The sequence below is a fragment of the Prescottella equi genome, from assembly GCF_002094305.1.
Classification (GTDB): domain Bacteria; phylum Actinomycetota; class Actinomycetes; order Mycobacteriales; family Mycobacteriaceae; genus Prescottella; species Prescottella equi.
Window position 1 is genome coordinate 56,939 of the sequence record NZ_LWTX01000012.1, and the last position, 57,671, is coordinate 114,609.

Here is a 57,671-nt window from a genome sequence, read left to right on the forward strand (position 1 = left end):
GACGCGCGTCCCACAACCGACCCGCCGCGAACCGCGACCGCCCTCAGCCGGCTTCGCCGCGCGCGATCTCGAGCATCGCGGCGATGTCGACGATCTTGGTGCGGGAACGGCCGCTCTCGGCGCCGAGTGCGCGTTCCTGCTTGTCGATGCGCTGCCAGCCCTGGAAATCGACGACCTCCGGCTGACGCTCGCCGACGAGCCGGCCGAGGTGCTCACGCTCGCTACCCGGCTGGGGCAGCAGTCCGTCGGAGAAATCGGACAGCAGCAGGTCGACGGTGGCCGCCGAGCAGTGCTTGTTGGTGCCGATGACACCGGTGGGGCCGCGCTTGATCCAGCCGGCGACGTAGACGCCGGGGACGGGCTTGCCGGTCTCCGGATCGATGACGCGACCGTTCTCGTTGGGGACCACGCCGCGACGCTCGTCGAACGGCAGGTCCTGAATCGGCAGACCCTTGTAACCGATCGACCGCAGCACCAGACCGGTCTCGAGCGTCTCGGTGCGGTCGGTCGCGCGGGCTGTGAGCTTGCCCGCGTCGTCGGCGACCAGCTCGTTGCGCACCAGGCGGATGCTCTCGACGCGATCGTCGCCGATCAGTTCCGCGGGCGAGGCGAGGAAACGCAGCACGATGCGCTTGCGCCCGTCGGTGGCGGTCCGCTTGGCGAACTCCTCGACCTGACGCACCTTGAGCTTCTCGGACGGCTCGGAGTCGGGCCCGTCGACCCAGGCGCGGCTGGCCGCGTCCAGGATCACCTCGTCGGGATCGACGACGATGTCGACATCCGCCATCTGCCCGAGGGCGATCAGTTCCGGGTTGGTGTACGCGGCCTGCGCGGGTCCACGACGGCCGACGATGACGACCTCGCGGATGTTGCTGTGGCGCAGCGCCTCTACGGCATGCTCGGCCATGTCGGTCTTGGCGAGCTCGTCGGGGTCGGTGACGAGCACGCGGGCGACGTCCAGCGCGACGTTGCCGTTGCCGACGATGACGGCGCGTTCACCCGAGAGGTCGAACTCGTGGTCCGCGTAGTCGGGGTGGCCGTTGTACCAGGCGACGAACTCGGTCGCGGCGTGCGATCCGGGCAGGTCCTCGCCGGGAACCCCGAGTCGACGGTCGCTCGCCGCACCCACCGCGTAGATGACGGCGTGGTGATGCTCGAGGAGCTCCTCGTGGCTCACGTGCCGGCCCACCTCGACGTTGAAGTGGCACTGCACCGAACGCTTGCCGAGGGCCGACCGGAACACGTCGGAGACACCCTTGGTACCCGGATGGTCGGGGGCGACGCCGGCCCGCACGAGTCCGTACGGCGTGGGCAGGCGGTCGAACATGTCGACCTCGACCCGCGGGCGCGAGGTGAGTTCGATGGCGGCGTAGCAGGCCGACGGGCCGGACCCGACGATCGCGACGCGCAACGTCCCCAGTTCGGCGCTGAGCTTCCGCGGCGACGCCAGCTCCGGCCAGTCCGGACCGATCGGATGCTTCTCGAAGTACGCCGCGTTGATCTCCGGGTACATCGAGTGCGCCTCGCTGAGCTCGTTCTCCCCGAAGATGGCGTCGACGGGGCACTCGTCGACGCACGCGCCGCAGTCGATGCACGTCTGCGGGTCGATGTAGAGCATCTCGGTCGTGGCGAACTCGGGCTCGTCCGGCGTCGGATGAATACAGTTGACGGGACAGACGTCCACGCATGATGCATCGTTGCAGCATGCCTGCGTAATCACATAAGCCACAGTTCTTCCCTACCTGTGCGTACCCACCGAGACCGACATTCTCGTTCAGACTATAACGTGTTTCAGTTTCGGTCGAGGTTCCGTTGCGTCGGAACGTGATCGGCCGGCCCCGCCATCATTCCGGGTCGGCCCCGCCATCATTCCAGCCGGAATCCGACCTTGAGTGTCACCTGGGTGTGGGCGACGGCCCCGTCCTCGATGTGGCCGCGCGTCTCGACCACCTCGAACCACTCCAGGTTCCGCATGGTCGCATTCGCCCGGCCGACGGCGTTGGCGATCGCGTCGTCGACACCCTTGCTCGACGAGCCGACGATCTCGATCACCCGATAGACATGATCACTCATCCGAGAACCTCCCTCACGAACGCACGATCGACTGCGCTTCGGCGCCGAGCCGGGCCAACCGCAGGTCACCGAGCGCGGTGACCGCGTTCCCCAGCCGGTTGGTGACGAACGCCAGCGCCAGACCCGTCTCCGGATCGGCGTAGGCGCCCGAACCGCCCACCCCGTAGTGCCCCAGCCCGCGGGTGGGCTGGACCCGGCTGGCCAGCAGCGGCGGGTGGTAGCCGAGTCGCCAACCGAGCTTGACGCCGAGTACGTAGTCGCGGTCGCGGGTCTGCACGGTGCCCATCTGCTCGAGAGTCTCCGGCTGCAGGAACCAGGCACCGTCGAGGACGCCACCGTTCGCGATGGCGGCATACATCCGGCCCAGTGAGCGGGCACTGAACACACCGTTCCATCCGGGCATCACGGCGTCGTGCACCGCGGGGTTGCGGACCAGTTCGTCGAAACCGTCGGGCATCGCCGCCTCCGCGAGTCCACGGAGCGGACCCGCGAACGACAGGACCGCCGACGTCATGCGCCAGTCCAGGCCGCCGGGATTGATGTGCGGAAACAGCTTGGCGATACGTCCCCGCTGCGCCTGCGGCACCTGGTACCAGAACTCGGGCATCCCGAGCGGTTCGGCGATCTCCTCGCGAACCAGTTCGGTGAACGGCCTGCCGGTGGCCCGCGCCAGCGTCTCGGCCACCAGCCAGCCGTAGGTGACCGCGTGGTACCCGGGCCCGCGGCGCCGCCGCGGATCGGGCGCCGCGGCGGCGAGGGCCTCGACGACGGTCTCGTAGTCGAGGAGCCCGGTCCGTCCGGGCACCAGTCCGCGGACCTTGTGCAGGCCCGCGCGATGGGTCAGGACGTCCCGGATCGTGATCTCGCCCTTGCCGGCGGCCCCGAATTCGGGCCAGTAGGCGGCGACGGGGGTGTCGTAGTCGACGATGCCGCGCTCGGCCAGACGGTGCGTGACGGTGCTCGCGACGCCCTTGCCCGTGGAGAACGACAGCGACACGGTGTCGCTGTCCCACCGGCGGTCACGATCGGCGTAGCCGGCCCAGACGTCGAGCACCTTCTCGCCGTGGACGTACGCGACCAGCGCGCCGCCGCCGTTGTGCGGATGGCGGTACATCGAGAAGAACCGGTCGGCCAACGGCAGGAATTGCGGGTGCACCAGCATCTCGGTGCGCGCCTGGGTGGCGGCCGGCACCCCGAGCGGGGCTCGAACGGGGGCAGGTGCCGCAGTCCGCGGCGCGTTGCTGTGCTCCACATGGATCGCCATCGCGACCTCCGATCCGCTCCTCACACCATTGTGATTGGCGCAGCCTAAGCGTGGAAGGGTTTCCGGCGGAGCGAAACAGACATACGCGAAGAGCGGGACGGAGAACTACCTGGTCAAGCGACCGACTCAGTCCTCCTTGCGGTCCCGGTCGCGACTCGGCTGCACCCGTTTGGGTTCGCCGGGCATCTTCGGATGGTTCGGCGGGTACGGCAGATCGCCCAGGCCGGCCGCCGCATCCCGCTCGGCCATCTCGAGCAGGACGTCGAGCGAGTGCGCGACGTCGTCGAGCGTCGCCATCGGGTCGCCGCGACCGGCGAGCAGCGCGGGAACGGTCGCGATGGTGAAGTCGTCGGGCTCGACGGAGGCGAGCTCCTCCCACGTCACCGGGGTCGAGACCGTCGCGATCGGGGTGTTGCGCGCGGAGTACGCCGACGCGATCGTCTTGTCGCGGGCGTTCTGATTGAAGTCGAGGAAGATGCGCTTGCCGCGCTCCTCCTTCCACCAGTTGGTGGTCGCCCGGTCGCCGCTGCGCCGCTCGATCTCCCGGCACAGCGCGATCCCGGCGCGGCGGACCTCGACGAAGTCCCAACGCGGCTCGATCCGGATGTAGACGTGCAGGCCGCGCCCGCCCGACGTCTTCGGGAACCCGATCAGGCCGAGTTCGTCGAGCAGCGGTTGCATGACGTCCAGCGCGACACGACGGGCGTCGTCGAAGTCGGTGCCGGGCTGCGGATCGAAGTCGATCCGCAACTCGTCCGGATGCTCGACGTCGGGGCAGCGCACCGCCCACGGGTGGAAGGTGACGGTGCCGAGGTTCGCGGCCCACACGATGTCGGCAGCACCGCGTACGCGCAGCACGTCCGCGGTGCGTTTGGACGGAAACGTCACCTCGCACGACGCGACGTGTTCGGGCCGCTTGGCCGGCACCCGCTTCTGGTAGATCTCCTCGCCCTCGACCCCGTCCGGGTATCGCTGCAGGTGGGTGGGCCGGTCGTGCAGCGCCCGCAGCAGCTCGCCGCCGGTCGCGACCTTCAGGTAGTACTCGACGAGGTGGCGTTTCGTGCCGCCCTCGGGGCCCAGCCGCGGGTAGTAGATCTTGTCGGGGTTCGACAGCCGGACGGCCACGCCGTCGACGTCGAGCTCCTCCGCCGGAGAACGCTTGGTATCCGCCATGGTTCAGCTCTCTCCTGTGAGGACGTCGGCGAGGTCGTAGCGCAGCGGGACCTCGAGTTGCTCGAACGTGCACGACTGCGGGTCGCGGTCCGGACGCCAGCGCAGGAACCGGGCGGCGTGCCGGAAGCGGACCCCGGCCTGGCTGCCGCGCTCCCCCAGACCGCCTTCCATCTGGTCGTACGCGACCTCGAGGACCAGCTCGGGGCGCAGCGGCACCCAACTGCGGTCGGCACTCGACCGCCACCGCGTCGCCTCGCCCTCGGCGACGACGTCGTCGCCCACCCGCAACGGTTCGAGTTCGGCCAGCAGCTCGACGCGCCGCTTCGCGGTGAACGCCGACGCCCCGCCGACCATGTGCAGCTCGCCGCCGTCGTAGAGGCCCAGCAGGATCGACCCGATGCCCGGCTGACTCTTGTGCGGCCGGTAGCCGATCGCCACGACATCTGCTGTTCGGGAGTGCTTGACCTTCACCATCTCCCGCTTGTTCGGCAGGTAGTGGCCGTCGAGGCGTTTGGCGACGACGCCGTCCAGTCCGGCGCCCTCGAACGTCTCGAACCAGCGCTCGGCGGTGGCGGCGTCGCGCGTCGCGGCGGTGACGTGGCAGCTCGGCCCGCCGCCGATCGCCCCGAGCAGGGCCGCCCGCCGCTCCGCGAAAGCACGTTTCGTGAAGTCGTCGTCGCCGAGCGCCAGCAGATCGAACCCGATGAACTGGGCCGGGGTCTCGGCGGCGAGCAGCCGCACGCGGCTGTCGGCGGGATGGATGCGCTCGGACAGCGAACCCCAGTCCAGCCGCGTGCGTCCGCCGATCTCGCGGGGCACCACCAGTTCACCGTCGACGACGCACCGCTCCGGCAACTCCGCGCGCACCGCGTCGACCATCTCCGGGAAGTAGCGCGCCAGGTCCTTGCCGCCACGGGAGCCCAGCACGACGTCGGCGCCGTCGCGGAAGACGATGGCACGGAATCCGTCCCACTTCGGTTCGTACGACCACACGGGCTCGTCGGCCGGCTGTTCGGGCACTCCGGATGCGGCCTTGGCCAACATCGGCTGCAGGGGTGGCGCGATCGGAAGATCCACGGATCCATAGTGGCACCCGATCGGCGTCTTCGCGCTGCGCTTCGCCGTCGGTGTCGCCGCTCAGTTCGTCTCGGGAGTTTCGAGCACCGAGACGACAGGCGTCGGGTTGCGCGTCAGATCCAGCACCGGGCAGTGCGCCTCGGCCGCCGCGTGCAGTTCCAGGTAGCGCTCGCGGGTTTCCGGCCCGGTGACGGTCACGACGACGCGCACCTCACCGAATCCGGGGCGGACGTCGTCGTCGAACCCGAAGAAGCCGCGGACGTCGAGGTCGCCCTCGGCACGGGCCTTGATGTCGTCGACCCGGATCCCGAGGCGCTCGGCCCAGAAGCGGTAGGTGACGACGTGGCAGGACAGCAGCGAGGCCAGGTAGTACTCGACCGGGTTGGGTGCGGCGTTGTCGCCGCCGAGGGCCGGCGGCTCGTCGACCTCGACCGTGTACTTGCCCAGTGCGACGGTGCTGGCGACGGCGTCGTGCGCCTGGGCCTTCGCCCGGAACACGACGTGTGCCTTGGCGGCGTCGTCCGCGACGGCGTCGGCGGTCGCGGAGACGATGGCGGACAGATGCGATACGGAAGCTGTGGTCATGGGGGAACCTGTCGTGAGAGTGCGGATCCGGGCAGCCTCGGCCGCCCGGCGAACTGGTCGTCGGGGTCTATCGGAATCGACGACAACCGCACGTGCACACGAGCGCGAAATCGACATGACGGCGCCGCGTCAGCAGCATCCCCAGGTCGAGCGCGCGTGTTCCGGTCACAGCCGAAACTGTAACGCGCCGAACGCGCTACAGCCAGCCGCGCCGCTTGAAAATGGTGTACAGGCTGGCGCAGGTCAGGAACATGAGCATCAGAGCGAACGGGTAGCCGCCCGCCCAGTTCAACTCGGGCATGTTCTCGAAGTTCATGCCGTAGACGGTTCCGATGAGCGTGGGCGCGAACAGGATCGCCGCCCAGGACGAGACCTTCTTGATCTCCTCGTTCTGCGCGTAGCTGGCCTGCGTGAGGTTGCGCATCTCCTCGTTCTGCGCCTGCGAGACCAGCGTCGCGTTGAGCGTGAGGATGCTGCCGAGCAGTTCCCGGAAGCCGTCCACCCGTTCGACGACCATGGTCGCGTGATCGGTGACGTCGCGCAGATACTTCTGCAGTTCCTCGTCGGTCTGGTACTTGTCGAAACCGGCGGACAGCGCCCGCAGCATGCCCAGCAGCGGCTTCGTGGCGCGCTGGAACTCGACCACCTCGCGCGAGAGTTCGTAGATGCGACGCGACACCATCGGATCGCCGCTGAACACCTCGGTCTCGATCTCGTCGATGTCGTTCTGCAGTCCGGCGACGACGGGAGCGTAGCCGTCGACCACGGCGTCGAGGATCGCGTAGAGCACGGCCTCCGGGCCCAGCTTGAGCAGTTCGGGGTCGCTCTCCATGCGGTCCCGAACATTCGACAGGTCCGGCGATTCGCTGTGCCGGACCGTGAGCACGAAGGTGGGACCGCAGAAGATGTGCAGTTCACCGAAGTCGACCGTCTCCGACTCGTCGAGGTAGCGGGCAGCGCGGAGCACCACGAACAGCGTCTCGCCGTAGCGCTCGAGCTTCGGACGCTGGTGCGCGACGATCGCATCCTCGACCGCGAGCTCGTGCAGATCGAATTGCTTTGCCGCAGCGTGCAGTTGAGTCTCGGACGGACGGTAGAGCCCGATCCAGGCCATCGACGACGCATCGGGGAGGCTCGCGAGCGCCTCGGCCAGAGTCGCCGGCGACGCGATGCGTCGACCGTCGCGGTACACCGCACTGTTGACGACGCTGGACTCGACCAGACCGGCCTGCGGCGGGGTGGGCACGGACTGCCCGGGATGACGGGGCGCCATCGAGTGCTCCGGCGAGACCACGTCGTCGGCGGTGCCCGCGGCACGACGAGGAAGGATGGAACGGATCGGACGCTTTTCACGCATGCGAACACGGCTTTCGGGAAGGTCCGCGGCGGCACCGTCGGTTACGGCAGCAGCGGACACCAGTCGAACGCCACCCGATCGGATGGCGTGGATTGTCTGAATTTCAGCTGGTACTCGGAGGTTGGCTACTCATCGCTAGCCCCACCTCCTCTTTCCTCGAAATCCCGCGACCGCACGCGGGCAGGGTTCGGCACGAACGACGACACCCTACTCCGCCGCCGGCGACGGCGACAACCGCACCGGTCAGCCGATGCGCTCCATCTCCGACAGATAGCGCGCCGCGTTCGCGACGTACGTCGCCACACCCCGCTCGATACCCTTCGCGAATCCGTCCGGATCCGGATGCGGCGCAACGGTTGCCGGCGCACCCAACACCCGCGAGCGGGGCGGGACGACGGTCCCCTCGGTGAGCAGGGCGGCAGCACCGACGAGGCTGCCTGTGCCCACCACCACTCGCTGCAGGCACGTCGACATCGATCCGATCAGGCAGCCGTCCTCCACGACCGCGCCCTCGAGATGCGCGTTGTGTCCGACGACGCACCCGGCCCCGATCACGGTCGGCCACTGCGCCGACGTGTGCAGCACGGTGCCGTCCTGGACGGACGTACGCGCACCCACACTGATCGCCCCGTAGTCGGCCCGCAGAACCGCCGACGGCCAGATCGAGGCGTCGGCACCGATGGTCACGGCACCGACGACGACCGCGTCGGGGTGCACGAAGGCGGTCGGGTGAATGTCGGGAACCAGGTCACCGAGGCGATAGATTGCCACGCGGAGAACACCTTTCGAGAACGAAATGCACTTCTCGAGATTTCTACCCCGAGCGCGCCGAACGCTCGGCATCGGCCCGGCGTTCGTGCACCCCGGCGACGAACAGGTCGAGATGACCGCATGTGCCGCGCGTCGCGAGCGACTCGTCGCCCTGCTCGATCCCGTCCACGACGTTCCGGTGATGTCCCGCCCCGAGTTCGGGCTCGTGGACGCCTTCGGTGAAGTCGTACGTGGCGCGCAGTGGCTCCGAGATCCCGGCGAACAGTTCGTCGAGGACCGGATTGTGGGCTGCGGCGACGACCGCGACGTGGAAGGCGAGATCGGCGTCGGCGAATGCGCCGCCGTCCCCGGTGCGACCGGTCTCGTTCCGCAGGTCGAGGGCCTCACGCAGACGCAGGACGTCGTCGTCGGTGCGGCGGACGCATGCGAGCCGGACTGCCTCGAGTTCGAGCGCGCGACGAACCTCGTAGACGTGGAGCATCTCCGAGACCGCGACCTGGCGGGTGAGGAGCCCGCCGATGTCGGTGCGAGCGCACACGTATGTCCCGTCCCCCCGCCGGATCTCCAGAATTCCGGTCGAGGTGAGGCACTTGATCGCCTCACGGAGCGTGTTGCGCCCCACGCCGAGGAGTTCGGTCAGCTCGGGCTCGGTGGGGATCCGGGCGCCGATCGGCCAGTCGCCCGACGCGATCCGGGCGCGCATCCAGTCCAGCGCCTGCTGGTAAGCCGATTCCCTCTGCACAACCGTCACCGATTCATCCTCACACGAGTCGCCACCCGCCCTCACCGAGAATACATGGGACGTCCTACGTAGGATGTATTCGTGTCGACGACCTCCCTCCGCTCCGGAACCGCTCTGCAGGACGCCCCGCCTCGCACGCGCCGCTGGGCGGCACGCCACTTCCACGGAATCGGGTACGTCCTGGCGATCCTGCTGGTGGGCGCCAACATGCCCACCGCGCTCTACGGCGTCTACCGCGCGGACTTCGGGTTCAGCCCCGTCACCCAGACGCTGATCTTCGCGGTGTACGCGGCCGCCCTCGTGCCGGCCCTCTTCCTCTTCGGCCCGCTGTCGGACCGGGTGGGACGACGCCCGGTTCTGGTGACCGCCCTCGGCGCCGGACTCGTGGGGGCCGTCGTGCTCGCGGCGGCCGACGCGACCGCCTGGCTCGTGGTCGGACGCATCCTTCAAGGCGTGTCGGTGGGCGCCTGCTCGGCCGCCGGAGCCGCGGCGCTGCTCGATCACGTACCCGGACGCGACACGGTCCGCGCCGCCCGCGCGGCGAGCGCGAGCACCGCGGCCGGTGCGGCGCTCGGCCCACTGCTCGCCGGGGCGGTCGCCGAGTACCTCCCCCACTCCACCGTGTTGCCGTACGTCCTCTTCGCCGCGGCCCTGGTGCCGGGTGCCGTCGCACTCGTCGCCCTCCCGAAAACCACGGAGCCGTCGCACCGCGGCGCGGCGTCCGGCGCTCGGCGTCGCCTCGTCGAGGTGCCGCGCCTTCCGCGTGACATCCGATCGGTGTTCGTCCTGGCGACGCTGCCAGCCGCGATCGCCTGGGCCACGGTGGGACTGTTCCAGTCGGTGGTGCCGTCGTGGATCGCGGAACTGCTCGGCATGTCCAACCTCCTGGTGGGCGCCGCCGCCGCCGCGCTCGTGATGGGGTGTTCGGTGCTCTCGCAGTTGGGCATGCGCGGCATCGACCCCCTCGTCGCGCAACGCGTCGGGCTCGGGGTGATGTTCGGCGGGACGGTGGGACTGTTCGTCGTCGACCGCTTTCCGAGCCTGCCGCTGCTCTTCGCCGTGACGGTGGCGGTGGGCCTCGGACACGGCTGGGCCTTCGCGGGCGGCATGCAGCGGGTGGGCGCAGCCGTCGCCGCGCGGGCACCGGAGACGAGCGGAGCCGTACTGGCCGCCTTCTTCACCGTCACGTACATCGGGCTGGGGGTGCCGGCGATCGTCGCCGGTCTCCTCGTGACGTATCAGGGAACCTCGACGGCGGTCGCGGAGTTCTCGGTGGCCGCGGCGGTTCTGTGTCTGATCGCTCTGGTGCTGAACATGATCCGCCGATCCGAGTCGGCCGGAGCGGCTAGGGAATGAGTCCCTGCCGACGCGCCTCGACGACCGCCTCGTGCCGACTGTGGACCTCGAGTTTGGTCATGATGTTGCGCATGTAGCTCTTGATCGTGTCGAGGCGCAGCCCCAGCCGCTCGGCGATCTCCGCGTTGCGGCAGCCGAGCGCGACGTGCGCGAGCACCTCGAACTCCCGCCGGGACAGGGCAACCTCGGCCGGAGCCGACGGCCCCGTGGTCAGCCCGCGCAGCTTCTGCTCGACGGCCTCGACCTCGGCGGTCAGGGCGGCGTCGTCGAGCCGGTCCGCGATCGAGCGCAGCGCGAGGTAGCTCTCGGTGATCCCCTCCGACACCCTCGGGTCCCGGTGGCCCACGGGCGCGGCCCGCGAGTTCTCGATCATCAGTATCCGGCGGTCGACCTCGTCCCGGACCTCGATCTCGTGCGCGAGCTTGCGCGCGGATCGCATCACCGTCTCGGCGACGACGTCCCCGATCGGGAGGTTGGCCCGCAGCCCCCCGTACACCGCGGCACGGGTCTTCCCACGTACCACGACAGGCGCGGCGAGCAGCGATTCGATGCCCTCGCTGGCCACCTCGTGGTCGTAGTCGTGCGTGATGTGCCGCGAGTGCGCGTAGTCCTGGACCGCGCCGGGTCGTTGTTCGGCCATGACCCGGCCGCCCAGCCCGCAGGCCGAGTCGATGACGAGGTCGCGCAGCAGCGTGCCACGCGTCCCGACGAAGCCGGACAACCGCATGCTGGGCCCGTCGGCCATTCCGCCGAACAGGACCGGCAGCGAGGTGCTGGTACGCAGATTTCGCAGTTCGGCGCGGATCGCGTCCTCGTCGCTGGGTCTCAGGGTCTCGGTCATCTGTTCGTTCGGTGGATCGGTGTGACTCACGGGCTCGGGCGCCCGCTTCGGGATACCCACTTCAGAGGGTAGCGGGGGCCGGGTCGTGGCCCATAGCGTCGGCGCCGACCGGATGTAACGCCCGTCACGTGCACTCACCACGGAGGTACTCGTGTCCCCACTGTCCGCCTCGGCGAACCACACCCCGCTCAGTCCGCTGCGCTTCCTGGACCGCTCGGCCACGGTCTTCCCCGACAAGACCGCGATCGTCCACGGGGACCGCCGCTACACCTACCGCGAGTTCGCCGACGAGGTGGCGCGGCTCGCGCGGGTGCTGCGCTCGCGCATCGAGCCCGGGGACCGGATCGCGTACCTCTGCCCCAACACCCCCGAGATGCTGATGGCGCATTTCGCGGTGCCACTGGCCGGCGGCGTGCTGGTGGCGCTCAACTCACGCCTGGCCGGTCCGGAGCTCGAGTACATTCTCGACCACGCGGGCGTGAAGATCCTGTTCGTGGACTCCGAACTGGTGGGCTCGGTGCGCACCGTGCGGGAGCACGTCGGCAGCGTCACCGAGATCGTCGAGATACCGGACTCGACGATCCCGTACCCCGACGTTCCCGCCGGTGTCGCGACGGCGCGGTACGACGAGTTCCTGACCAACCGCGACGGCCTGACCGACGCGCCGCTGCACTGGGGCGTCGACGACGAGCAGCAGGTGATCGCGATCAACTACACCTCCGGCACCACTGGCAAGCCCAAGGGCGTCATGTACTCCCATCGCGGCGCATATCTCAACTCGCTGGGCGAGACGTTCCACAACGGGTTCGACGGCAGCACCAAATACCTGTGGACGCTGCCGATGTTCCACTGCAACGGCTGGTGCACGCCGTGGGCGGTCACGGCGGCCGCGGGCACACACGTGTGCCTGCGGGCGGTGCGCGCCGACGCGGTCTGGGACGCGATCGACGACCTCGGCATCACGAATCTGTGTGGCGCACCGGCGGTGTGCACCACCATCGCCGGTGCCGAGCGAGCCCACCGCGTCGACGCGCTGCGCATCACGACGGCGGGCGCACCGCCGTCTCCCACCGTCATCGGCCAGCTCGAGGCGCTCGGCATCACCGTCGTGCACGTGTACGGGCTCACCGAGGTGTACGGGCCGTACACCATCTGTGAATACCAGCAGGCCTGGGACGACTGCTCGCCGGAGGAACGTGCCGCGCTGATCTCTCGCCAGGGGGTAGGCATGGTCCAGGCCGAGAACGCACGCGTGGTCGACGAGAACATGGCCGACGTGCCGGCCGACGGCGAAACGATGGGTGAGATCGTCCTGCGTGGCAACAACGTGATGCTCGGCTACTACCGCGATCCCGACGCCACCGCAGAGGCTTTCGCGGGCGGCTGGTTCCACACCGGCGACCTGGGCGTCATGCATCCCGACGGTTACATCCAGCTCAAGGACCGCGCCAAGGACATCGTCATCTCGGGCGGCGAGAACATCTCGACCGTCGAGGTGGAGCAGGCGATCATGGCGCATCCGGCGGTGCTGGACGTCGCGGTCGTCGGTGTGCCGCAAGAGAAATGGGGCGAACGCCCCAAGGCGTACGTCATCCTGAAGAAGGGTGCCGCCGCGACCGCCGAGGAGATCATCGAGCACACCCGGAGCCGGATCGCGCGTTTCAAGGTGCCCGAGGAGATCGTGTTCCCGCTCGATCTGCCGCGCACCCCGACCGGCAAGGTGCTCAAGTTCGAGCTGCGTGCACTGGGGTGAATCCTGCCCGGTTCGGCCGGGACGACGCGAATGTCTGTTCGTCCCAGCCGAACCGGTGACGGTTTCGTACGCGTCCCCGCACCGATAGAGTCGACCACGAGCAGACCGCAGGCAAGCGACCCTCGCTCGAAAGGATCCGCTCATGCGTGGAGCCGTCATATACGCCCCCGGTGACATCCGGGTCGAGGACCGGCCCGACCCCACCATCCTCGCTCCCACCGACGCGATCATCCGGACCACCGCGACGTGTGTGTGCGGATCGGACCTGTGGCCCTATCGCGGGATCGAGAACGTTCGGGGACCGGCCCCGATGGGACACGAGTACGTCGGCGTGGTCGAGGAGGTCGGGAGCGAGGTTCGCAACGTCGCCCCCGGTGACTTCGTGGTCGGCTCGTTCTTCGCGTCGGACAACACGTGCGAGATCTGCCGGGCCGGCTACCAGTCCCGCTGCGTGAACGCCGAGCCGATGGGCGCGATCGGCACCCAGGCACAACTCGCGCGTATCCCCCTGGCCGACGGCACCCTCGTCGCGACACCCGGGATGCCCGACGCCGACCTGATCCCCGGGCTGCTCACCGCGTCCGACGTCCTCGGCACCGGCTGGTTCGGCGCGGTTGCCGCCGAGGCCGGCCCCGGTAAGACCGTCGCGGTCGTCGGCGACGGCGCCGTCGGCCTCCTCGCGGTGCTCGCCGCCCGGCAACTCGGTGCGGAGCTGATCGTCGCGATGAGCCGCCACGCCGACCGGCAGGCCCTCGCCCACGAGTTCGGCGCCACCGACATCGTCGCCGAACGCGGGGACGACGGGGTGGCCCGCATCAAGGAACTCACCGACGGTCTGGGCGCACACTCGGTCGTCGAGGCCGTCGGCACCCAGGAGTCGATGATGCAGGCCGTGCGGTCCACCCGCCCCGGCGGCCACGTCGGGTACGTCGGCGTCTCGCACGGCGTCGCACTGCCGGGCGAGGAACTGTTCTTCGCCGAGGTGCACCTGTTCGGCGGGCCGGCGCCCGTCCGGCGCTTCCTCCCCGAACTGGTCGATCTCATCTGGAACCGGAAGATCGACCCGGGCAGGGTGTTCGACCTCGAACTCCCTCTCGAGGACGCCGCCGAGGGCTACCGCCGGATGGACGAGCGGCGCGCGGTCAAGGTACTGCTCCGCCCGTGAGACGAGGTGCGACTCGGGGACCGGCGACTCGGGCGCGAGGTCCCCACGCTCGTCGCCACGCCCATGCCCTTGCCGAGTCGACGGGTAACATCGAGGCAGTGACCAGCAGTTTCCGGATCCGGCCGGCGACGTCGACAGACATCGTCGATGCCGCAGAGACCCTCGGCCTCGCGTTTGCCGACTACCCGTTCACCCGCCACACCGTCGATTCCCGTGATCACCTGGACCGTGTGCGGTCGTTGCAGCGACTGTTCTTGACGGAGATCGGTCTGCGCTGCGGAAAAGTATGGGTAGCAGGCGATTCGACCGCTGTCGCCGTGTGGACGACCCCGTCTTCGACGGGTCTGGATGAGGCTTTCGGCGACATCGCGGACCAGGTCACCGACCTGTACGGCGACCGAGCGGAGATCGCTGCGAGGGCGGAGGCGGCAACTGCACGACTGCGCCCGACCGATCCCGTCTGGTACCTGGCGACGGTGGGGGTCGCGCCTGTCTCGCAACGTCGGGGCCTGGGCCGAGCTGTTCTCGAGCCCGGCCTGAAGGCGGCGAAGGAGCAGGGCTGCCCGGCATATCTGGAGACGTCGTCTCCGGCCAATGTCACCTTCTACGAACGCCTGGGGTTCGAGGTCACCGGAAGCGTGCGCCTCCCCGACGACGGGCCGATGGTGTGGGCGATGCTGCGCGCTTAGGCGCCACCCCGCCAACGGGACTCAGTCCCGGGGCAAACCGAGCATCCGTTCGCCGATCACGTTGAGCTGCACCTCGGTGGTGCCGCCGTAGATCGTCGTGGCACGCCCGGCGACGAGTTGTTCCATCGCCTTGTCGCTGGGCTCACCGGGCACCGCCACCACACCCGCCGACCCCAACTCGGCCACCACGAATTCCGAGATCGACTGCCCCAGGCCCATACCCAAGAGTTTGCCGACCGACGACGTCGTACTCACGTCCGCACCGGAAAGCTGCTGGAGCACCACCCGCGCGCCGATCAGGTCGATCGCTTGGCTCTCCGCGACCAACTCGCCGAACCGGTACCGACCGACGGGACCGAGGCCCCGACCGCGCGCGAATTCCAGCAGATCCTTGTCGCTCGCGTAAGCCTCCATCTTCTGGCTCAGGGCCACTCGTTCACCCGCCAGCGTGGTGCGGGCGACGTGCCAGCCGTCGTTCACAGCCCCGACCACGTTCTCGTCCGGTACGAACACCTCGTCGAGAAACACCTCGTTGAAGAGCGCCGAGCCCGTCATCTCCCGCAGGGGCCGCACCGTGATTCCGGGGGTGGACATGTCGAGCACGAAGTACGTGATGCCCTCGTGCTTGGGCCGCGACGGGTCGGTGCGGGCGATGAGCATCGCCCAGTCCGCGAACTGCGCGACGGTGGTCCAGATCTTCTGGCCGGTGATCTTCCAGCCGCCGTCGACCTTCTCCGCCCGCGTGGTCAGCGACGCGAGGTCCGATCCGGCACCGGGTTCGGAGAACAGCTGACACCACACCACGTCGCCGCGCAGGGTGGGTACCGCCAGATCCTGCTTCTGCTGCTCGGACCCGTGCGCCACCACGGCCTGCACGGCCCAGCCGCCCATCAGCAACTGCGGCAACGGGATTCCCGCAGCCTTCAGCTCCTGCGCGATCACGATCTGTTCGAGCGGACCGGCACCGCGTCCGTAGGGCTTCGGCAGGTGGGGTTGCACCCAGCCGCCGTCTCCGAGCGCGACCAGTTGTTCGTCCTCGTCGTCGAGCGCGGCGATCGGCTCGAGTTCCGCCCGTACGGCCACCCGCAGGTCCGCGGCCTCGGGCGGCAGCTCCAGCTCCGAATGCCGGACGACACCGGTCAGGGACTGCTGCGCGACGCGCTCCGCCCGTTCCTCACGCGTGCCGAGCAGGCCGCGGATCGCGAGGGCGCGGCGGTAGTACAGGTGCGCGTCGTGCTCCCATGTGAATCCGATGCCGCCGTGCACCTGGATGCAGTCCTGCGCCACCTGCACGGCCGCGTCGGGCACGATCAGCGCGGCCACCTCGGCGGCGAAATCGGCTGTCGCATCGTCGACGTCGAGCGCGGAGGCCGCGTCCCAGATCGCGGCCCGCGCCTTCTCCAACGCGATCCCCATGTGCGCGCACTTGTGCTTGACGGCCTGGAACTGCCCGATCGGGCGTCCGAACTGCACCCGGGTCTTCGCGTACTCCGCCGCCGTCGACACGCACCATGACAGCACGCCGACGGCCTCGGCGCCGAACACCACCGACACGATGGACTGCACCCGGCGGGCATCCACACCGTCGAGAACTCTGTCGGAGCCGACGGTCACCCTGTCGGCTTCGACCCGCGCCGACCCGCGGAGCACGTCGATACCGTCCTGCGGTGTGGTCGTGAGATCACCGTCGTCGACGACGATCCAGCGCACCACGTCGCCGACGACGGCCGGCACCAGCAGCACGTCGGCGTGTTCGGCAGCGACGACCGCATCGAGGACTCCCGACAGCACGTAGGCATCGCCGTCCGGTTCGGCGGTGAGCGGACCACCGAGAGCGACCGTTGCGGTGCGGGTTCCGTCGATCAAGCCCGGAAGCACCTCTATCCCGATCTTGGAATCGGCCGCCCCCAGTACCGCGGCAGCGGCGGCGGTGGGCACGAACGGCCCCGGAGCCACGGTCCGCCCCAGTGCTTCGAGCGCCACCGCGAGCGTGAGCAGCCCCGCCCCGTGGCCGCCGCGGTCCTCGGGCACCGCGAGACCCAGCAGGTCCTGACCGGCGAGCGCCGACCAGAACGGCGGGAACCGGTCCTCGGTCCGTGCCTCCACCGCTGCCCGCACGTGCTCCGCGGTGATCGTGCGCTCCGCGAAGGCCCGGACCGAATCGGCCAGCGCCACATGCTCGTCGCTCAGCCCGATCCCGAGCTCGTATCCGTTGCGTGCCATGCGCTCAGCCCAACCGCTCGGCGAGGTCGTCGACCGTCCACGGCCCGTCGCTCTCGATGGTGTCACCGCCGTGCCAGTTGATCAGCTCCGAGATGGCGCCCCCCTGGACGGCGTACACCTTTCCGGTGAGTTTGCAGTCGGCCGCGGCCAGGCGTGCGACGAGGGGCGAGATGTTCGACGGCGCGAACGCGTCGAACTCGCCCTCCGGCACCTCGGCGGCGAACAGCGCACCCATCCCCGGTGTCGCGAGTGTGAGTCGGGTGCGCGCGATCGGCGCGATGGCGTTGACGCGGACCCCGTAGCGCTCGAGTTCGTCGGCCGCCACCAGGGTCAGGGCCGCGATGCCGGCCTTCGCGGCGCCGTAGTTCCCCTGCCCCGCGTTGGGCATGAACGTGCCCGACGCCGACGCGGTGTTGATCACCGCGGCCTGCACCGGCTCCCCGGCCTTGGCCTGCGCCTTCCAGTACGCGGCGGCGTGGTGCAAAGTCGCGGCGTGCCCCTTGAGGTGCACCGCGATGACGGCGTCCCACTGGCTCTCCTCCATGCCCGCGATGAAGCTGTCGCGCAGGATGCCCGCGTTGTTCACGAGGATGTCGAGGCGCCCGAACTCCCGCACCGCCTGGGCGACGAGCGCCTCTGCGCCCGCCCAGTCGGCCACGTTGTCGGTGTTCGCGACGGCCCTGCCGCCCGCGGCGACGATCTCGTCGACCACTTGCTGCGCCGGGCCCGCGTCGGACCCGGTGCCGTCGTTCGCACCGCCGAGATCGTTGACGACCACCGCGGCACCCTCGCGCGCGAACAGCAGGGCGTGTTCGCGCCCGATACCCCGCCCCGCGCCGGTGATGATCGCGACACGTCCGTCCAGTGTTCCCATGGTGTTATCCCTCTCGCAGCGAAATCTGTCGGTGGACCGGTCGGCAGGTCAGTCGGCGATGACGGCGAGGCCGTCCTTGATCACCAGTTCGTCGCCGACCCCGGTCTCGTAGGCGTAGGTGGTGGTGCCGGATTCCGATCCCGATCTCCGGAACCGGGTCTCGATGTCCTGCCCGGGCAGAACAGGTTTCGCGAAGCGCACGGCGAGGCGCTTCAGTCGCTCCACGTCGCCGTCGGCGAACTCGGTGAGCGCGGCCCACGACGTGAACGCCATCGTGCACAGCCCGTGATTGATGATGCCGGGCAGGCCGGACATGCGGGCGATCTCGTCGTCGAGATGGATCGGCATGGGGTCACCGGAGGCCGGTGAGTACCGGAACGTCTGATCCTCGTCGATGTGCGCGGTGACGACAGCGGCCGGGTCCGTCGCCCGCAACGCCTCGTCGAACCGGTGTGTCGGCGCGGACGCACCGGTCCCCGGCCCCGCGTCGACCTTGCGGAAGAACGCCGTCATCCACTGTTCGTTGACCAGTTCGCCTCCGTCCGTGCGGGTCTCGACGTAGACGACGACGGTCGATCCGTTCTCTTTACCGGCGAAGCCGACCGGCTTGGCGCGGACGACCAGAGTGTCACCCGGACGGATGGGGCGGTGGAAGTGGAAATCCTGCTCACCGTGCACCAGTTTCATGAGCAACTCGACCGGGGCCACCGACAGCGCCGCCGGAGCCATCGACGTGAACGCCGGCACGACGGCGAACACCGGCGGGGCGATCTCGCCGCGCAGGTGCCGCTCGATCGGATCGTTGGTGGCGGCCGCGTACTCGGCGATACGCTCGGCGGTCACCTCGAACCGTTCGGGATCGGTCCACACCCCGATTCCGGAGGTGTCGAACTCGACTGTGGGCGTGGTCATCCCGCTATCCAACCAGCTCGGCGAACTTGGCGAGAGACGTCTCGAGGTCGGCGGCGGCGTTCTTGGCGACGGCCTTGCCGATCGGGCCGACGATCATGGTGCCCTTGAAGCTGGCGTCGATGACAGCCTTGCTGCCGGCCTCGTCGGGTTGCACCTGCAGTGTGAACTCGACGGTGACGCCGGCCATGCCGGTGCCTGCGATCTTCACGAGTTTCGGCACCTCGACCTCGGTGACCGTCCACTCGATCTTGTTGGCCATGCCCATCACCGAGACGACCTCGGTGAAGGTGGCGCCGAGGCGGACCTCGGTGGGCAGTTCACTCTTCCAGCCCTGATGGATGGTGAGCCACTCCTCCCAACGGGACAGGTCCGACAGGGCGTCCCACGCCTTGTCGGGGGCGGCGGGCAGAGCTGCGGAGACGGAAACGGAAGCCATGAGTACTCCTGGAATGATTGCGGGACGGAAGGTTTCAGCGTTCGGCCGGGCGGTAGGCGGTGACGACGACCGCCCCGCCGAGCCCGATGTTGTGCTGCAGCGCCACTTCGGCGCCGTCGACCTGACGCCGGTCGGCGGTGCCACGCAGCTGCCACGTGAGCTCGCTGCACTGCGCGAGCCCGGTGGCACCCAGCGGGTGCCCCTTCGAGATGAGGCCGCCGGACGGGTTGACCACCCAGCGACCGCCGTACGTGGTGTCGTCGGCGTCGACGAGCTTGCCGCCCTCACCCTCGGCGCACAGTCCGAGCGCCTCGTACGTGAGCAGCTCGTTGGTCGAGAAGCAGTCGTGGAGTTCGATGACGTCGATGTCGGCGGGGCCGATGCCGGCCTGTTCGTAGACGAATCGGGCCGCCGTGCGCGTCATGTCGGCACCGACCAGGCTGATCGCGCTGCGGTCCTCGAACGTGCTGGGCAGGTCGGTCACCATCGCCTGCCCCACGATCTCGACGGCCTGCCCGGCCAGCCCGTGACGGTCGACGAAGTCCTCACTCGCCACGATCACGGCCCCGGACCCGTCCGACGTCGGCGAGCACTGGAGCTTGGTGAGCGGACCGTAGATCGGCTTGGAGGCCAGCACGTCCTCGAGCGTGTACTCGTCCTGGAACTGCGCGTACGGATTGTTCGTCGAGTGCCGGTGGTTCTTGACGCCGATCCTCGCGAACTGCTCCGCGGTGGTGCCGTAGCGCTCCATGTGCTCCTTGCCGGCGGCACCGAACATGTACGGCGCGGGCGGCATCGCGAACTCCTGCAGTTCGGCGAGCGCGAGGAGGTGCCGCATCATCGGCTGTTCCCGGTCGTCGTACGTCGTGCCGAGCGAACCCGTCTGCATCTTCTCGAAGCCGAGCGCGAGTGCGCAGTCGACCTGACCGCTGCGGACCGCCTGGGTCGCGAGGTAGAGCGCGGTGGATCCGGTGGAGCAGTTGTTGTTGACGTTGACGATCGGGATCCCGGTCAGTCCCAGCTCATAGATCGCACGCTGCCCGGACGTCGACTCGCCGTACACGTATCCGACGTACGCGTGCTGTACCTCGCGGTAGTCGATACCGGCGTCCTCGAGCGCCTTCGTCCCGGCCTCCCGGGCCATGTCGGGGTAGTCCCACTCGCGCGCCCCCGGCTTCTCGAACTTCGTCATCCCCACCCCGACGACGAACACCCTCTTGCTCATGCCGACTCCCGATCCGGATCAAGTTGTGTGTGACACGCTGTCCGACCAAAGTAAGTGAGACACCCTGTCCAGTCAATGCCCTGCCGAGTACTGTTCGCCGAATGACGGACGGGCGCGCGACGAGGTGGGACGACCACAAGATGCAGCGGCGCGAACGAATCCTCGAGGCCGCGCTCGAGGCCGTCGAGGGCGGCGGTACGGACATCGGTGTCCAGCAGATCGCCGAACGCGCGCAGGTTCCGCGGTCGGTCGTCTACCGGATCTTCGCGGACCGCGGTGACCTCGACGAACAGATCCGTCTGCGGATCATCGAGGTGATGATGACCGAGCTGGGGCCGGTGCTGACGCCACACGGAACAGTGCGGGAAGCGATCGAACTCGCGGTCGAGACGTACCTGCGGTGGATCATCGCGCACCCGCGCCTGCACGCCTTTCTCGGCAAGGGCGCGCCGAGCCGCAAGACCGTGGGCTCACGGGCCGTCACCGGAACCAAGACGGCGATCGGCGTGCAGTTGGGCGCACTCCTCGCCGGCATCCTCGACCGCCGTGGGGTCACGTCGACGCTCGCGGAACCGATGGCGTTCGCCCTCGTCGGGCTGGTGGACGCCACGGTCAACCGGTGGCTGAGCCAGCCGGAGAATCCCGTGCCGAGCGCAGACCTCGCGCGCTTCCTCGAGACGTCCATCTGGAGCGTGCTCGACGCCAATCTCCGCGCGCTGGGTGTCGAGCTCGAGCCGTCGACGACGATCGCCGAACTCTAGATCGCTACGGGCGGAGGCTCAGTCCCGCCGATCCAGGTATGCGGCCAGCGCCGGCCCGATCACCGCGAGCGACTCGCCCTCGACCATGTCGTTGTGCCCGCAGTCGACGGGGTGCTCGTCGATGTCGCCGGTGACCAGCGGGCGCCATTCCTGCGCAGATCGCCGGTCCCCGTCACCGTCGCCGAGGGCCGGGAACACCAGCAGATCGCCGTCGTACACCTGCGGCACGTAGCGGTGCACCAGCAGTCGCGAGTTCGCATAGCCGTCGTCGATCCGCTCGAGGTGCGCCCCGGTGATGCCGCCGGAGGTTCCGAAGTGCGCGTCGATCATTCGCGCGGCGTCGTCGTAGGTGAGATCCGACGCGGTGACTTCGAGTCCCAATCCGCGCAGCAGGTCGGCGAGGTCGAGACGCCCGAGCAGCGGAGCGGTTCCGTCGTCGGGGTAGCTGTCCATCACGGCCAGAGCACCGACGGGCCGCCCGCGCCGCTGCAGCTCGACGGCCATCGCGTGCGCCAGCACACCGCCCAACGACCAGCCGAGCAGATCGCACGCGGCGTCCGGCGCGATGGCCTCGATCTCGTCGACGTAGCTCGCGGCGAGTGCCTCCACGGACGCGTACTGCGGTCCCCCGGAGATGCCCGGGAGCTGCAGACCGAACACGGGCCGTTCCGGCGGCAGGAATCTCACGAGACCCGCATAGCCCCAGGACAATCCGATTCCCGGGTGCACGCAGAACAGCGGCCGGCCGTCCCCCTCCGCCCGGAGTGTGATCACCGGTGCGAGGGCGGCTCCGACGTCGTCCGGCGCCGAGGTCTCGAGGCGGCGCGCCAGACCCGCGGGCGTCGGATTCAGGAACAGCGCCTGCAGCGACACTCGCGTGCCCATCCGCGCACTCAGATCCGCGACGAGTCCGGTCGCGAGCAACGAGGTTCCGCCGAGGTCGAAGAAGCTGTCGTCCATGCCGATTCGCTCGACTCCGAGGACGTCTGCGAACGCGTCGACCACAGCCGTCTCGACCGGGCCCTGCGGCTCCCGGTACACCGCGGGCGCCGCCAGGAAGGCCGGGGGCGGCAGGGCATCGCGATCGAGTTTGCCGGTCGGCGTGAGCGGAACGCGATCGAGAACCGTGACGGCCGACGGCACCATGTGCGCCGGCAGGTGACGGGCGACGGCGCGGCGCATCTCGTCCGGGTCCACGTGCGCGTCGACGGTGGGACACACGTACGAGCACAGCAGCATGTTGCCGGCCGGCCCCCGCCGGGCAAGCGTGACCGCGAATCCCACGCCCGGCTGCGCCGCCAGAACGGTGTCGATCTCCCCCGGCTCGATCCGGAAGCCGCGCACCTTCACCTGGAAGTCGCTGCGGCCCACGTACTCGAGTGTGTCGTCGGTCCGCCAGCGCACCAGGTCACCGGTCCGGTAGAGCCGGTCTCCGGCAGCGCCGAACGGGTCCGCGACGAAGCGGGCGGCCGTGGTTCCCGGACGGCGATGGTAGCCGCGCGCGAGCGCCGATCCGGCGACGTAGAGTTCCCCGACCACCCCGCGGGGCACCGGGTGCAGGCGGGAGTCGAGCACGACCTCGCGGACACCCCGGATCGGGCCGCCCAGCGTCACCGGCCGGTGCGGGCTCATCGGCGCGCTGATGTTCGCCATGATCGTCGTCTCCGTCGGGCCGTACGCGTTGAGCATGGTGCGCCCCGGCGCCCAGCGCCGCACCAACTCCGGCGGACACGGCTCCCCCGCCACCACGAGCGTCCGCAGGCTCTCGAGGCCCATCGGATCCAGTGAGGCCAACGTGGTCGGCGTGACGAACCCGTGCGTCACCCCGCCGGTGGCGAGGATCTCGGCGAACTCGGTGCCGCCGTAGATGTCCGGGGGCACGACGACCATCGTCGCTCCCGCACTGAGTGCCATCACCGTCTCGAACACCGACGCGTCGAAGCTCGGCGAAGCGAAGTGCAGTGTCCGCGCCGTCGGCGTCACCAGGAGCCGATCCCGCTCCTCGGCAGCCAGGTCGGCCAGACCCCGATGGGTCAGCACGACACCCTTCGGCGTACCGGTCGAACCGGACGTGTAGATCAGGTAGGCGGGGTGGTCGGCACGCAGGGGACGCCTCCGGTCGGCGTCCGAGATCGGGGTGGCCGGCTCGGCCGCGACGGCCTCCGCGACGTCCGGGTCGTCCAGCACCACCCAGTCGAACGAGCCGGGGACTCGCTCCCGGCACGATCGCACCGTGACACCCACTGTGGCACCGCAGTCGGCGAGCATCCGCGCTATGCGCTCCGCGGGATAGTTCGGGTCCACCGGCACGAAGGCCGCGCCCGTCCTGGCCACCGCCCACACCGCGAGCACCGACGACACCGATCGAGACAGGCCCAGCGCGACGTACCCTTCCGGCCCGGCTCCCATCGCGATCAGGTGGCGAGCCAACCGATTCGCCCCCTCGTCGAGCTGCCGGTACGTCAGCTCGCGGCCGTCGCACACCACTGCGAGGGCATCGGGATTGCGCGCGGCCGAGGCGAGCAGATCGGGCAGGAGCAGGGGCGGCGCGTCCGGGGCGCCGCGCGCGGGCGCCAACCCGGCCAGTTCGTACGGGTGCAGGATCCCGATATCACCGACGGGCCGTTCCGGATCGGACGAGGCGGCCTCGACGATTCGCACGAAACGATCGGCGAAGCCCTGCACGGTCTCCCGATCGAACAGGTCGGTCGCGAACGCCACGACACCGGAGATCCCTGCGGGTTCTCCGACACCGTCGAACCGCTCACCGAGCACGAATTCGAGGTCCTCCTTGACCATTCCGGCGCCGATCGACACGCCCTCGAGCCGCAACCCGGACAGCTCGACGCCAGCGCTCTCGTCGTTCTGGAACTCCAGGGCGACCTGGAACAGCGGCGAATACGCAGTCGAACGGGCGGGGTCGAGTTCCTCCACGACACGCTCGAACGGCACGTCGGCGTGCGCGAAGGCACCGAGATCGACGTTGCGCACCGACTCGAGAAGCTCCGAGAACGATCGCCGCGCATCGACTCTCGTGCGGAGTGCGAGGGTCCCGACGAACATTCCGACGAGATCGTCGAGGTCCCGCTCGCCGCGGCCCGCGACGGGGGTGCCGACCACGATGTCGTCGGTGTCCCCCAACCGGGCGAGCAGCACCGCCAGGGCCGCGTGAATCGTCATGAACAGGCTCGAGCCGTGATCGCGTGCGAACGTCAGGAGCCGGCGGTGCAACCCGGGATCGAGCGCGAACTCGACCCGGTCGCCGCGGAAGGACTGCTGGATCGGCCGAGGACGATCGCTCGGCAACCCCAACAGGTCCGGCGCGCCCGACAGCGTCTCGGTCCAGTAGGCGAGCTGGCGCGACCGGAGGGAGCCCGGATCGTTCTCGTCGCCCAGGAGCGCCCGCTGCCACAGTGTGTAGTCGGCGTACTGGACGGGCAGCGGATCCCAGTCCGGAGGCCGACCGGCGGTCCGTGCGACGTACGCCTGCATCAGATCGCGCGACAGCGGCCCCAGCGACAGCCCGTCGATCACGATGTGGTGCGCGACGAGGACCAGGACATGCAGGTCCGGAGCCAACTCGAACAGTCCGCCGTCGACCGGAACTCGCTCCGTCACGTCGAATCCCGTCGCGATGATCGCGCGCGTGCGGACCGTCAGCTCGTCGTCGCCCGAGACCGCCACCGGCTCGAGGTCGATCGTGACCTCGGCGGCCGGGCGGACGTCCTGGATCGGGCCGGCGGCGCCGACCGGAAAGCGCGTGCGCAACGCCTCGTGCCGGGTGAGGACGTCGCCGACGGCCGCACGCAACGCCGACGAGTCGAGAGCCCCGGTCAGGCGCACCGCCATCGGCACGTTGTACGCGGGAGAGGACGGGTCGAACTGGTTGATGAACCACATCCGCTGCTGCGCCGCCGACAACGGGATCTCCGCGGGGCGCGGCATCACCTCGAGCACGGGACGGCCCGACGGCCCGGTGTCGGCGTGCTCGATCCGCTCGGCAAGCGCGGCCGCGGTGGGGGCCTCGAACAGCGCCCGCACGCCGAGGTCGACGCCCAGTGACGCGTCGAGTCGTGCCACCGCGCGGGTCGCGGACAGCGAGTTGCCGCCGAGGTCGAAGAAGTTGTCGCCCGTTCCCACGCGACCCAATCCGAGAACCTCCGCGAAGGCCCCCGTGATCGCTTCCTCCACGGGATCGGTCGGGGCCTGGAAGGTCGTTGCGGCGAGACCGAACTCCGGGTCGGGCAGCGCCCGCCGATCGAGCTTGCCGACCGGGGTGAGGGGGATGTCGTCGAGCACGACTGTCGCGGTCGGGACCATGTACTCCGGCACCCGCTCGGCGAGGTGTCGCCTCAGCTCGTCGACGTGTACGTGATGACCGTCGCGCGCGACGACGTAGCTCACCAGCATGGTGTCGCCCGCCGGCCCGCGGCGCCCGAGGGTGGCGGCGAACCGCACATCGGGATGCCCGGTGAGGACGGCGTCGATCTCCCCCAGTTCGATCCGGAAGCCACGGACCTTCACCTGGAAGTCGCTGCGCCCGCGATACTCCAGCTTTCCGTCGGGCCGCCACGCACCGACGTCTCCGGTCCGGTACATGCGGTCGCCCGGAGCGCCGTACGGGTCGGCGACGAACCGGGCCGCGGTCAGTCCGGGCCGTCGGTGGTAGCCACGGGCCAGTCCGGGCCCCGCGATGTAGACGTCGCCGGCGATCCCCGCAGGCACCGGACGCAGGCAGGAGTCGAGCACGGTCTCGGTGACTCCGGGGATGGGCGGGCCGAGGGAATGCTCGGCCGGCCGATCCGCGGCGGACTCCTCGAGGTTGACGACCATGGTGGTCTCGGTGGGGCCGTACGCATTCAGGATCCGGCACTGCGGCAGCCAGTCCTCCACCAGTTCCGGCGACCAGGACTCGCCGCCGACCAGGACGCACTCGAGGTCGTCGAGGCCGGAGGGATCCACCGACGCGAGCGCGGCCGGGGTGATGAACGCGTGCGTGACACGCCGTTTGCGCAGAACCGCCGTCAGTTCGCTTCCCCCGTACACGGTTCGGGGGACGATCACCATCGTCGCGCCCACCGCGAAGCACAGCAGGTACTCGACCACCGACACATCGAAACTCGGTGACGAGAAGTGCAGGGTCCGCGCGTCCGGGGACAGCCCGCAGCGATCACGTTGCACGTCGGCGTAGTTGCCGAGACCCCGGTGCGTGACCGAGACGGCTTTCGGGCGTCCCGTCGAGCCGGACGTGTAGATCAGGTAGGCGACGTTGTCGAGTAGCAGGGGTGCGGTGCGATCGGCGTCGCTGACGGCGTCGGCCGGCCACGTCTCGTACGCGCGCTCGAAACCCGGATCGTCGAGCACCAGCCACTGCAACGTGTCCGGCAACCGGGACCGGTGTTCCCGGGTCGTGACACCGACCGTCGCGCCGGAATCGGCAAGCATGGTCGCCACCCGTTCCGGCGGATAGTCGGGGTCGATCGGCACGAAGGCGGCCCCCGACCGCGCCACCGCCCACACCGCGAGTACCGACTCGAACGATCGTGCAATCCCCAGCACCACCATCGATTCCGGGCCGATCCCGAGATGGGACAGGTGGCGGGCCAGCCGGTTGGAGCGCCGGTCGAGGTCCCCGTACGTCACCTCCCGGCCGTCGCCGACGAGCGCGAGCGCCTCGCCGTCGCGGGCTGCGGCGGCGTCGAGTATCGCGGCGAGCGTGCGCGGCGCGGCGCCGGGTCCCGTACGCATCGGAACGAGAGCACGATGCTCGGCCTCCGAGAGGAAGTCGAGCGCGGCGACGCGGCGGTCCGGCTCGTCGGCGAGGAAACGCAGCACCCGCAGTAGGCGCTGGGCAATGGCAGCGACCTCCGACTCCGGGAGCACGTCGGGTCGGAACTTCATGGTCACGTTGAGTCCGTCGCGCACCGCCGCGACCACGCTCAGCGGATAGTGCGCCGAGTCGCGTGCGTCGATACCGACGACCCGTAGACCGGCGATCTCCGTGCCCGAACCGTCGGCGTCACGCAGGGGATACGACTCGAAGACCGTCAGCGTGTCGAAGACCGCGCCGGGACCGGCAGCCCGCTGCACGGCTTCGAGTCCGGCGTGGTGGTGATCGAGCATCGCCGTCTGCTCGGTCTGGATCCGCGCGAGGAGATCACCGAGACTCTCGTACGGGTCCAGCCGGATCCGGACCGGGACGGTGTTGATGAACAGGCCGACGGCCGTCTCGACGCCCGCGAGGTCCGGCGGCCGGCCGGAGACGGTCGCGCCGAAGACGACGTCGTCGCGACCGGTCAGGAGCCCCAGCACGATTCCCCACGCGGTCTGCACGACGGTGCTGAGGGTGATCCCCCGGTCCTGGGCGCGAACGCGCAGCCGAGCGGTCAGGTCGGCATCGAGCCGGAAGGGTAGATCGCGGGACTCGACGTACCGGTCGGTGGCCGCCGATCGGTCGGCGAGCAGCGTCGGTTCGGCGGCGCCGGCGATCGCGTCGGTCCACGCCCGCAACGTCACCGAATCGTCACGGGTGGTGAGCCAGTGCAGGTAGCGGCGGTACGAGGTCGGTGTGGAGAGCCCCGACGGGTCGCCGTCCGCCGCGTAGAGCGCGAACAGGTCCTCGAGCAGCAGCGGCGTCGACCAACCGTCGAACAGGATGTGGTGGTTGGTGATGACCAGGCGTTCGGCGTCGCCGGGCATGTGCACCAGCGTGATTCGCAGCAACGGTGCGTGCGAGAGGTCGAATGCCGTCGCGCGGTCCGTGCCGAGCAGCTCACGCATTCGCGCGGCGGCCTCCGGCTCGCTGTGTTCGCGGAGGTCGATCTCGCTCCACGGCACGTCCACCGCACCCTGCACCACCTCTACGGCGTCGCCACCCGGCGTGCGGACGAAGGCCGTCCGCAGGTTCGCGTGCCGCCCGAGCAGCGCGTGCGCGGCACGCTGCAGCCGCGGAACCTCCACGGCGCCGTCGAGTTCGAGGACCAACTGCACCAGGTAGGCGTCGGCGGCGTCGGCCGAGAGTTCCGAGTGGAACATCATGCCGCGCTGCATCGGGGACAGCGGCCACACATCGGACAGTTCCGGGTAGCGGTCCTCGAGGACCTCGATCGCCCCCTGATCCAACGCGACCAGGTCCAGGTCGGTGGGGGTGAATCCACCGGCGCCCGGTGTGCCCGCGCGCCGCGCGATCGCCTCGGCCGCGCGTTCCCACCACTGCGCCAGCCGCTCCACCTCACCGCGGTTGAGGAGCCCGCGCGGAAAGTCCCACGTCGCGGTGATCCGGGGGCCGTCCGGTCCCGACACCGCGGCAGCGTTGACGTCGACCACCGCGGGCGCCGACAGCTCGGGTGTGGCCACTCCCCGCAGCTCGGCGTCCTCGACCGGTAGCCACACACCGCCCGCACCGGTGTCGAATCTGCCGAGGTAGTTGAAGCTGATCTCCGGTACCGGGCGGGCGGACAACACCGGCCGGGTCTCGTCGTTCAGGTACCGGAGCAGACCGAAACCGATGCCGTGGTCGGGAATCGAGCGCATCGTTTCCTTCACGGCCTTGACGACGGTGTCGGACGCCGGGCCACCCGTCGTCGCCGCATCGAGGTCGGTGTCCGACAGGTCGAATCGCACCGGATGGAGCGTGGTGAACCAGCCGACCGTGCGGGAGAGGTCGGCGCCGGGTACCACGTGATCCTCGCGGCCGTGTCCCTCGAGGGTGACGGCCACGGCATCGACGTCGACGCCACGTTCCCGCCGCCACTGCGCCACCGCGAGCGCCAACGCGCTGACCAGGCCGTCGTCGACGGAGCCGTGGAACACGCGCGGCACGGTTGTCGTGAGTGCACGGGTGACCTCGGCCGACAGTGCGATCTCGACCCGATCGGTCGTGGCACCGACGTCGACGTTCGGATCCAGTTGCCGGGCCGCGAGACTCGGCCCCACCGGTTCGGTCATCGACCGCCACAGCTCGAGCTCGTCGACGCGGTCCTGCGCGGCCGTCACGAGCCCGTCCGCCCACGTCCGCATCGACGTGCCGACCGGCGCGAGGTCAGGGTCCCGGCCCGCGACAGCCCCGGTGTACGCGGCCACCAGATCCGGGATCAGAATCCGCCACGACACTCCGTCGACCGCGAGATGATGCACGACGACGAGGAGCCGAGCGCCGTCGGGCGCGGTGAGGAGCACGATCTGGATGATGCTCCCGGAGAGCGGGTCCAGCCGATCGGCGGCCTCCTCCAGCGCCACCCGCGCCGCCTCGGTGAACGCGGAGCCATGCACCGTCGGGACGGCCACCGTGCGCATCACCGAGCGTCCGTCGACCGCTCCCGGATGACGCACCGTCAGGCGCCTACCCGTGCGCGAGCGGTCGTCGTGCCGCAACTGCGCACGCAACATGTCGTGCCGGTCGAGCACCGCGTCCACGGCGGTGGCCAGCGCGTCCGGATCGAGGTCGACCGGCACGTCGAGCACCAATGACTGTGCGTACCGGTGGAAGTCACCGGAGCGCTCTGCCAGCCAGTGCACGACGGGTGTGGTGGCGACGTCGCCGACACCGCCGCCGGGTAGTTCGGGTAGTAGTTCGACGCGGGGCCGGTCGAGCTGCGCGGCGACGTCCGCGAGACGGGCGACGGTGCGGTACTCGAACACGTCGCGCGGGGTGATCGTCACGCCGGCGGCCTTGGCGCGAGACACCAACTGGATGGACATGATCGAGTCGCCGCCGAGCCCGAAGAAGGAGTCGTCGACACCCACCGACTCGGCGCCCAGGACATCCGCGAACAGATCGGTCAGGATCCGCTCGACGTCGGTGGCGGGCGGGCGGCCCTCGCCGCCCACCGGCCGCGGGTCCGGAAGCGCCGCGCGGTCGATCTTGCCGTTCGAGGTGAGCGGGAACTCGCCGAGCACCGTCACCGTGGACGGCACCATGTACGACGGCAACCGCTGCCCCACTGCGTCGGTCACCGTCTCGGCAGTCACGGTCTGCCCCGGTTCCGGGACGACGTACCCGAGCAGACGATCGGCGCCCGCGGACTCGGCGCGGGCCAGGACCACCGCCGCCGCGACACCGGGCACCGCGGTCAGTGCGGCCTCCACCTCGCCCGGCTCCACCCGGAATCCCCGCACCTGCACCTGGAAGTCCGCGCGCCCTATGTACTCGAGATCGCCCGACCGGGTCCACCGCACCCGGTCACCCGAGCGGTACATCCGCCGCGACGGCGCGCACGGATCCGGGACGAACCGCGAGGCCGTGAGGTCCGGGCGGTGCAGGTAGCCCCGCGCCACCTGAGGGCCCGCCACGTACAGCTCGCCCACCACACCGACCGGTACCGGGTGCAGCCGGTCGTCGAGGACACGCACGCCGATTCCCGGTAGTCCGACGCCGATCACCGATCCGACGGTCCGGGAGGAATCGACCTCGGCGGCATCGACAGGGTGCCACGTGACGTGCACGCACGTCTCGGTGATCCCGTACATGTTGATCAGCGCGGGGCGGTCGGCACCGCGGCGCGCCACCCAGTCCGCGAGTCGTTTGGCGTCGAGTGCCTCGCCACCGAACACCACCCGGCGGAGGGCGAGGGGACGATCCGAATCGGCTTCTGCGCGCGCGAGTTGACCGAAGGCCGAGGGCGTCTGGCTGAGCAGTGTCACCGATTCCGCCGCCAGCAACGCGAGGAAGTCGTCGGGTGCTCGCGCGGTGTGCCGGTCCACGACGACGACCCGGCCACCGAACCCGAGGGCACCCCACAGTTCCCACACCGCGAAGTCGAAGGCATAGGAGTGGAACAACGTCCACACGTCGGACGCGTCGAAACCGATGACGTCGCGCGCCCCGGACAGCAGCGTCACGACGTTTCGATGGGTGACGACGACGCCTTTGGGGCGTCCGGTCGAGCCGGACGTGTAGATGACGTAGGCGGGTGAGTCCGGTTGCAGCCGACGAACACGCTCGTGGTCGGCGATGGGCCCCGACGGCCGGCCGTCGATCCGCTGCCGGACGTCCTCGGCATCCAGACCGACGATCTCGGTGTGCTCGGGAAGCGTGACGTCCGAGAGCCCGGCCGCCGATCCGGCGTCGGTGAGCAGCGTCCGTGCTCCCGCGTCCCGGACCACGAATCCAATGCGCTCGGGCGGGTAGCCCGGGTCCACCGGAAGATACGCCGCCCCCGCCCGGACGATGCCCGCGAGCGCGGCGACGAGGTCCACCGTCCGTTCCATCGCCACCGCTACCACCGACTCGGGCCCGATGCCGCGTTCGATCAGCCAGCGGGCGAGCCGGTTCGAATGCGTATCGAGGTCGCGATAGGTGATCCGCTCGTCCCCGCACACGACGGCCACGGCGTCCGGGTCCGCGGCGGCGGCCGCGCCGAACAGATCCGCCAGGGTGCCCTCCGCCGTCACGGGTACGGCGACCGGTGCGGGTGCGTCGATCAGTCCGACGTCACCGACCGCGATGCCCGGGTCCCCCGCGACCGCCGTGAGCAACCGGGACAGCATGCCGGCCAGGCCGGCCGCCGTGGACTCGTCGAAAATGTCGGTCGCGTAGACGATCTCGCCGCGCAGGCCGGCCGGCGCGCCACGCTCGTCGTGTTGCTCGCCGATCCCGAACTGCAGGTCGAACTTCGCTTCCCGCGCCTCGATGCCGACGGCCTCCACCGTCAGCCCCGGCAACTCGAGGCGGGGCGCCTCGACGTTCCGGAACTCGAGCAGCACCTGGAACAGCGGCGCGTACGACGTGGTCCGTTCCGCACCGGACCGCACGACGAGCCGCTCGAACGGCAGGTCCGCATGGGCGAAGGCCTCGATGTCGACATCGCGCACCAGGGCGAGGACGGCCCCGAACACCGCCGCCGGGTCGATCTCGGTGCGCAACGCCAGCGTGTTGACGAACATGCCGACGACGTCGTCCAGTTCGGCCTCGCCACGTCCGGCCACGGGCGTGCCGATCACCACGTCGCGGTCCTGGCCGATCCGCGCGAGCAGCACCGCCAACGCGGTGTGCACCACCATGAACATCGTCGAATCGTGTTGTTCCGCAATGCCGGACAGCGCGCGGTGCACGTCCGGCCCCACCGAGAGCTCGACACGTCCGCCGCGCGTCGATCGGCGGGCGCCCCGCGGGCGATCCAACGGCAGCGTCGTCACCGGCGGTGCGCCCGCGAGCCGGTCGAGCCAGTACGCCTCCTCGCGCGCGAGCATCGACGACGGGTCGTCGGGATCGCCGAGGACGCGGCGCTGCCACAGCGCGAAGTCCGCGTACTGCACGGTCAACGGCTCCCAGCCGGGTGGTCGGCCGGCGACCCGCGCCGCATAGGCCACCGCGACATCTCGGGCCAGAGGCGCGATCGAGAAGCCGTCCGCGACGATGTGGTGCAGCACGAGGACCAGAACGTGCACCTCCGGGTCGAGGCGGAGAATGCGGGCCCGGACCGGAACCTCTCGCGCCACATCGAATCCCGCCCGCAGCAGGTCCCCGATGCGGGCGTCGAGATCCTGGTGCCGCACCGGCTCGGCTTCGAGATCTCCGACGACGTCCGTGGCCGCGACGGTCACCTGCGAAGGCCCCGACGGGCCCGACGGGAAGACCGTGCGCAACGACTCCTGTCGTTCCACGACATCGGTCAGTGCGGCGCGCAGGGCCCGGGTGTCGAGCGTGCCCGTGAGCCGCAACACCATCGGCACGTTGTAGGCGGCCGACGTGGGATCGAACTGATCGACGAACCACATCCGCTCCTGCGCCCACGACAGCGGCGGACGCTCCGGGCGTACCCCGCCGCGCAGTCCGGCGGGCGACTCGGCACGCGCGCGCTCCGACGCGCGCTCCGCGAGCCGTCCCGCGGTGCCGCACTCGAAGAGGTCGCGTACATCGAGACCGGAGCCGAGAGCCCGGTTGATCCGGGCCACCACGCGCGTCGCGCCGAGCGAATTGCCACCGAGCCCGAAGAAGTTGTCGTCCAGGCCCACCCGGTCGGCACCGGTGATCTCGGCGAAGACCGCCACCACCTGCTCCTCCGCGGGAGTGCGCGGCGCCCGGTAGGGCGCGGTCGGGCGGCCGAAGCCGGGTTCGGGCAGCGCGTCGCGGTCGAGCTTGCCGACCGGGGTGACGGGCAGCTCGCCGAGAACCACGATCGCGTTCGGCAGCATGTGCCGCGGCAGTCGCCGCGCCGCGAACTCCGTCAGTTCCGTCACGTCGATTCCGTCGTCGGTCGCCGGCACGACGTACGACGCGAGAAGCGAATCGCCGGCGCCGCGGCGGCGCGCCACCGTCACCGAATGGGCCACCGCCGGGTGGGCCACCAGCACCGCCTCTATCTCGCCGAGTTCGATCCTGAGTCCGCGCACCTTCACCTGGAAGTCGCTGCGCCCCAGATAGTCGAGGGCGCCGTCGGGGCGGCGACGCACGATGTCACCCGTGCGGTACATGCGTGTTCCGGCCGCCCCGCGGGGGCAGGCCACGAATCGGGCGGCGGTCAATCCCGGTCGCCGGTGATAGCCGCGGGCGAGACCGACACCGACGACGTACAGTTCGCCGGGCACCCCGGGCGGGACGGGCCGCAGGTACTCGTCGAGCACCAGCACACCGGTCCCGAGGACGGGCGTCCCGATCGGCACGTCGGCGCCGGGAACCAGCGGTGCACTGAACGTCGTGACGATGGTCGACTCCGCCGGTCCGTAGCCGTCGATCATCGTGCGCCCCGTCGCCCAGCCGGCGACGAGTTCCGTTCCGACGGCGTCGCCGCCGACCACGAGGACGGCCAGATCGTCGAATCGGCCGGGCTCGACCGTCGCGAGCGCCGCCGGCGTGATGCAGACGTGGGTGATCCGCTGCGCGACGAGGAGGTCGGCGAGCGCGGCGCCGCCGTACACGTCGGGCGGCGCGACCACGAGTGCGGCGCCCGCCGCACCCGCCTGCAGCAGCTCCAGCACCGCGAAGTCGAAGCTCGGTGAACAGACGTGCAGGCACCGCGCGGCCGGCGAGATCGGGTAGCGCGAGTGCATTTCGTCGACCAGACTCGTCAGGCCGCGGTGAGTGACCGCAACCCCCTTGGGCCGCCCGGTCGATCCCGACGTGTAGATCAGGTAGGCGACGTCGTCGACGTGGATCGGGGCGGCCCGGTCCCGATCGGTGACGGCGTCCGTCGACTCGCCTCCCCCGACGGTCGCCGGGTCGTCGAGCAGTATCCAGCGCACGGTGTCCGGGAGGTGGCGCCGATCCGCCGCCGACGTCACTCCGACGCCCACGTCGGCATCCGCGAGCATGTTCTCGATACGTTCGCGCGGATACGCGGGGTCGACCGGGAGGAAGGCGGCTCCCGACTTGGCGACGGCCCACATCGCCTGCACCGACACGGCCGAGCGCGGCAGGGCGCACGCCACGGCCGCGCCGGGACCCGCACCCGCGCGGACCAGCGACCGCGCGAGACGGTTCGAGCGCTCGTCGAGCTCCCGGTACGTGAGGGATCCGTCGGCGGCGGTGACCGCGAGCCCGTCCGGGTTCGCGACGGCCCCGGATGCGAGGATCTGCGGGAGCAGCGCGGGCGCGGCCGCCGGGCCGCCGCTCGGCAGCCATTCCTTCCGCTCGGCCGGTGTCGACAGATCGACACGGGCGATCGTCCGGTCGTGGTGGTGGGTCACCACGTCGAGCGCCGCCTGCACGCGAGCGCGCAGGAGTTCGGCGTCCGCCCGGTCGACCGCGCCGGACCGGTACTTCACCGTCAGGTGCAACCGGTCGGTGAGCGCGGCTCGCAACGTCACGGGGTAGTGAGTGGCGTCGATCCCGCGCACCGCCGTGACGCTCAGGCCGGCGATGTCGGCGCCGCGCTCCAGCCCGGACCGGTCGATCGGATACGACTCGAACACCGTGAGGGTGTCGAACACGGCGCCCGGTCCTGCCGCCTGCTGCACGTCCGCGAGTGCGACGTCGTGGTGTTCCATCAGCGCCGCCTGCTCGCGTTGCACACGACGAAGCAACTCCCCCACTGTTTCACGTGGATCCGTGCGCACCCGAACCGGAACTGTGTTGACGAGCAGACCGATCATCGACTCGATCCCGGGAACGTTCGCATGCCTACCGGAGACCGTCGCCCCGAAGACGACGTCCGTTCGCCCGATGAGGACTCCGAGCACGAGCGCCCACGCGACCTGGACGACGGTGTTGACGGTGACGCCGTGATCGCGGGCCACGCGGGTCAGTGCGGCGGTGTCGGCATCGCTCAGAACCAGGTCGAGATCGTGTGACGCACCGGCGGTCTCCGGCGCGTCCGGCGCGGCGAGCAGCGTCGGGTCCGCGACGCCGTCGAGTGCTCGGCACCAGGCCGCGACCGACGCATCGCGGTCACGCGTCGCGAGCCACGCGAGATAGTCGCGGTAATCGCCGGCCGGGAACGGCGCGGTCACGTCGGGTTCCGCCGCGTACTGCATCAGCAACCGTTGCAGCAGAAGCGGTGTCGACCAACCGTCGAGGAGGATGTGGTGATGTGTCAGCAGCAACCGGTACGACCCGTGCCCGACGCGCACCAGTGTGAAGCGCAGCAGCGGCGGACGGTCCATCGCGAACGGTGTGGCGCGGTCCTCGGCCGCCAGTGCCTGCCAACGAGACTCGACGTCCGCGGGCGTCTCACCCGACAGGTCGACTTCGCGCCACGGCACCGTGACGTCGGATTCGATCACCTGGATCGTCTCGCCGCCGGCGTCGTCGACGAAACCGGCGCGCAGGTTGGGGTAGCGGTCGAGCAGGCTGCGCGCCGCATCCCGGAGTCGCTCACGCGCCGGCTCGCCCCGCAGCTCGATCACCAGTTGGATCAGGTACGCGTCCGTGTCGGGCGCGTCCTCCGCCAGGTGTGCGTGGAACAACAGCCCCGCCTGCAGCGGCGTCACCGGCCACACGTCGGCCAGCCGGGGCCGTGTCGCCTCCAACGCGTCGATCCCACTCTGATCGAGCTCGACGAGATCCAGATCCGACGGCGTCAGTCCCCCGGCGCCGGGGGTGCGGGCGTACCCGGCGAGCGCGTGCAACGCCTCCAGCCACAGCTCGGCGAGCTGCTGGACGTCTGCCCGGTCGAGCACTCCCGTCGGATACGTCCACGACGCCTGCAGCGCGCCGCCGTCGGGTCGTGCGCGCACCCCGGCGGAGATGTCGAGGGCCGCGGACACCGGCATGTCGGGGTCCTGGGTGAGGCCGAGACCCCCGGCCTGCACCGGCATCCACGGACCCGGTCCGGAGGCGGGGCCGTCCGCGACGGTGAGCCGGCCCAGATAGTTCAGCATGATCTGCGGCGACGACCGCAGGCGACGACCCGCGTCGCCGTCGAGTTCGGTGAGCATCCCGTAACCGATGCCGTGGTGGGGAGCGGACCGTAGGTGTTCCTTGACGAGTTTGACGGCCGCCCCCGCGGCAGGCCCACCGGCCCACGCGTCGTCGAGATCGATCCCCGAAAGATCCGGCCGCACCGGGTGAATGGTGGTGAACCAGCCCACCGTCCGGCTCAGGTCGGCGCCGGGTACCGCGTCCTCCTCGCGACCGTGCCCCTCGACGCCGAGCAGCACGGCGTCGTCGCCCGGACCGCGCAGCGTCGTCCACCGTGCGACGGCCAGTGCGAGCGCGGCGAGCAGCACGTCCTGGGCGGAGCCGTGAATCGCGGTGGGCAGACTCGTCAGCAGTAGCGCGGTGTCGGAGACCGGGGCGTCGACGAGCACCGTGTCCGTCGTCGCGTGTACGTCCCGATCCGGGTCCGGGTGGCGCCGGCCGATCGGTGGATCGGCACCGCCGACGACGTCCTCCCACAGGGACAGTTCGTTCATCCGGTCGGAGACGGTGTCGCGAAGGGCGTACGCCCACCTGCGCATCGACGTGCCGACCGGGTCCAGTTCGGGTCGGCGCCCGTCGACCGACTGGGCCCACGCCGCGGCGAGATCGGGCACGATCACCCGCCACGACACCCCGTCGACCACGGTGTGGTGAACGACGACGAGCAGGCGACCGCTTCCGTCCGGTCCGTCGAACCAGACGAGCCGGATCATGCTGCCCGCCGCGGGATCCAGTCGATCGGCGGACGCCTGCAGTTCCGCCTCCGCGAGACGTGCGAACCCGTCCTCGAAGTCCCGTACCGGGTATCGGGAGACGACGTCCCGGGCATCGACGGCCCCGATCGGGAGAACCTCGGTCCGCCAACCGGACTCGTCGTGGTCGAGGCGGGCGCGAAGCATGTCGTGGCGGTCCAGGACCGCCTGCGCGGCCGCGAGCAGGTCCGACTCCCGCACCCCGTCCGGGAGGTTCAGCAGCACCGATTGCGCGAAGCGGCCTATCCGGCGACCGGCGCGCCGCACCAGCCACGCCAGGATCGGAGTGAGCGGTACATCTCCGACGCCGCCCCCGTCGAGCTCGGCAAGGGACTCGCCCCCTGCGTCGTCGGACATCGCGACCGCCGCGAGGGCCGCGACGGTTCGGCGATCGAACACGTCCCGCGGTGTCACGGACAGCCCGGCCGCCTTCGCCCGTGCCACGAGCTGGATCGACATGATGCTGTCGCCACCGAGATCGAAGAACGAGTCCTCGACCCCGACCGTCTCCAAGCCCAGCACGTCCGCGAAGACACGCACGAGGGCCGTCTCGGCGGGGGTCGCGGGCGGACGGGTCGCCGACACCTCGGCGCCGACCGCCGGCTCCGGCAACGCCGCGCGGTCGAGCTTGCCGTGCACGGTCATCGGGATCCGTGCCAGCACCGTGATGTGGCGCGGCACCATGTACGACGGCAATCGGGCGGCAACGATGTCGTGCAACCGTGCGGTGTCGACGTCGGCGCCCGCCGCCGGGACCACGTACGCCACCAACCGGTCCCCGAGACGACCCACGCCACGGACGTCGGCGGCGGCGTGTGCCACGGCCGGATGCTGTGTCAGCACCGCCTCGATCTCGCCGAGTTCGATCCGGTGACCGTGCAGCTTGATCTGTCGGTCGCCGCGGCCGAAGTACTCCAGTGTGCCTACGTCGGTCCACCGCACCCGGTCCCCGGTGCGGTACATGCGCTCGCCGGGTTCTCCGCTCGGGTCGGCCACGAAGCGGGCCGACGTCAGCGCGGGCCGGCGATGGTAGCCGCGGGCCAGCCCGGGCCCGGCCAGGTACAGCTCGCCGGGTGTGCCGACCGGGACGGGCCTGAGCCGATCGTCGAGGACGAGGGCGTGGAAGCCTCGGATGGGTCCGCCGATCGTCACGGCATCGCCCGGTTCCAGCCCCGCGCTCGCCGTCCCGATCACGGTGGTCTCGGTGGGGCCGTAGGCGTCGATCATCGTGCGGCCGCGCGCCCAGCGGGCGACGACGTCGGGCGGCAGCGCTTCACCGGCCGCGAGCACACACGTCAGGCGGTCGAGCTCGGCCGCACCGTCGGAATCGGCACCCGTCGGTGTCATCGCCAGCGCGGTCGGTGTCATGATGCAGTGCGTCACCTGCTCGGACGCCAGCAGCCGACGCAGCTCCTCACCGCCGTAGACGGTGGGCGGGACGATCACCAGCGTGGCTCCGACGCCGACCGCGAGCAGCAGTTCGAGGACCGACACGTCGAAACTGGGTGAGGTGAGCTGCAGGATCCGCGAGTCGGGTGCGGTCCCACACCGCTCGTGGAGGTCGGCAGCGAAGTTCGCCAGTCCCCGGTGCGTGACGGCGACGCCCTTGGGGACGCCGGTGGACCCCGAGGTGTAGATCAGGTAGGCGACGTCGTCGACCCGCAGCGGCGCCGTCCGCTCGTCATCGCGTATCGGTCCGGTCGGATCGATTGCCGTGGAGAAATTCTCGTCGACCGCTCGCCACGGGACGATGTCGACGAACGAGTCCCGCAGCTCCGCCGTGGTGAGTCCGAGCACCGCACCCGAGTCGCGCAGCATCAGCTCGATGCGGTCCGGGGGATGCGCCGGGTCGACCGGCAGGAAGGCTGCGCCGGACTTCGCGACCGCCCATACGCCGACGAGGTAGTCGAGGGACCGCGGCATGCCCAGCGCCACCACGGCGCCGGGACCGATCTCCTCGTCGATCAGTGTGCGGGCCAGTTCGTCGGATATCCGGTCGAGCTCGCCGTAGGTGACGTCGGCGCCCTCGAACCGGAGCGCGGGCCGCCTCGGATCCCTGTCGGCTGCGGCCGACAGCAGGTTCGGCAGGGTACGCGGCTCGATCGCCGGCAGGCCCCGGACCGGTGCCAGCACGGCATGTTCGGCGGGTTCGAGCAGTTCGATGTCCCCGACGGCGGTATCGGCGGACGCCGTCACCGCCTTCAGTATCCGCAGCAGCCGGTCGGCGAACCCGCGCACCGTCCGGGCGTCGAAGATGTCGGTCGCGAACACGATCCCGGCCGTCATGCCCGCGGCGGCGCCGTCGGCGTCGAACTCCTCCGCCACGCTCACCTGGAGGTCGAAATTGGCGATGTCGTAGTCGGATTCGACGGTGCGCACCCGAACACCGGGAAGTTGCACGTCCGGGCGCGCGATCGTGCGGAACTCGAGCAGCACCTGGAACAGCGGCGAATGCGTGGTGGACCGGGGCGGATCCACCGCGTCGACCACCCGCTCGAACGGCGCGTCGGCGTGCATGAACGCACCCAGGTCGGCCTCCCGGACCCGATGCAGCAGCTCCGCGAACGAACAGCTCCCGCCGACGGCGCACCGCAGGACGAGCGTGTTGACGAACATCCCCACCATGTCGTCGAGCGCGGCCGCGCCCCGGCCCGCGATCGGGGTGCCGACGGTGACGTCCTCGGTGCCGCCGAGACGGGCCAGCAGGACGGCGAGCGCGGCGTGCATCACCATGAATACGCTCGCGTCGTGTGCGCGCGCGAGATCGACGATGCGTGCGTGCAGCTGCGCGGGGAGTTCGAACTCGACGCGGCCGCCCTGCTGTGAGCGCACGTCGGGACGGGCGCGATCGCACGGCAGGTCCAGCACCGCGGGAAGGTCCGCCAGGGTCGTCGTCCAATAGTCCAGCTGGCGGGCGAGCAGCGAGGCCGGGTCGTCGGCGTCCCCCAGCCACTCCGACTGCCACAGTGCGTAATCCGCGTACTGCACGGGGCGCGGGGTCCGCGACGGTACGCCCGAAGCGGTCCGCGTCGCATAAGCCGTCACGAGGTCGCGCGCCAGCACGCCCAGCGAGAAGCCGTCGGCCAGGATGTGATGCAGGACCACGGTCAGCACGTGCTCGGTGTCGCCGAGTCGGAAGAGACCGGCGCGTAGCGGCACCTGCGCCGAGACGTCGAAGCCCCGCGACATCAGGGCCCGCATCCGCTGCTGCAGGTCGGCCTCGTCGTCGACGTCCGCGCGATCGATTCCGAGGCCGGTCCGATCGAGGGGCAGCACCTCCTGCCGGGGACCGGCGTCGTCGAGCGGGTAGACCGTGCGCAGCGACTCGTGCCGCGCCACCACGTCACCGATCGCCTCGTCGAGCGCGTCCCGATCGAGCGGTCCCGACAGTGTCAGGGAAAGTGAGATGTTGTACGCCGCCGAGTCCGTGTCGAACTGGTTGACGAACCAGATCCGTTGCTGCGCGGGCGAGAGCGGAATCCGTGGGGGGCGGGGTCGCGCGACGAGGGGCGGACGAGCTCGTGGGCCCGCGTCCGTCCCCGAGACCCGGCGTGCCAGCCCCGCGACGGTGGGTGCGTCGAACACGTCCCGGATCCCGACTTCGACACCCGTCGCGTCACCGACGCGCGACGCCAATTGTGCTGCCACCAAGGAGTTCCCGCCGAGCACGAAGAAATCGTCGTCGACACCGACCTGCTCGAGCCCGAGCAGACCGCGGACCGCCGCCGCCACGGATTCCTCGACGGGGTCACGGGGCGCCACAAGCACACGATCGGTGTCCTCGGGAGCGGGCAGCGCCGTGCGGTCGAGTTTGCCGTGCGCCGTGATCGGCAGATGTTCGAGGACCGTGACCACCGACGGCACCATGTAGCCCGGCAGCGTGCGCGCCGCGGCCTCGCGCACCGCGCCCGGATCCACCCGCACCCCGTCGGACGCCACCACGTAGCCGAGGATCCGGACGCCGGATGCCGCGTCGGAGGCGACCGCGACGGCCGAGCCCACCCCGGGCACCGCGGCGAGGACCGACTCCACCTCTCCGAGTTCCACACGGTAGCCACGGACCTGGACCTGCGCGTCGACGCGCCCCGCGAACCGCAGCGTCCCGTCGGCCCTCCACGCGCCCAGGTCCCCCGTCCGGTACATCCGGGTGCCGGCGCCGAACGGATCCGCCACGAACCGGCCCGCGGTCAGCCCGGGCCGGTCCAGGTAGCCGCGTGCCAGCTGGGCACCGGCGACGTACAGTTCACCCACCACGCCTGGCGGCGCGGGATGCAGCCGCTCGTCGAGTACGCGGACCGCCATGCCCGGCAGCGGGTTCCCGATCGCGCCCGCGATCGCGTGCGACGCGGACGCCGCGCTCACCGGGCAGTGGGTGACGTGCACACACGTCTCGGTGATCCCGTACATGTTCGTCAGCAGCGGGTGGGTGTCACCCCGACGCTCGAACCACCCCGACAGTTGCCCGGGATCCAGCACCTCACCACCGAATATCACGTGCCGCAGCCGCAGTCCGGGTTCGCCGGCGTCCCTCCTCGTCACCGCTTCGACCAGTTGCCCGAACGCGCCCGGGGTCTGACTCAGGACGGTCACGCCCTCGTCGCGCAACAGGGCGAGGAAATCGCGCGGCGATCGGGCCGTGTCGCGATCGACCACCACGACGGTCGCGCCGTGCAGCAGCGCGCCCCACATTTCCCACACCGCGAAATCGAATGCGTACGAATGGAACATCGTCCACACGTCCGACGCGTCGAACCGGAAGAGCGGCCCCGTGCGCTCGAACAGGGTGACCACGCTGCGGTGCGCCACCGCGACCCCCTTGGGTCGTCCCGTGGAGCCGGACGTGTAGATGACGTACGCGGCTGCGTCCGGTCGCAACCGCACCGTCCGGTCGTCGTCGGTGACCGGGTTCGAGGGCATCTCGGCGACCGCACCGCGAACAGCGTCGGCGCCGAGATCGACGAGCGGGACGGCGGTGGGGACCGACGACAACCGGTGCGCACCGGCGGCATCGACGAGGACGCACGCCGGTCGAGCATCGGAGAGCAGGAAGGCGACGCGCTCGTCCGGGTACTCGATGTCCACCGGCACGTAGGCGGCCCCCGCACCGACGACCGCCGCGAGGGCGACCGGCAGGTCCACCGACCTCGTCATCGCGACGGCCACCCGCGACTCCGGCCCGATTTCGCGCTCGATCAGCCAGCGGGACAGCCGGTTCGTTCGTTCGGCCAGCTCCCGATACGTCAGCCGGGACGCGCCTGCGACGACGGCGACCGCCGCCGGGTCCGCCGCGACCGCCCGGGCCAGCAGGTCGGGGAGAGTCGCCGGTGCGCCGAGTGTGTCCGGCGGCAGCGTCGACAGTGCACGTTCGGGCGCGTCGGTGATCTCGAGATCTCCGATCACGACGTCGCCGTCCGCGGCGACCGCGTCGAGAATGCGGTGCAGACGCCGGGCGGCGCCCGTGATGGTCGCGTGCTCGAACAGATCACGTGCGAAATGCAGTGCCAGCGAAAGACCCTGTGGATGCCCGTCCCGGTCGACCTGTTCCCGCACACTCAACTGCAGTTCGAACTTCGCGACGCCGGTGTCGATCTCGCACACGTCGGCGACCACGCCCGGCAACTCCACCGCGGTGGTCACGGCCGTCTGCAGTTCCAACAGCACCTGGACGAGCGGGGCGTGCGCCGGTGAGCGGTCGGTCGCCAGTTCCTCGACGAGGCGCTCGAACGGCAAGTCCGCGTTGGCGAGGGCCGCCAGGTCGATGTCGCGGACACCCGCCAGCAGTTCGACGAACGTGGACGCCGGGTCGACGTCGGTGCGCAGCACCAGAGTATTGACGAACATGCCCACCGACTCGTCGAGTTCCGGGACCGTCCGTCCCGCCACCGGGGTGCCGATCGCGACGTCCCGCCCCGCTCCGAGGCGCGCCAGCAGCGCCGCGAACGCGGCATGGAGCACCATGAACAGCGTGCAGTCGCACTCGCGCCCCAGGTCGAGCAGTCGCCGGTGCGTGTCCGCGCCGACGTCGAGCGTGACCGTTGCCCCGCGGGTCGTCATCGTCGCGGAGCGTGGGCGATCGTGCGGCAGCGCGATGGCAGGCGGAAGGTCCGCCAACCGGGCCGTCCAGTACTGCAGCTGGTGGGCCGCGACCGACCGGCCGTCGCGCTCGTCGCCGAGCATGTCGCGTTGCCACAGCGCGTAATCGGCGTACTGAACCGGCAGCGGGGTCCAACGGGGTGGACCGCCCGCCCGCCGCGCGGCGTACGCGACCATGACGTCGCGCGCCAGCGGCGACACGGACTGCCCGTCCGCCGCGATGTGGTGCACGACCACCGCCAGTACGTGTTCCTCCGGCCCGAGCCGGAACAGCTGCGCGCGCAGTGGAGGTTCTTCCCGAACATCGAATCCCACCACCGACACTCGGCGAATCTGCTCCCATGCCTCGTGCCGTTCCGCGGCCGCCGGTCTCACGTCCGGCACGGCCGACTCGGCGGGAACGATCACCTGTTGGGGGCCTTCGGCATCCACCGGGAACACCGTGCGCAGCGCCTCGTGACGCTCGACGACGTCACCGATCGCAGCGCGCAGTGCCGCGACATCGAGCTGTCCGGTCAAGGTCACCGCGAACGCGATGTTGTACACCGGCGAACCCGTGTCGAGCTGGTTGACGAACCACATCCGCTGCTGCGCCGGTGAGAGCGGCAGTCGCGCCGGTCGATCCGGGCGCGCGAGTGGCAGGAGCGGCACCGGTGCGTCCGTCGCTCCGTCCGTCTCCCTCGACGCGCCGACGTGCCCCGCGAGGCGGTGCGCGGTGGGTGCCTCGAACAGATCGCGCACCGTCAGCGTCACCCCGAGGGCCGCGTTCAACCGGGCCACGACCTTGGTGGCCACCAGCGAGTCGCCGCCGAGATCGAAGAAGCTGTCTTCCGGCCGAACCGGCCGGTTCGCGTGCAGAACCTCGGTGAAGACGTCCACGATCGCCTGTTCGGTGACGTCGTCCGCGTCCGGTTCACGCTGCTCGGACGGCGCGGGTTGCTCCGACCGGACGGAGAGTGGCGTCGGGGAGGCCGATGTGGGGGCCGGGGCGGCGCCCAGGTGCACCTCCGCGAGCGACCGCTGCGGATCCGCGGCGACGAATCGTTCCAGGAAGTCCAGGAAGCGCCGGTGGTGGGAGGCCTCGATCTCTGCCGTGTACCGATTCGGGTTGGCCCGGAAGTCGACGAACGTTCTTACCGGCGTGCCGGATTGGTAGACGTTGACCAGCACATCGTCCACCGGACCGGAGGTGATGATGTGGAACTCCGTCTCCAGCGAATCCATCACGATCTCGGGATGGAAGAACATCACGTTGACGATGGGCGCCGTGAGATCCGTTCCGAGATCGCGCTGGATGTCGGCGCGACTGCACCGTTGATGTCGCAGCGCTGCAACCAGTTCGACCTGCACCCGGCCGACGAGGGCGCCGACGGTGTCGTCGTCGCGCATCTCGACCCGGATAGGCACCAGGTTGACGGTCATCCCGCCCGACCGCCGCAGTACGGCCGTGGTGCGCGCCGAGACGGGGATGTCCACGACCACGTCGCGGCTTCCCGTCGTGCGACTCAGGAAACAGGCGAACGCGGCGATGATGCGCGCCGCGGCCGAGGCGTCCGGCCCCTGTCCGTCCTCGGACCGTTCGAGCCTACGCATCGCCCGGTTCGACAACGGCGATGTCACGAGCCGGCTTTCGGCCACCGCGGGCGCACCGGCACCCACGAGCGTCACGCCGCGGACGCCGTCCAGTCGGTGCGCCCAGTACGCCCGGTCCGTATCGTGTCTATCCGACGCCCGATAACGCTCGTCGATGTCGTGGAGGGATCTCAGATCGGTCGCGGCCGCCGGATCCGGTTCGCGTCCCTCCACCGCGGCGGTGTAGAGGTGGGCGATGCGGTAGAGCATGGTCGCCGCGCCGTAGCCGTCGAGTGCGATGTGGTGACTTCTGCTGTACCACAAGAAATGTCGATCGCCCACCTGGAGGATGACGGTCTGGACGAGACGGTCCACCGACAGGTCGACCGGAGTGGCGATCTCGCGCTGCATCCACACGTGCGCCGCTGCCACGGGGTCGACGTGGGCCCGGAGGTCCACCAGCTCGATCGACGTGTCCCGGGCGGGGTCGACGTACTGCATCGGATCACCGTCGACGGTCACGACCCGCAGGAACGGGGATTCGAACTCGTGGGCCGCACGCACGTTCGCCGCCCGTAGCCGGTCGATGTCGAGGGGGCCGTGGATGTCGACGTACTGCGCGATAAACAAGGGGACGTCGGGCGCGAGTTGCTGCGCGAACCACAGCGCGCGCTGCGCCTCCGACAGTGGGAACCGGCGCGGGGACGCCTCGACGCCGGTCATGTGAGGATCGGGAGGTTCGGGTGAATCCACGTATCGCCCCCAAGGAGGTTCGCTTCGCCACGGTGGCTCGCGCCACCGTCGTCTGACGAGAACTCCCTCGGGCGGAAGCCGTCCTACGACGAGCAGCGCCTTATGTGCAGTATCCGCCCGCCTCGCAGTGCGGTCCAGATCGGCTGGTCAGGGGTGGTGTGGATACTGACATTCATGAGTGAGCGCGTCGAGGGCACGGGACCCGACACAGCCGGTGACCCCGCGGACTTCCGGGTGCATGTCGCGACCCAGGCCATTCGCCTGTTCGCCGAGCACGGGTACGAGGCGACCACGGTCGAGCAGATCGCCGCGGCGGCGGGCATCTCGCGGCGCACGTTCTTCCGGCAGTTCCGGTCGAAGGAGGACGTGATCTTCGCCGATCACGAATCCCTGATCGCGCAGGCGTCCGCGTTCCTGTCCGCCACCACGGCGGACCCGTGGGAGGCGGTCTGCGACGCCGCGCGCCTGGTCTTCGACCGGTATCGCGAGAACCGGGAACTCTCGGTGCGCCGCTATCAGGTGGTCCAGCGGGTGCCCGCACTGCGCGACCGCGAATTGGTCACCGGTTATCGCTACGAGCGGGTGTTCAGCGACTACCTGCGGGCCGCCGTCCCCTCCGCCCCGCCCCTCGCCGTCATCGGCTTCACGGCCAGTGTCACTGCGTGCCACAACTACCTGCTCAGAGCCATGATCCGCGGTGACGAGCACGCCACGCCCGAGGCGCTGCGCGCCGCCCTCGCCGAGGTCCGGGACAAGTTCGCGCCCGGGGCCGCCGCGAGGCGCGCCCCGGCCACCTCCGCTCTCGGCGAGACGGTGACGGTGGTGACGTACCCACCCGGTACGCCCGCCGACGAGGTGGCCCGGCAGGTACGCCGGCAACTCGAGGCGCAGCATCCTTGACTGGCACTAAGTGCCATGCTTGACTAAGGGTATTCGTGGACGTACGTACGCGATCGGCATGAACATGCCGAGGGGTACGGACAGCCAGCCCAACCAGGCCTGGCACTGAGTGCCCGAACACTCGGCGCCGCGGCCGCACGCACGACGAGGAGCGTCCCTATGTCCGGCAATCCCGATTTCCCCCTCTTCCAGCTGAACGAGGAGCACGAGGAACTGCGTGCCGCGATCCGCGCGCTGTCCGAGAAGGAGATCGCGCCGTACGCGAAGGAGGTGGACGAGAAGTCCCGCTTCCCGAAGGAGGCGCTGGACGCGCTCGTCAACTCGGGATTCAACGCCGTCCACGTCCCCGAGGCCTACGACGGCCAGGGCGCCGACTCGGTAGCCGCGTGCATCGTGATCGAAGAGGTCGCCCGCGTCTGTGGTTCGTCCTCGCTGATCCCGGCCGTCAACAAGCTGGGCACGATGGGTCTGATCCTCAAGGGCTCGGAGGAGCTCAAGAAGCAGGTGCTGCCCGAGATCGCGGCGGGTGCGATGGCGTCGTATGCCCTGTCCGAGCGCGAGGCCGGATCCGACGCGGCCAGCATGCGCACCCGCGCGAAGGCGGACGGCGACGAGTGGATCCTCAACGGTTCCAAGTGCTGGATCACCAACGGCGGTCAGTCCACGTGGTACACGGTGATGGCCGTGACCGACCCCGACAAGGGTGCCAACGGCATCTCCGCGTTCATGGTGCACAAGGACGACGAGGGCTTCGTCGTGGGACCGCTCGAGCACAAGCTCGGCATCAAGGGCTCCCCCACCGCCGAGTTGTACTTCGAGAACTGCCGCATTCCGGGCGACCGCATCATCGGTGAGCCCGGCACCGGCTTCAAGACGGCCCTCGAGACGCTCGACCACACCCGTCCGACGATCGGTGCTCAGGCGCTCGGTCTCGCGCAGGGCGCGTTCGATGCCGCCGTCGCATACACCAAGGACCGCAAGCAGTTCGGCAAGTCCATCGCGGACTTCCAGAACACCCAGTTCATGCTCGCCGACATGGCGATGAAGATCGAGTCGGCCCGCCTGATGGTGTACACCGCGGCCGCTCGCGCCGAGCGTGGCGAGAAGAACCTCGGTTTCATCTCCGCCGCTGCGAAGTGCCTGGCGTCGGACGTCGCGATGGAGGTCACCACCAACGCGGTCCAGCTGTTCGGTGGCGCCGGCTACACCACCGACTTCCCGGTGGAGCGAATGATGCGAGATGCGAAGATCACCCAGATCTACGAGGGCACCAACCAGATTCAGCGACTGGTCATGTCACGCGCACTGCTCAAGTGACGCACAGTTCTGCTGCGACGGTTCCCCGCTGGAACGCTCCGGCGTTCAATGGGGGACGGCACCCACGGGTGCCGCGGTAGGTGACAGCACGGTTCGAACCGGGAGCTGCTCGAAAGCAGGCCGTTCGGGGGCCGGCACCGTGACCGACGCAGGGAGTTGAGTGGACATGGGATCGATCAGCATTCTCGGTGAACTGGTGGACGTCCTGGGCGAATTGATGGCCATCATGGGTGGCCAGGGACCAGGCGGCATCGGTGGCGGTGGCGGTGGCGGCCTGGGCGCAGGCAGCCTCGGCAGCTGACCGCTCGGCGGCATCCGCGATCTCCGTCACCCCGGCGTCGAGCTTTCGGCGCCGGGGTGACGGACGTCCGGCGCCGGATAGCAGAATGACCCTGATAGCAGAATGACCCTGACAGCGCCTCGCCCGTCGGCGAGGTCACGAGACGACTGTGGAGATTCGACTGTGGAGCTAGTTGGTGTGATCGGTGGCGGCACTATGGGTGCCGGCATCGCCGAGGTGTGTGCCAAGGCCGGAAGCAACGTCCTGGTCCTGGAGACCAAGCAGGAGTTCGCCGACGCCGCTCAGGCCCGCATCGCGAACTCGATCGGCAAGGGCGTGGCCCGCGGCAAGATCTCCCAGGAGGAGGCGGACGCCGCCATCTCCCGGGTCCGCGTGACGCTCGACATCGAGGAGTTCGCCGACCGCGACCTGGTGATCGAGGCCGCGCCGGAGATCGAGGCGCTCAAGTTCGAGATCTTCGGCAAGCTCGACAAGATCGTCAAGCCGTCCGGCATCCTCGCGACCAACACGTCGTCGATCCCGGTCATCAAGATCGCCAACGCGACGCAGCGCCCGTCGCAGGTCGTCGGCGTCCACTTCTTCAACCCGGTGCCGGTCATGCCGCTGGTGGAGATCGTCGTCAGCCTCGTCACGTCGGAGGAGACCGTCGCGGCCGTGACGGAGTTCGCTCGTGACACCCTGGGCAAGAAGGCCGTTCGTGCGGGTGACCGCGCCGGATTCATCGTCAACGCGCTGCTGATCCCGTACCTGTGCGACGCGGTTCGCATGCTCGAGTCGGGCTACGCGTCCGCCGAGGACATCGACGAGGCCATGAAGGGCGGCTGCGGTTACCCGATGGGCCCGCTGACGCTGCTCGACACCGTCGGCCTGGACGTCGCACTCGCGGCAGCGGAGTCGCTGTACGCCGAGTTCGCGCAGCCGAACTACGCGCCCCCGGCCCTGCTCCGCCGCAAGGTCGACGCCGGACACCTGGGTCGCAAGACCGGCCAGGGCTTCTACAGCTACAAGTAACGCAACGGATCTCTCGGTGCCCCATCGCCTCCCGAGGCGGTGGGGCACCGTCGTCCATGCCCGGGTCCGGGCGGGGGCCCGGGCATGGACGACGTTCGGCCCGCACCCCGGGCGGGGGTGCGGGCCGAACGCGGTCAGGCGACGTATCAGGCGGGGAACAGAGCGTTCAGCGCGCCGATCAGGCCCAGGATCGCACCGATGCCACCGACGACGGTGCCGATGCCGCTGACGACGGGCTGAATCTGCTTGATCAGCGCGAGATCTGCGTCGGAAGAACCCATTTCGAAACTCCTCAGTGTGAATGGTGTGTCCGCGCTTCGTAGCGCGTCCCGGGATGCTGCACGGTGCTCACGACGATAGCCGCGAGTTCCGGACAGAGATTCTGCGAGACAGTCGATTTCGCTCCGGCCTGCTCGAATCTCCGTGAGCAATATTCATGTGACCCGGCAACGATCCCGGAACAGTCGGGTGTCGAACAGGCGAACAGCAGCGGTCGAATCGGGTCAGCCGACCGGCAGAGAACGGAGGATCCGGACAATTCCGGAGAGGGGTGTCTGCCGGTCCGAGTAGTCGTAGTTACGGACACGCCCGTTTCCCAGGTTGAAATAGGTCCCCACCTGACCGAACTCCGGGAGCACCGGCGGCGTCGTGCACACGTCCGCGACGAGGCACGGGTAGTCGGCGAACAGAGCCGCGAGACGCTCACGATGGGGCGCGGAGATCCGGAACCGCGGATCGAGCAGCGAGTCGGTCTCGACCTGGAAGTACTCGACACCGGCGGCCACGAGGCGGTCCAGATGGAGTCGGCTGTCGAGCAGGCCCACATCGTCCTTCAGGACGAAGAAGCCGTTCGCGATCTTCGGAACCGGCAGACGTTCCAGGAAGTCCAACTGTTCGGCCGCCGCCGACTCCTTGGCCGCATCGACCGCCGTGAACTCGAAATAGGTGGGCCGGAGCGCTTCGACGGCATCGACGACGTCCTGCGGTGAGTGCGCCGCCGACGCGTCGACGTACAGCGAGGTGCGCGGCCCGACGACGTCTTGCAGCATGGTGAAGGTGCCCGCGTCGACCACTCGCCTGTCCGTCTCCGCAGGATCGCCCAGGCAGATCCCGACGAGGTCGACGCCGCGCAGTTTGCCCGCCTCGAGACGCGAGGTCACCTGGTTCACCTTGATCACGGAAACCTCCTGCGCGAATCCCGAGCCCCGATGGTAACCGAGGTCCCCCGCACGTGCGGGGGACCTCGTCCACCGGCGCCGGCGAGCTCAGTCGTCGAGTACGCCGATCCGTCCCTCGACGGCCGCCCGTGCGATCGATTCCTGCATCGCCGGGCAACTACGAGCGCGCGACACCGGGTCGGCGGCGTCGTCCAACACCTGGCACGTGGACCGCGCCTCGGCAGTCCACTGCACGGACGTGTGCTGCCAGCTGTTCTTGACCACCAGCACCCGACAGCCGCAGCGGTCGCACTCGACCGGTTCCACCGCTACACCTGTTCCGCGGCCGCGCGGCGGGCGAGATTGTCGGCCACTTCCCGCTTCCACGCCTCGACGGGCCTGGTGGTGTCGAGTTCGAACTCGAAGCGGTCCACCATGTCCGTGGTGACGTCCGCGACGTCCACGTAGAACTGCTCGTACCAGCGACGCAGCTGGTAGACCGGTCCGTCCTCATTGGTGAGCAGCGGGTTCTCGATGCGCGTCTTGTTCTTCCAGATCTCGATGTCCTGCTCGAAGCCGACCCCGATGTAGCCGATCATCGCGTCCACCAACTGATCCGCGATCTCGGCGGGAACCTGCTCCGTCTTCTTCACCGAGATGCCGTACATCAGCACGAACTTGTCCGGCGCGATCGGGTAGTGGCAGTTGATGAGCACGGACTCGACGTCGTACTTGTCGTAGTGGTAGATCAGGTCGTCGATCATGAACGACGGGCCGTGGTAAGCGGCGACGGACGTGTTGCCGACCAGGCGCGGCACGTCCGGATCGGTCCACTCGGTGACGTCGTCGCGGCCGACGCCCTTCTGCTCCTGGATTGCGACGTGGCCCTCGAAGACGTTTTTGAAGTACGTGGGGAACGAGTAGTGCACGTAGAAGAAGTGCGCCATGTCCACGACGTTGTCGACGATCTCACGGCAGTTGGTGTCGATGACGAGCGACTTCCACTGCCAGTCCGTCCATTCGGCGTCGGTCGAGCGCATGGCGGGAATCGTCACCTCCGGCGGCGGCGGGTTGCCCTCCGGGTCGTTCCACACGAACAGCAGCTCGTCCTGCTCCATCGTCAGCCATGCACGCGTCTTCGCGACCGGGGGAACGCGCCGGGCGTAGGGAATGTCGGTGCAGCGGCCCTTGCCGTTCCAACGCCAGTCGTGGAACGGACACGCGACCGAGTCGCCCTTGATCTCGCCCTGGCTCAGGTCGCCACCCATGTGCCGGCAGTAGGCGTCGAGGACCTGGACGTCGCCCTTGCTGTCGGCGAACACCACCAGCTTGGTGCCGAACGCCTCCACCGAGTGCGGCTTGCCGTCGCGGAAGCCGTCGACGAGCCCCAGGCAGTGCCAGCCGCGGGCGAAGCGCGCCGGCGGCGTGCCCTGGTCGATGATGCGGATCTCGTCGGTGTCGACGTCGTCGGCATGCGCGGAGGTCATGGTCAGTCCTTTCGTCCCACGGTGCACGCAGGCGGGCTGTGCCGGTGCTCCGTTCGAACCTCCAATCTCCCGACGCCGCAGCCCCGGTTCCAGAGGCCCTCCCGTTGACTGGTCATTCGTTCGGTGACGCCCTCAGCTCGACACCACGCCGACGAGGTCCGGTGCCACGACGTCGGACAGCCGGTCCCACGGCACCGTCACCACGATCAGCCCGATCGCGTGCGGACCGACCTGGTAGTCCGTGAAGTGGATTTCCATGCCGGCCGGCGTGGCCACCCAGTTCGCGAAGTTCTCCCGCTTCGGCTCGATCCCTTCGCGCAGGAAGTCGGGTCCGGCAGCCGTCGCGGGAAGTAGCTCCGCAGACTCCTCGGACAGCCGGTTCAGGCCGGCTCGGAGGTCCGGGAACAGCCGGTCGAGCGTGACGGGCTGCGCATCGTCGGCGATCACCACCGTCGCGACGAGCGGGGTCGGATGGGCCCCGGGCGGGTCGGCGTTCCACGACGTCACCAGAAGCCCGCTGACGACCCGGGATCCGATGTGCACCACCGCCGAACGGTCCGTGGATTCGAGCGTGAACCGGTCTCCCGGCCACCCGTCGATCTGGTCCTGCAGTGCCGCCCGCATCGACTCGTCGAACTCTGCCGCCACGGCGGGGTCGCCGCCTTCGATCTGCGGGACCACGACGTCGTACCGGACCCGTCCGGTGTCGCCGGTGACATGCACCGTGGTTGCGGTGTAGGCGTTTTCCGCCGGCGGGGGCGACGTCGCCGTCGAGGCAGGAGCGACCGCCGACGCCGTCGGCTGCGGTGCCGCGTCCGTTCGCGCGCTTCCGTCCGTCGCGGTCGAACACGCAGTGGCGGTCGTCAGTATCGCCGTGGCGAAAGCGAACCCGATCGTTCGAGGCAGGCGAGAAGTCGTCATTCGCCTCATTGTGCTCCTCGCGGGCCGGGCCGGCAGGACTGCGCCGACCCGGCCCGGCCGAGAGGCTCGGCGTCACGGCATCCGGGGTGCCGCTACCGACTCGCCCTCGTCGGTCTGCAGGGTGTACGCGGGTTCGGCATGACCGCGCGGCGACTGCGCCGGCTCGGAAGTGTCCTCGTACGCGTTCTCGGCGTGCACGACGATGTCGAGGCCACGTCGCTCGGTCTCGTCGTCGACGCGGATCCCCACCGTGCGATCGAGCACCTTCGCGAGGATCCAGGTCACGGTGAAGGTGTACGCGAACACCGCGGCGATCGCGAGGACCTGGCGTCCGAGCAACTCGATGCTGCCGCCGTACAGCAGGCCGGTGGCACCGCTGGGGGCGGTCGGCGTGGCGAGGAAACCGATCAGCAGACCGCCGACCACACCGCCGACGAAATGGAGAGCGGTCACGTCGAGGGCGTCGTCGAAACGCAGCCGGTACTTCAGCAGAACCGCGAAGTAACAAGCGATTCCGGCGAGGACGCCGACAGCGAGGGCGCCGAGAGGCGAAACCGCACCGCAGGACGGCGTGATGGCGACCAGCGCAGCGATGGCGCCCGAGGAGGCGCCGAGTGTCGTCGGTGCGCCGTCCCGGAGGCGTTCGACGACGAGCCACGCGCAGGCTCCCGCGCAGGCGGCGACGAGCGTGTTGAACACGGCCACCGCCGCGTCGTTGTCGGCCGCGCCGAGTGCACTGCCGTCGAACCCGAGCCACCCGGTGAGCAACAGGCCCACACCGAGGAGCACGACCGGCAGGTTGTGCGCCTTCGGTTGCACCGGCCACGTCCGGCGGCGGCCCAGGACGATCGCCATCGCGAGGGCGGCGACGCCCGAGTTGACGTGGATGGCCGTGGATCCCGCGTAGTCGACGGCCTCGAGGGCGTTGGCGATCCACCCTCCCCGCACGCCACCGTCGGCAGAGTCGAACGCGAACACCCAGTGCGCGACCGGGAAGTACACGAGAGTGACCCACAACGCCGAGAAGATCATCCATGCACCGAACTTCATGCGGTCGGCCACCGCGCCGGCGACGATTCCGATCGTCAGTCCCGCGAAGCACAGGTGGATCGCCGCCAACCCGAGCGGCGGCAGGGCGCCGTCTTCGGGCGCTTCGAGCAGTTGGCCCAGGCCCGCGAACTCCAACGGATCGCCGACGAGTCCGGCGCCACCCACCGAGTCCCCGAAGACCATCGAATACCCGAAGGCCACCCACAGGAATGCGGTCAAGCAGAAGGAGACGAAGACCATCAGCATCATGTTCATCGTCGTTCTACGGCTGACCATGCCGCCGTAGAAGAGAACGAGACCGGGAAGCATCAGGGCGACGGCCAGGACGGCCGTCAGAAGCCACGCAGTATTGCCGCTGTCCATGCGGTACTCCCACTCGGGTGAGGGCCGCCCGGGCGACGTGCGCCGGCGGCAGGTTTTCGATGTGTCATCGAAACCTTCGGACGGCCACTTTTCGATGCTGTATTGAAAATGTGTCGATTCGGTTAATCCAACCCTTCCGCCGCCGCGCGGGCACTTCGGACGCGCCGCCGGTCCCGCACCAGGGCGGCGACGGTCGTCGACGCGGACAGGTGTGCCAACTCGCGCATCCGCCGAACGTCCTGCTCGCCCTGCCGGAACCGGTACTGGAGCCCCTCGCTGAGCGCGAGAGCCGCCGTCGTCGTCGCCGGCGCGTCGACGTCACGGAACTCCCCCGCAGCGACCCCCTGCCGGATCACCCGCGCGATCAGCCGTTCGAGCTCGCGGTAATCGGAGAAGAACTCGTCGAACGCCTCCGGTTGCGCGCGCGCCACGCGCTCGAGCTCGTAGAAGTCCAATGGGGCCGAGCACATCTGGACGACGTCGACGTACACGATCCGGTAGAGACGATGCGCCGGCGAATCCGTGGCATCCACGAGTTCGCGGGCGGTCTCGAGGGATTCGCGATTCTTGTCGATCAGCGCCTGCAGGATCGCTTCCTTGTTCGCGAACCAGTAGTACAGGGAGGACTGCCCCAATCCGGCTTCCCGCGCGATCGCACTGACCGAGGTCTGCGCGTACCCGGCCGCGGCGAACAGTCGCGCGGCGGCGCTCACGATCTCCTCACGCGGCGACTCGCCCTGCACCCCGCTGCGCCGAGGGCGCCCGACTCGTTGCCCCACCCCGTCATTACCCATGGGGAGATCGTCCGACACGGATCCACGATTTACCAAGCGGCAACAGTGGGGACACCCCTACGACACGACGCCCCCGCACAGTTTCGATAGGCCATCGAAATAAGTGGACGCCCCGAGGAGGACCCATGACCACCACCGAACCCAAGCTCGACGTCGAAGCGGTGAAGCAGCAGCTGCGGGCGGCCGGAGTCCGGTACGCGATCGCCAGTTTCGTCGACATGCACGGCAATTCGAAGGGCAAGTTCGTTCCGATCGACCACCTCGACAACATGATGGGCGGATCGGAACTGTTCACCGGCGCCGCGCTGGACGGACTGCCACAGGACATCAGTGACGAGGAGCTGTCCGCCCGCCCCGACCTCACCCGGTGGTTCCAGCTGCCGTGGAACCGCGAGTACGCCTACTTCCCGAGCAGCCTGCACACGGCAGGACAGCCGTTCGAGGCCTCGTCCCGCGACATCCTCCAGCGGCAGCTCGCCGCGGCCGCCGACCTCGGATACGGATTCAACCTGGGCATCGAGACCGAGTTCTTCGTCCTGAAGGACTCTCCCGCCGGAACCACCGAGGTCAGCGACCGCGACAACCTCAGCAAGCCCTGCTACAACGTGGCGACCACCCTCGACAACATGGGCTGGCTGGGCGAACTCGTCCAGGCCATGAACGAACTCGGTTGGGACGTCTACTCGTTCGACCACGAGGATGCGCGAGGCCAGTTCGAGGTCGACTTCGCGTACACCGACGCACTCACCATGGCCGACCGTTTCGTCTTCTTCCGCGTCATGGCCAACGAAATCGCACGCAAGCACGGACATTTCGCGTCGTTCATGCCCAAGCCTTTCGCGGACCGCACCGGCTCGGGTGCCCACTTCAACATGTCGCTCGCCGATCTCGAGACCGGCGCGAATCTGTTCCGGACCGACGACGACCCCCGCGGCGTGGGCATCTCACCGCTCGGCTACCAGTTCATCGCGGGCGTCCTGCGACACCTGCCGGCGATCACCGCCGTCATTGCGCCCACCGTCAACAGCTACAAGCGCCTGGTCCGCAAGGGCAGCATGTCGGGCTCCACGTGGGCGCCGGTCTTCGTCAGCTACGGCAACAACAATCGGACCAACTCGCTGCGCGTGCCGCTCGCCGGCGGCCGCGTCGAGTGCCGCGCCGCCGACATCAGCTGCAACCCGTACCTGGGCGCGGCAATGGTGTTGGCCGCCGGTCTCGAGGGCGTGCGCGAGGGTCTCGACCCGGGCGCCCCCCGCACCGAGAACATGTACCGCTACAACGACACCGAGATCGCCGAGATGGGCGTGTCCCTGCTTCCCCGCTCGCTCGGCGAGGCGATCGACGAGTTCCGGGCCGACAGTCTGTCCCGGGAAGTGTTCGGGGACGCGCTGTACCAGGCCTTCATCGACTACAAGACCGAGGAATGGGAGTCGTACCAGTCGCACATCTCGTCGTGGGAGACCGACCGCTACCTCAAGTTCTTCTGACATGTCGGTGGCACGAAGCTTCTCGCTGGGGAGGTTCACGACCGAATTCGGCGTGGACCTCCCCGGCGCGCACCTCTCCTACCGCACCCACGGGACACTCGACCGGGACGGCACCAACTGTGTCCTGTTGCCCAGCTACTACACCGGCACGCACCGCAGTTACGAACCGTGGATCGGACCGGGCCGCATGTTCGATCCACGGGACTGGTTCGTGGTCGCGGTCGACATGTTCGGCAACGGACTGTCGTCGTCGCCTTCGAATCATCCTCTCCCCCGGATCTTTCCACTACTCACGATCGCCGACAACGTGCGTGCACAACGCGCCCTGTTGGATTCGCTGGGAGTGCGGGGTATCGCACTCGCGGCGGGATGGTCGATGGGCGCGCTGCAGTGCTACGAGTGGGCCGTACGGTATCCGTCCATGGTCCGCAGCCTCCTGCCGATCTGCGGCGCCGCGCGATGCTCGGACTTCAACCGAGTCTTCCTCGACGGCGTCGCCTCGACGCTCACGGCCGATCCCGCCTACCGGTCGGGAACGGGGCCTCCGGTGGACGGGCTGCGCGCGTTCGGGCGGGTGTACGCCGGCTGGGCGTACTCGCGGGACTTCTTCGACCGCGGTTCCTACCGGGACGTCGGCTACGACTCGATCGACGACCTGCTCGACGGGTGGGCGAACGACCACGCTGCGATGGATGCCGACGACCTGACGGCGATGCTCGACACGTGGCGCACCGCAGACGTCGGCCGAGGGCACGCGGGCGGCTTCGACGCCGCACTCGGATCGATCGGCGCACGAACCATCGTCATGCCCGGTACCACCGACGCCTACTTCACTCTCGCCGACGCCGCCCGCGAGGCCGCGCTGGTACCCGGCGCCGAGTTGCGACCCATCGACTCCGAACTCGGACACATCGCGGGGCGCCCCGGAATCCGGCAGGCCGAGACCGACGCGATCGCCGCCGCCGCGCGGGAACTGCTGACCGATGCCCCGCTCACGCACACGCCGGAGACGACAGCCCCGCGACACTGACGATGCCGCATGCGTTGTCCTTCGACAGCTTCCACACACCGTCCTCGGCGACGAAGGTCATGACGCTCTCGGGTGCGGGCTGACCGTCGAGTGCCATGACGACGGTCG

Annotated in this window: 35 protein-coding genes (1 of these 35 cut by a window edge); 11 read left to right on the plus strand and 24 right to left on the minus strand. The window is 69.6% G+C overall.

What is annotated here, in order from left to right; genetic code table 11:
• Positions 1 to 43 precede the first annotated feature (43 nt).
• The 9 genes from A6I89_RS22170 to A6I89_RS22210 form a co-directional block, all read right to left on the minus strand.
• Positions 44 to 1,729 carry an FAD-dependent oxidoreductase gene (locus A6I89_RS22170; RefSeq protein ID WP_037084854.1) on the minus strand — a complete coding sequence of 562 codons (1,686 nt, stop codon included), beginning with the start codon at positions 1,727 to 1,729 and terminating at the stop codon, positions 44 to 46.
• A gap of 137 nt (positions 1,730 to 1,866) precedes the next feature.
• Entirely contained in the window at positions 1,867 to 2,073 is a 207-nt protein-coding gene (locus tag A6I89_RS22175; protein WP_005517337.1) for a dodecin, read from the minus strand.
• Between the two features lie 13 nt (positions 2,074 to 2,086).
• Positions 2,087 to 3,235: a serine hydrolase domain-containing protein gene (locus tag A6I89_RS22180; protein ID WP_044991466.1), complete on the minus strand. Its 1,149-nt coding sequence runs from the start codon at positions 3,233 to 3,235 to the stop codon at positions 2,087 to 2,089.
• A 228-nt stretch (positions 3,236 to 3,463) separates the two neighbouring features.
• Positions 3,464 to 4,510, minus strand: a complete 1,047-nt coding sequence (locus A6I89_RS22185; RefSeq protein WP_022598156.1) for a DNA polymerase domain-containing protein — start codon at positions 4,508 to 4,510, stop codon at positions 3,464 to 3,466.
• A gap of 3 nt (positions 4,511 to 4,513) precedes the next feature.
• Positions 4,514 to 5,587: an ATP-dependent DNA ligase gene (locus A6I89_RS22190; protein ID WP_005517334.1), complete on the minus strand. Its 1,074-nt coding sequence runs from the start codon at positions 5,585 to 5,587 to the stop codon at positions 4,514 to 4,516.
• A gap of 60 nt (positions 5,588 to 5,647) precedes the next feature.
• Positions 5,648 to 6,172: an OsmC family protein gene (locus tag A6I89_RS22195; protein ID WP_005517333.1), complete on the minus strand. Its 525-nt coding sequence runs from the start codon at positions 6,170 to 6,172 to the stop codon at positions 5,648 to 5,650.
• Between the two features lie 196 nt (positions 6,173 to 6,368).
• A complete protein-coding gene (locus A6I89_RS22200; protein WP_022598158.1) occupies positions 6,369 to 7,529 on the minus strand; it encodes a magnesium and cobalt transport protein CorA in 1,161 nt (386 codons plus the stop codon).
• 243 nt (positions 7,530 to 7,772) lie between these two features.
• The gene (locus A6I89_RS22205; protein WP_013417343.1) at positions 7,773 to 8,300 is read right to left on the minus strand and encodes a gamma carbonic anhydrase family protein; all 528 of its coding nucleotides are present in this window, start codon (positions 8,298 to 8,300) and stop codon (positions 7,773 to 7,775) included.
• 43 nt (positions 8,301 to 8,343) lie between these two features.
• A complete protein-coding gene (locus A6I89_RS22210; RefSeq protein WP_022598160.1) occupies positions 8,344 to 9,051 on the minus strand; it encodes a FadR/GntR family transcriptional regulator in 708 nt (235 codons plus the stop codon).
• Between the two features lie 72 nt (positions 9,052 to 9,123).
• Between A6I89_RS22210 and A6I89_RS22215 the strand changes: the two genes are divergently transcribed.
• The gene (locus A6I89_RS22215; protein ID WP_022598162.1) at positions 9,124 to 10,398 is read left to right on the plus strand and encodes an MFS transporter; all 1,275 of its coding nucleotides are present in this window, start codon (positions 9,124 to 9,126) and stop codon (positions 10,396 to 10,398) included.
• Here the strand turns inward: A6I89_RS22215 and A6I89_RS22220 are convergent.
• Positions 10,388 to 11,239 (minus strand): helix-turn-helix transcriptional regulator, encoded by an 852-nt coding sequence (locus A6I89_RS22220; protein WP_022598164.1) that lies wholly within the window; start codon positions 11,237 to 11,239, stop codon positions 10,388 to 10,390. The genes A6I89_RS22215 and A6I89_RS22220 overlap by 11 nt on opposite strands.
• Before the next feature lie 151 nt (positions 11,240 to 11,390).
• Here A6I89_RS22220 and A6I89_RS22225 point away from each other — a divergent pair, with 151 nt between their 5' ends.
• The 3 genes from A6I89_RS22225 to A6I89_RS22235 all read left to right on the plus strand — a co-directional run bounded on the left by A6I89_RS22225 (position 11,391) and on the right by A6I89_RS22235 (position 14,846).
• Positions 11,391 to 12,992, plus strand: a complete 1,602-nt coding sequence (locus tag A6I89_RS22225; protein ID WP_022598166.1) for an acyl--CoA ligase family protein — start codon at positions 11,391 to 11,393, stop codon at positions 12,990 to 12,992.
• 142 nt (positions 12,993 to 13,134) lie between these two features.
• Complete coding sequence (locus A6I89_RS22230; RefSeq protein WP_022598168.1) at positions 13,135 to 14,157, plus strand: zinc-dependent alcohol dehydrogenase family protein; 1,023 nt, start codon at positions 13,135 to 13,137, stop codon at positions 14,155 to 14,157.
• A gap of 98 nt (positions 14,158 to 14,255) precedes the next feature.
• Positions 14,256 to 14,846 carry a GNAT family N-acetyltransferase gene (locus A6I89_RS22235; RefSeq protein WP_022598170.1) on the plus strand — a complete coding sequence of 197 codons (591 nt, stop codon included), beginning with the start codon at positions 14,256 to 14,258 and terminating at the stop codon, positions 14,844 to 14,846.
• 21 nt (positions 14,847 to 14,867) lie between these two features.
• Here A6I89_RS22235 and A6I89_RS22240 read toward each other — a convergent pair whose 3' ends face one another.
• Genes A6I89_RS22240 through A6I89_RS22260 form a run of 5 tightly spaced genes read right to left on the minus strand, consistent with a single transcriptional unit; the run spans position 14,868 to position 20,516 of the window.
• Positions 14,868 to 17,069 (minus strand): acyl-CoA dehydrogenase family protein, encoded by a 2,202-nt coding sequence (locus A6I89_RS22240; protein ID WP_022598172.1) that lies wholly within the window; start codon positions 17,067 to 17,069, stop codon positions 14,868 to 14,870.
• Positions 17,070 to 17,073: 4 nt separating this feature from the next.
• Positions 17,074 to 17,943, minus strand: a complete 870-nt coding sequence (locus A6I89_RS22245) for an SDR family oxidoreductase (protein WP_005517320.1) — start codon at positions 17,941 to 17,943, stop codon at positions 17,074 to 17,076.
• Positions 17,944 to 17,991: 48 nt separating this feature from the next.
• Positions 17,992 to 18,855: a MaoC/PaaZ C-terminal domain-containing protein gene (locus A6I89_RS22250; protein WP_022598174.1), complete on the minus strand. Its 864-nt coding sequence runs from the start codon at positions 18,853 to 18,855 to the stop codon at positions 17,992 to 17,994.
• A 4-nt stretch (positions 18,856 to 18,859) separates the two neighbouring features.
• Positions 18,860 to 19,291, minus strand: coding sequence for a type II toxin-antitoxin system Rv0910 family toxin (locus tag A6I89_RS22255; RefSeq protein ID WP_005517316.1), 432 nt, complete (start codon positions 19,289 to 19,291; stop codon positions 18,860 to 18,862).
• A gap of 34 nt (positions 19,292 to 19,325) precedes the next feature.
• Positions 19,326 to 20,516, minus strand: coding sequence for a lipid-transfer protein (locus A6I89_RS22260; protein WP_005517314.1), 1,191 nt, complete (start codon positions 20,514 to 20,516; stop codon positions 19,326 to 19,328).
• Between the two features lie 101 nt (positions 20,517 to 20,617).
• Between A6I89_RS22260 and A6I89_RS22265 the strand changes: the two genes are divergently transcribed.
• The gene (locus tag A6I89_RS22265) at positions 20,618 to 21,277 is read left to right on the plus strand and encodes a TetR/AcrR family transcriptional regulator (RefSeq protein ID WP_013417351.1); all 660 of its coding nucleotides are present in this window, start codon (positions 20,618 to 20,620) and stop codon (positions 21,275 to 21,277) included.
• Between the two features lie 18 nt (positions 21,278 to 21,295).
• On the opposite strand, the gene A6I89_RS22270 is transcribed toward A6I89_RS22265, so the two are convergent.
• On the minus strand, positions 21,296 to 45,715 hold the full coding sequence (locus A6I89_RS22270; RefSeq protein WP_022598176.1) for a non-ribosomal peptide synthase/polyketide synthase: 24,420 nt from the start codon (positions 45,713 to 45,715) through the stop codon (positions 21,296 to 21,298).
• 204 nt (positions 45,716 to 45,919) lie between these two features.
• On the opposite strand from A6I89_RS22270, the gene A6I89_RS22275 reads away from it, so the two are divergent.
• The 4 genes from A6I89_RS22275 to A6I89_RS22285 all read left to right on the plus strand — a co-directional run bounded on the left by A6I89_RS22275 (position 45,920) and on the right by A6I89_RS22285 (position 49,274).
• Complete coding sequence (locus A6I89_RS22275) at positions 45,920 to 46,645, plus strand: TetR family transcriptional regulator (protein WP_022598177.1); 726 nt, start codon at positions 45,920 to 45,922, stop codon at positions 46,643 to 46,645.
• Between the two features lie 159 nt (positions 46,646 to 46,804).
• On the plus strand, positions 46,805 to 47,962 hold the full coding sequence (locus tag A6I89_RS22280) for an acyl-CoA dehydrogenase (protein WP_005517308.1): 1,158 nt from the start codon (positions 46,805 to 46,807) through the stop codon (positions 47,960 to 47,962).
• A gap of 166 nt (positions 47,963 to 48,128) precedes the next feature.
• The gene (locus A6I89_RS24990; RefSeq protein WP_005517306.1) at positions 48,129 to 48,263 is read left to right on the plus strand and encodes a hypothetical protein; all 135 of its coding nucleotides are present in this window, start codon (positions 48,129 to 48,131) and stop codon (positions 48,261 to 48,263) included.
• 162 nt (positions 48,264 to 48,425) lie between these two features.
• Positions 48,426 to 49,274: a 3-hydroxybutyryl-CoA dehydrogenase gene (locus tag A6I89_RS22285; RefSeq protein ID WP_013417355.1), complete on the plus strand. Its 849-nt coding sequence runs from the start codon at positions 48,426 to 48,428 to the stop codon at positions 49,272 to 49,274.
• 146 nt (positions 49,275 to 49,420) lie between these two features.
• On the opposite strand, the gene A6I89_RS24995 is transcribed toward A6I89_RS22285, so the two are convergent.
• The 7 genes from A6I89_RS24995 to A6I89_RS22315 all read right to left on the minus strand — a co-directional run bounded on the left by A6I89_RS24995 (position 49,421) and on the right by A6I89_RS22315 (position 55,046).
• Positions 49,421 to 49,555: a hypothetical protein gene (locus tag A6I89_RS24995; RefSeq protein ID WP_005517304.1), complete on the minus strand. Its 135-nt coding sequence runs from the start codon at positions 49,553 to 49,555 to the stop codon at positions 49,421 to 49,423.
• 222 nt (positions 49,556 to 49,777) lie between these two features.
• Positions 49,778 to 50,452 (minus strand): hypothetical protein, encoded by a 675-nt coding sequence (locus A6I89_RS22290; protein ID WP_022598180.1) that lies wholly within the window; start codon positions 50,450 to 50,452, stop codon positions 49,778 to 49,780.
• Positions 50,453 to 50,539: 87 nt separating this feature from the next.
• The gene (locus tag A6I89_RS22295; RefSeq protein WP_022598182.1) at positions 50,540 to 50,758 is read right to left on the minus strand and encodes a hypothetical protein; all 219 of its coding nucleotides are present in this window, start codon (positions 50,756 to 50,758) and stop codon (positions 50,540 to 50,542) included.
• A gap of 2 nt (positions 50,759 to 50,760) precedes the next feature.
• Complete coding sequence (locus A6I89_RS22300; RefSeq protein ID WP_022598184.1) at positions 50,761 to 51,918, minus strand: 3-ketosteroid-9-alpha-monooxygenase, oxygenase component; 1,158 nt, start codon at positions 51,916 to 51,918, stop codon at positions 50,761 to 50,763.
• 132 nt (positions 51,919 to 52,050) lie between these two features.
• Entirely contained in the window at positions 52,051 to 52,839 is a 789-nt protein-coding gene (locus A6I89_RS22305; RefSeq protein ID WP_022598186.1) for an RsiV family protein, read from the minus strand.
• Positions 52,840 to 52,911: 72 nt separating this feature from the next.
• A complete protein-coding gene (locus A6I89_RS22310; protein ID WP_022598188.1) occupies positions 52,912 to 54,252 on the minus strand; it encodes an ammonium transporter in 1,341 nt (446 codons plus the stop codon).
• Positions 54,253 to 54,374: 122 nt separating this feature from the next.
• Complete coding sequence (locus A6I89_RS22315) at positions 54,375 to 55,046, minus strand: TetR/AcrR family transcriptional regulator (RefSeq protein WP_044991468.1); 672 nt, start codon at positions 55,044 to 55,046, stop codon at positions 54,375 to 54,377.
• A gap of 125 nt (positions 55,047 to 55,171) precedes the next feature.
• On the opposite strand from A6I89_RS22315, the gene glnT reads away from it, so the two are divergent.
• The gene (glnT, locus tag A6I89_RS22320) at positions 55,172 to 56,533 is read left to right on the plus strand and encodes a type III glutamate--ammonia ligase (protein ID WP_022598190.1); all 1,362 of its coding nucleotides are present in this window, start codon (positions 55,172 to 55,174) and stop codon (positions 56,531 to 56,533) included.
• A 1-nt stretch (position 56,534) separates the two neighbouring features.
• Positions 56,535 to 57,563 carry an alpha/beta fold hydrolase gene (locus A6I89_RS22325; RefSeq protein ID WP_005517294.1) on the plus strand — a complete coding sequence of 343 codons (1,029 nt, stop codon included), beginning with the start codon at positions 56,535 to 56,537 and terminating at the stop codon, positions 57,561 to 57,563.
• On the opposite strand, the gene A6I89_RS22330 is transcribed toward A6I89_RS22325, so the two are convergent.
• Positions 57,526 to 57,671 carry the 3' portion of a WKL family lipoprotein gene (locus tag A6I89_RS22330; RefSeq protein ID WP_022598191.1) on the minus strand. The gene runs 367 nt beyond the window's last position, so 146 of the gene's 513 nt are visible here — the last part of the coding sequence; the start codon falls outside the window, past its right edge; it ends in the stop codon at positions 57,526 to 57,528. The genes A6I89_RS22325 and A6I89_RS22330 overlap by 38 nt on opposite strands.

Bases quoted from the DNA above. Each gene is read 5' to 3' on its own strand.
- A6I89_RS22240 (WP_022598172.1), bottom strand. From the start codon at position 17,069: ATGGCACGCAACGGATACGAGCTCGGGATCGGGCTGAGCGACGAGCAT.
- A6I89_RS22245 (WP_005517320.1), bottom strand. From the start codon at position 17,943: ATGGGAACACTGGACGGACGTGTCGCGATCATCACCGGCGCGGGGCGG.
- A6I89_RS22260 (WP_005517314.1), bottom strand. From the start codon at position 20,516: ATGAGCAAGAGGGTGTTCGTCGTCGGGGTGGGGATGACGAAGTTCGAG.
- A6I89_RS22195 (WP_005517333.1), bottom strand. From the start codon at position 6,172: ATGACCACAGCTTCCGTATCGCATCTGTCCGCCATCGTCTCCGCGACC.
- A6I89_RS22325 (WP_005517294.1), top strand. From the start codon at position 56,535: ATGTCGGTGGCACGAAGCTTCTCGCTGGGGAGGTTCACGACCGAATTC.
- A6I89_RS22305 (WP_022598186.1), bottom strand. From the start codon at position 52,839: ATGACGACTTCTCGCCTGCCTCGAACGATCGGGTTCGCTTTCGCCACG.
- A6I89_RS22255 (WP_005517316.1), bottom strand. From the start codon at position 19,291: ATGGCTTCCGTTTCCGTCTCCGCAGCTCTGCCCGCCGCCCCCGACAAG.
- A6I89_RS22300 (WP_022598184.1), bottom strand. From the start codon at position 51,918: ATGACCTCCGCGCATGCCGACGACGTCGACACCGACGAGATCCGCATC.
- A6I89_RS22270 (WP_022598176.1), bottom strand. From the start codon at position 45,715: ATGACCGGCGTCGAGGCGTCCCCGCGCCGGTTCCCACTGTCGGAGGCG.
- A6I89_RS22315 (WP_044991468.1), bottom strand. From the start codon at position 55,046: ATGGGTAATGACGGGGTGGGGCAACGAGTCGGGCGCCCTCGGCGCAGC.
- A6I89_RS22275 (WP_022598177.1), top strand. From the start codon at position 45,920: ATGAGTGAGCGCGTCGAGGGCACGGGACCCGACACAGCCGGTGACCCC.
- A6I89_RS22230 (WP_022598168.1), top strand. From the start codon at position 13,135: ATGCGTGGAGCCGTCATATACGCCCCCGGTGACATCCGGGTCGAGGAC.
- A6I89_RS22250 (WP_022598174.1), bottom strand. From the start codon at position 18,855: ATGACCACGCCCACAGTCGAGTTCGACACCTCCGGAATCGGGGTGTGG.
- A6I89_RS22265 (WP_013417351.1), top strand. From the start codon at position 20,618: ATGACGGACGGGCGCGCGACGAGGTGGGACGACCACAAGATGCAGCGG.
- A6I89_RS22175 (WP_005517337.1), bottom strand. From the start codon at position 2,073: ATGAGTGATCATGTCTATCGGGTGATCGAGATCGTCGGCTCGTCGAGC.
- A6I89_RS22220 (WP_022598164.1), bottom strand. From the start codon at position 11,239: ATGACCGAGACCCTGAGACCCAGCGACGAGGACGCGATCCGCGCCGAA.
- A6I89_RS22185 (WP_022598156.1), bottom strand. From the start codon at position 4,510: ATGGCGGATACCAAGCGTTCTCCGGCGGAGGAGCTCGACGTCGACGGC.
- A6I89_RS22180 (WP_044991466.1), bottom strand. From the start codon at position 3,235: ATGCTGGTGCACCCGCAATTCCTGCCGTTGGCCGACCGGTTCTTCTCG.
- A6I89_RS22200 (WP_022598158.1), bottom strand. From the start codon at position 7,529: ATGCGTGAAAAGCGTCCGATCCGTTCCATCCTTCCTCGTCGTGCCGCG.
- A6I89_RS22280 (WP_005517308.1), top strand. From the start codon at position 46,805: ATGTCCGGCAATCCCGATTTCCCCCTCTTCCAGCTGAACGAGGAGCAC.
- glnT (WP_022598190.1), top strand. From the start codon at position 55,172: ATGACCACCACCGAACCCAAGCTCGACGTCGAAGCGGTGAAGCAGCAG.
- A6I89_RS22310 (WP_022598188.1), bottom strand. From the start codon at position 54,252: ATGGACAGCGGCAATACTGCGTGGCTTCTGACGGCCGTCCTGGCCGTC.
- A6I89_RS24995 (WP_005517304.1), bottom strand. From the start codon at position 49,555: ATGGGTTCTTCCGACGCAGATCTCGCGCTGATCAAGCAGATTCAGCCC.
- A6I89_RS24990 (WP_005517306.1), top strand. From the start codon at position 48,129: ATGGGATCGATCAGCATTCTCGGTGAACTGGTGGACGTCCTGGGCGAA.